Source organism: Nocardiopsis sp. TRM 82005 (assembly GCF_056312425.1).
Genome location: NZ_JBWDTQ010000019.1, coordinates 1 through 55,685, shown reverse-complemented (window position 1 = coordinate 55,685; position 55,685 = coordinate 1). Strand labels below are relative to the sequence as shown.

The following is a 55,685-nucleotide window of genomic DNA, read 5'->3' as shown; positions in this document are numbered from 1 at the left end:
CCAGCGCGCCCAGGCCGCCGGTGACGAGGTAGCGGCCGTCGGCGCGCAGGCGCCCGCCCGGCATCGCCTCGGGGGTGATGGAGGTGACGGTGTCGGGGCCGGTGAGTACGATCTTGCCGACGTGGACGCCGCGCGCCATGTCACGAAGCGCGTCGGCGGCCTCCGCGAAGGGCCGGGTGGTGTACGGGAGCGGGGTGAACGTCCCCTCGCACACCGCGGCCCAGACGCGGTCGAAGAGCCGTGCGAAGCGCCCGGGGCGCCGGGACATGAGTCCGGCCAGGTCGACCGCGGAGAAGGACACGCCCTTGCGGAACTCCGAGAGGTCCAGGGAACGGCCCTGGTAGATGTCCTTCTTGCCGACCTCGACGAACCGGCCGTCCTCGGCCAGGACCCTCATGCCAAGGCCGATGGCGGCGCCGGAGAGCGAGTTGAGCACGACGTCCACGCCGTGCCCGCCGGTGGCCCCGAGTACTCCGTCGGCCCAGGACAGGTCGCGTGAGTCGAAGACGTGCTCGATCCCGGACTCACGGAGCATCCGCCGCTTGTCCTCGCTGCCGGCGGTGGCGATGACGTGTGCGCCGACCGAGTGCGCCACCCGCACGGCGGCCTGGCCGAGGCCGCCCGCCGCCGAGTGGACCAGCACGGTCTCGCCCTCCTCCAAGCGGGCCAGGTCGCACAACCCGTACCAGGCGGTCATGGCCGCCAGCGGCAGGGTGGCGGCCTCGGCCTCACCGAGGTGGTCGGGGAGGGCGCGCACGTGGTCGGCGCGCAGGGTGACGTGTGAGGCGATGGCACCGAAGACACAGGCCACGACCCGCTGTCCGGGCTCGAAGCCGGCGACCCCCTCGCCGACCGCCGTGATCCGCCCGGCGCACTCGCCGCCGAACAAGTCACCGCCGCTGGGATCGGGGTAGGTGCCCAGGGCCTTCATCACGTCGATGAAGTTCAGCGCCGACGCGCTGACTTGTACCCGTACCTCTCCGGGGCCGGGGTGGTCGGCGGTGAGCGGTCGGAACACGAGCCGCTCCCACAGGCCGGGGCGGTCGGAGGTGAGGCGGTGGGGCCGGCGCGGCGTGGCCCATGCGACGGGAACCGGCTCGCTCTCGTCGGGTCCGCCGGTCAGTCGGCCGACGAGGCGCCGGTCGGCGCGCAGCAGGACCTGGTCCTCACCGTCGTCGGCGAGGAGTTGGGCGACCGCGTCCGCGGCCCGGTCGGGTCCTGCCACGTCGATCACCCGCGGGGACAGTTCACCGTGCTCGCGGCGCAGCACACGGGCGAAGCCCCAGTACAGAGCGGCGCCCGGATCGGGGACCTCGGTGGGGGCCGCGGCCTGAGCGGCGTGGGTGAGCACCGTCAGGCGGGGAGGGACACCGCGTCCGGCACAGGCGCGGACGGTCTCGGTCAGCTCGGTGAGCCCGGCCCGCTGGGCGTCGAGGCCGCGCGCGGCGCTCGGGGCGACGTGGACGACCGCGTCCGCCGGGGTCCCGGCGACACCGGCGGCGCCGCGTGCCCGGTGGACGGTGGCTCCGGCCGCCTCCAGCGCGCGGACCAGGTCCTCGGTGCCGTCGACGGGGTCGCCGACGACCGCCCAGGTGGCCGTGCCCGCGGGGTCGGGGGCGGGGGCGGGACGGTCGAGGTAGGTCATGCGGTGCAGGCGTTCGGTCTCGGCGCCGCGCTGCTCGGTCCCCCGGAGGGGGCTCAGGCGTAGTCCCCTCATGGTCATCAGGGGGCGCTCGTCGTCGTCGAACAGGGTGACGTCGAACAGGTGGGTGCCGCGCCGCACGGTGTGGCTCCACCCGGCCAGGACCGGTTCGGCCAGCTCCTGGTGGAGGGTCACCCGGTCGACCCCGGTCGGGACGACCGTGGCGTCGTCTCCGCACAGCGCGAGGGTGACCTGGAGGGCCCCGTCCCACAGGGCGGGGTGCAGTCCGTGGGGGCGCGCGCCGACCCGGCCGCGCCCGTCGAGGCCGAGTCTGCCCAGCGCCGCGGTGTCGTCGTGGCGCAGTTCGGTGATGACGCGGAAGGCCGGACCGTAGTTGAGGCCGCGCGCGGCGCAGGCGCCGTAGAAGGCCTCGACGTCGGCGGGGCCCGCGGTGCGCAGGGCCTCGGGGAAGGGGGCGGCCTGCTCGTTCCGTGCGGAAGTGTGGTGCGCGCGTGCGGTGGCGTGGGTGGTCCATCCGCTGGCGCCCTCGGGCAGGGACATCAGCGTGAAGCTGCCTCCCTCGGCGACGTCGTCGCGCCACAGGGCGGCCAGGCGGACGGTGTCGTCGGCCAGGGTGAGGTCGCTCAGGAACCGCACGTCGACCAGGTCGCGGGGCAGCGCGCCGCCGCGCGCACGGGCGGTGGCGAGGGCGAGGGCGAGCATGCCCGCGCCGGGGTAGACGACGGCGTCGTGGACCCGGTGGTCGTCGAGCCAGGGCTGGTCGCGCACGTCGAGGGTGATCTCGCCCTGCCAGGCGTCCTGTTCGACGGTGAGCGGGGACAGGGTGAGCTCGGTTCCGCCTCCGGTGCGCCTGCGGGCCTCGGGCACCCAGTAGCGGGTGCGCTGCCACGGATAGGGCGGCAGGTCGGTGCGCGCGTCGTCGGGTACGTGCGCCACGGGTTCCAGCCCGCTGGTGTAGGCGCGGGCGAACGCGCGGGCCAGGTCGGTGGTGGTACCGCGGTCGCGGCGCAGCGTGGTCAGCACGCTGGCGTCGGTTCCGTGCTCGCCGACCAGCCCCTCCAGGGCCATGGCCAGGACCGGGTGGGCGCTGACCTCCACGACGTGGGTGACACCGTCGTCGAGCAGGGCGCCGACCGACTCGGCGAAGCGCACCGGGCGGCGCAGGTTGGCGATCCAGTAGTCGGCGTCGAGTTCGGCGCCGGTGAGTACGCGTGCCTCGACCGTGGACATCATCGGCATGGCCCCCTCGCCGGGCGCCACGTCCGTCAGCTCCCGGAGCAGGTCCCCGGAGATCTCGTCCACCTGGGGGCTGTGCGAGGCGTAGTCCACCTTGACCAGGCGGCAGTCCACCCCGTCGGCCTCCAGCAGCTCCTTGAGCACCAGGACGGAGTCGGACTCGCCGGAGAGCACGCACGAGGTCGGTCCGTTGTTGACCGCGAGGGAGACGAGCTCCTCGAAGCCCTCCAGGGAGCGCTGGGCGCTGTCCCTGTCGAGCTCGACGGCCATCATGAGCCCCTTGCCCGCGATGGCGCGGACGGCGGCGCTGCGGCGCGCCACCACACGGGCCGCGTCCTCGTAGGACAGCGCTCCGCTGACGGTGGCCGCGGAGACCTCGCCCTGGCTGTGGCCGACCACGACGTCGGGTTCGACGCCGGCCGCGCGCCACAGCTCGGCCAGCCCGACCGAGGTCGCCCACAGCACGGGCTGGAGCACGTCGACCTGGTCGGTCCAGGCGGTCCCGGCACCGCCGGTGATCACCTCGGCGAGGTCCCAGTCGACGTGGGCGGCCAGGGCACGCCCGCAGCGGTCGACGGTCGCGCGGAAGACGGGGGCGTGCTCGTAGAGTTCCCGCCCCATGTCGGCCCACTGGGAGCCCTGGCCGGGGAAGACGAACGCGACGCGTCCGACGGGGCCGGGGTGCCCGGTGAGGACGTCGGCGGACTCCTCGGGATCATGGGTGCCGCCCGCGAGGGTACGCAGCCCCTCGGCCAGGTCGGCGGGGTCGGTGGCGATCAGTGCGGCGCGTACCGACAGGTGGTCGCGGCGCCGTGCCAGCGCCCCGGTCATGCCGGGCACGTCCAGTCCTCCGGTGGCCAGGGCCTCGGCCAGGTCGCCGGCGCGCTGGCGCAGCGCGGCCTCGGAGTGGGCGCTGAGCGCGGTGAGGAGGGCGGGCACCGGCTCGGCCGTACCAGGCCGTGCGGTCTCGGGCGCGCTGGTGAGGACGGCGTGGGCGTTGGTGCCGCCCCATCCGAAGGAGTTGACCGCCATGTGCAGGGGCTCGTCGCCCGGCAGTTCGAGCGGGGAGCGCACCGGGGCGATGTTGAGATCGTCGAAGGCGATCTCGGGGCTGAGGGTCTCGGCGTGCAGGCTGGCCGGGACGGTGCGGTGCCCCAGCGCGAGGATGACCTTGACCAGTCCGGCCAGGCCCGCGGCGGCCTCCAGGTGGCCGATGTTGGTCTTGACCGATCCGATGCGCAGGGGCCCGGCCCCGGGCGATCGGGTGGTGCCCAGGACGTGGCCGATGGCTTCGGCCTCGATGGGGTCGCCCTTGGGGGTTCCGGTTCCGTGCGCCTCGACGTAGGCGAGCCGGTCCGGAGACAGGCCCAGGTCGCCGTAGGTGGTGCGCAGCAGGTCCTCCTGCCCGGCCGGATTGGGCGAGGCCAGGCTGTCACCGCCGCCGTCGTTGTTGACCGCGGTGCCCGCCAGGACGGCATGGATCCGGTCGCCGTCGGCCAGGGCGGCGTCCAGGGGCTTGAGGTGGAGGGCGACCACGCCCTCGCCGCGCACGAACCCGTCGGCGTCGGCGGAGAACGCCTGGCACAGGCCGCGGTCCGACAGACCGCCGAAGTGCGTCAGCCCGATGGACACGTCGGGGGTGAGGATGAGGTTGACGCCGCCGACCAGGGCGGAGTCGATCTCGCCGTGCCGGATGGCCTGGGCCGCCAGGTGCAGGGCGACCATGGCCGAGGAGCACCCGGTCTCGACGGTCATGCTGGGGCCGGTCAGGCCGAGGAAGTAGGACACGCGGGCGGCGATGACGTCCGGGGCGTTGCCCACCGCGCTGTGCTGCGTGGCCGGGGCGCCGCGCTCCTTGCGCAGGAGCTCGTAGTCGTGCCAGGAGGCCCCCACGTACACGCCGCAGCGAGTGCCGCGCAGGCGGCCCGCGGTCTGCCCGCCGTCCTCCAGGGCACGCCAGGCGGCCTCCAGGACGAGGCGCTGCTGGGGGTCGATGTCCCCGGCCTCGCGCGGGGAGATCCCGAAGAACACGGGGTCGAAGTCGCCGACGTCGTCGAGGAAGCCGCCGACGGCCTGGACGTGCTTCTCCGGGTCGAGCTGGGCGGTGGCGTCCCAGCGGTCCGCCGGGACCGGACCGATGGCGTGGCGGCCCTCGGTCAGCATGTTCCAGAGGGCACCGGGGTCGGGTGCGCCGGGCAGGCGGCTCGCCAGGCCCACGATGGCGACCTCGCGGGTGTCCTTGTCGTGGTCCGCTGGGCTCAAGGGGTTCCTCCAGTGGCGACGGGGCCGTTGTACAGCGGCCGGATACGCATCAGGCGACGGGTCAGCAGGCCGAGGAGGGAGGACAGTCCCCGTCGTCCGGCGTGCTGGCACAGGGCGGTGAGGGTGAGCAGGCGCGTCTGCCGAAGGTGGTGGGGCGCGCCGTGCACGTCGTCGAAGGCGTAGACGCTCAGGCCGGTGTTGAGCACCGAGGCGTCCCGCCAGTCACGGCAGGGGATGATCTCGTCGCGGGTACTGGCCACGTAGGTGACCGGCATACGCAGCGCGGCGATCTCGTCGGGGGCGAGGGCCAGTTCGTCCAGCCGGGCGGCCAGGTCGTCGTGGCTGACGCGGGCCGCCCGGCTCAGCGCGCCCCGGGTGATCCGGGGCATGCCGGCGCGCGCGTCGGGGTCGGTGAAGAAGGCCCGCAGGGGCGCGCCGACGGTGACCAGGCGCCGGAGGCGTTCGTCCCGCGCCGAGCACAGCATGGCCAGGTGGCCGCCGAAGCTGGGCGCCACGGCCAGGGTGTCGGCCGCGTCGCAGTCGTCGGCGACGGCGTCCATGATGGCGGTGTAGACGTCCGCCGCGCCCCTGGAGTAGGGCACCTCGTTCTCCCCCACGCCGGGGAAGTCGGCGATGGCGATGGCGCAGCCCAGCCTGCGGCTCAGCCCCAGGAAGCCGCTCCACTGCTCCTTGAGCGCGACGATGCCGCCCATCATCACCACGAGGGGCGCGCCGGCCTTGGGAGGCCGGGAGAAGAGGAAGGACACCTCGGCCTCACCGACCCGGGCGGTGCGCTTCTCCCCCGCGCTGGTCTCGGCCAGCCAACCTGCGGTGGCGGAGGCGGCGCTGCGCGCCGCGGAGGCCTTGGCCGGGGTGTCGGCGCAGGGGAAGCGCGCCAGGACGTACAGGTTGGCGGCCTCGGGAGCGTTGCCGCTCTCGTGGCGCTCGGCGGCCAGGCGGGACCACTCGGTGACCCACCCGCCCTCTCCGACGCCGTCCAGGTCGTGGATCCGGCCGAGCGCCTGCTCGATCTCGGCGGCGCTGAGGCCCATGTGCCGGGCGTGGAGCCGGACGAACTCCTTCGCCTCGTCAAGCGCGCGCATACAGGTCCTCGGTGTCCATGTCGTGGGGGGCGTTCAGGACGCGGTCGAGCAGGCGGTACTTGAACGGCAGCCGGTTGATGACACGCAGCCGGGTCCGCCGCATGACCGTTCCCGCGGTCGAGGAGTGGGCCAGGGCCGCCTCCTGGAAGCGCTGGAACCGGGTGACCATCGTCTTGTGCTTGCGCCGTTCGGCGGTGACCGCGTCGAAGGCGTCCGCGGGGAGCGCACCCTCCCTCTCCTTCAGCGCGCGTGTGATCACCGGGCAGAAGTACACCGCGTCCTGGATGGCGAGGTTGACGCCCTGGCCGAGGATGGGGGTGCAGGTGTGGGCGGCGTCGCCGACGAGCAGCAGGCCGTCGCGGCTCCAGGTCTCCATGTCGGTCGTGAAGATCTCCAGGAAGGACGTGTCCTTCCAGGAGGTGATGTGCTCCTCGACCAGGTCGGTGAGTTGTGGGGCGACCTCCCCGATCCCCGCCTTGAACGCCTCCAGGCCTTGGGCGCGCACGTCGGCGAGACCGCGTTTGGGCAGGTTGTAGCCCACGCGCAGCAGATCGGGGAAGGCGGGCAGGATCACCAGGTGCCTGTCTCCGGAGGCGACGAGGTTGCCGTCGTGCCCCCAGTCGTCGGGACGCGGCAGCTTGAACCACAGGAAGTCGCGTTCCATCGGCTGAACGTCGGCGGCCAGGCCGGAGAGCTTGCGGGTCTTGGAGAAGCGGCCGTCCGCGCCGACGACGAGCCGGGCGCGCACCTCCACGCGCTCGTCACCGCGGCGCAGCACACCGCCACGTACTTCGCCGTCCTCCTCGACCAGGCTGGTCAGGTTGGACTGGGGCATGTACGTGAAGTTCGGGTACTCGGCCGACTTGTCCAGGAACGCGCCGATGAGGGCGGGTTGGGGGATGTCGATGGGTACGGCCTCGATGGGGAAGCGCCGGTAGTCGATGTGCATCACGCGGCGGCCCTTCTCCCACTGCCCGATGCCCGTCATCTCGACGAACCCGTGCTCCCGCAGGGCCTCCTCGAAGCCGAGCTCGCGCAGGGTCAGCACCGAGCGGGCGGCGATGGTCTCGCCGCGGAAACTGCGCTCCAACGTGGACTGCTTCTCGGCCAGGACCACGTCCACCCCGGCTCGGGCCAGCAGGTGCGCGAGGAGCCCTCCGCCGGGGCCCGCGCCCACGACGAGGACGTCGGTGCGCACCGTACTTCCGCTCTCGCGCGTCGTCATGTCCAGTTCTCCAGTCCGTGTTTGACCTCGCCCAGCAGCTCCGCCGCGAGGGCGCCGTCAACGACCCGGTGGTCGAAGGTGAGGCTGAGGGTGAGCACCGGTCGGACGGCGACCTCTCCGTCGCGTACGACCGGGGTGTCGGTGATGGTGCCGATCCCGAAGCCCCAGGTCCCGCCGATCATCGGCAGGATGGCGCGCACCGGTTCGTGGCCCACCGAGGTCACTGAGAAGGTGCCCTGGAGCCGGGCCCGGCGCCGGGGGTCGCGCAGGACGGCCTTGTAGAGCATGCGCACCAGCGGCAGGGGCAGGCGCTGGAGTCTGCGCACCTGGGCGAAGGGGCCGTCCGGTGTGGCGTCGTCCTTCTTGTGGTCGTCGATCACCCTCTGGATGTCGGCGACGCCGAGGTCCTGCGCGGACTCCACGGATCCGGAGAGCACGCAGCGCTGACCGTCGACGGTCTTGTCGAACAGGACCTTGGCGTGCACGTCCTCGATCGTGGCCAGCCGGGGGCGCAGGCCGTCGCGCAGGACCGTACGGGCGTCGCCGTTGGCCGCGATCGCGTCGGCGGCGGCCTTGACGACGTAGCTGACGTAGCTGGTGCGCTCGGCCGCGGCCTCACGGTCCCGGCGCAGCTCGGTGACGTCGACGTCGGCCAGGAGGTGGACGTGGCAGGTGTTGCGGGCGTCGCGCAGGAACGCGTAGGTCTGGCGGCGCTGGGCGGGGATGCCCCGCAGGGGTGTGCTCACTGGTCGGCTCCGTCACGGGCGGACACATGGGGGTCCAGGACCGATGCCATGTCACCGAGGGTCCGGGCACGTTCGAACGCGTCGTAGTCGAGTTCGGCGCCCAGTTCGCGTTCCAGGTAGACGAGCACGCGCAGGGCGTTGACCGAGTCCCAGCCCTCGACGTCCGCCAGGGGCGTCTTCGGGGTCAGGCCGTCCTCGTCGACGTCCAGGAGGTCGGCCACGACCTCGTTGAGCAGTTCCTCAGAGCGCATCGATGATCTCCTCGCCTTGGGTGATGGTGATCCAGGCGGGAAGCGGTGGGGGCTCCGCCAGGTCGTGGTGGAAGGTACGGGGGCCGCCTGCGGCGCCCGCCTCGTCGGTCACGTCGGTGAACCCCGCCTCCGGGTAGAAGCCCGCGAACTTCGCGTTGCGGTCGGTCCGGGCGAAGGAGGCGACGACCGCGGGGGCGCCGTGGCGGAGCGCGGCGCGCAGGACGCTGCCGACGATCGCGTGCTCCACGTCGCGGGAGAAGACCCGGCAGCTCATGACGATGTTGCCGATCTCCCAGGCCCCGCCGTCCCCGGGGAGCAGGGCCAGCGCGGCGATCAGCCCGTTGTCGCCGAACCGGTCGGTCAGGCGGGCGGCGTAGAAGCCGCCGCCCCGGGCGGTGATCCGTGCGACCTCCTCGGCACCGTAGCGGTGGCCGGAGAGGTTGAACTGGTTGGTCTTGGCGAACAGCTGGACCACCCGGGCGGAGTTGAGGTCGTCCAGGGGTTCCAGGGAGAGCTTGGACTCCAGGGCGTGCAGGTAGCTCTCCAGGTTGTCCGACCCCACCCGCAGCTGCTCGCGGCCGGTCTGGGCGCGGTACATGTCGGAGCGGCCGCGGTCCTCCTGTGTGAGCCGCAGCAGGTCGACCCCGGCGGCGCGGGCGACGAACAGGGCGTAGCCGCTCGGGTCCGCGGGCATCTCGGGGACGGTGACCTCGGGCAGCGCGTGGCGCATGAGCTCGCGTTCGGCGGGGTTGTCGTCGACGAACACCATGGAGTCGGCGCCGATGTTGAGTCCACGGGCGAGTTCGGCGACGTTGTCCGGTTTGGGTCGCCAGTTGGCGTGGACGGCGACCAGGTCCTCACGGGAGAGCACCATCTCGGGGTGGGTGGCGATGGCCTCCTCGGCGACGGCCTGGTCGTTCTTGGAGCTGACCGCGAGTACGACGCCCTGGCGGCCGAGGTCGCGCGCCATCCGCTGTAGCTCGCTGAAGGCGGACCCGGGATAGGCGCCGCCGACGCGGACGCCGCCGACGCCGTCATCTCCGACCACCCCTCCCCACAGGGTGTTGTCCAGGTCCAGGACCAGGCACTTGCGGGCCAGTCCGAGCTCGGCGCGGGCCACACGGGCCAGCTCCTCGGCGTAGGCGAGCAGGAAGCGGGGGGAGAACGCCTGACTCGCGATGTGACGCATGCGGTCGTCGGCCGCCACGGTCGGGGTGTCGAGGCCGGAGGTGTCCAGGACCACGACCGAGGCGTGGCCGGCGGCCAGAGCCAGGATGTCGGCGTTCATCCGGTGCCAGGCCGAGGCCAGGCGCGCGCGGCCGGCGTAGTCGACGTGGCGCGCGCGGGCCAGCGGGGACAGGGGCACGGTGTTGAGGACGACGGTGCCGCCGAGGGCGCTCCGGCACGCGCGCGCCCACTCCCCCAGTTCGGCGGCGAACCCGGCGCAGCGCTGCTCCACCTGGTCCAGGTCGAGGGGGTCGGCCACAGCCGACAGGACGGCCCGGTCGTCGAGCAGGCAGCTGACCACGCGGGGTGCCAGCTCGCCGAGTTCGGGTGCCCCGGTGAGGATCTCCAGCTGCCACTGGTCGAATCCGGCTGCGCGTGTGGCGGTGGCGACGCCCTCACGGGCCAGGGCGGCGACGGCCATGGGTGGCAGCGGATCGATGGTGGAGCTGGCGAGAAAGGCGATCCGGGTCTCGCGGAAGGAACCGGACTCGGTGAGCGCGACGCGCTGTTTGGCTCCGCCGACGAGGCGCCCGGCTGCCTCCAGGTCGAGCGGATCGGTCAGTTCGGCGATCAGCGCTCGGACCCGGTCGGGGTCGGTGCCCAGGCCGGCGCGTTTGAGGGCACGCAGTTCGGCGATCGGGCCGCGGCGCTCGGTGGTGCTCAACGGTCCCCACCTCCGTCCCAGCGCAGCGCCATCCCCGAGACGACCCACTTGGAGGACTCGATGGCGGTGAGCAGTACGCGTTCGCCGTGGCTGTCGGAGGTGTCCGCGATACGGCGCAGCGCCCGGTTGAGCTGGATGAACGGCAGGGCGTTGCCGTTGTTTCCGGTGTCGGCGACACAGGAGACCGCCTGCTCCGGGCGCACCCCCATGTGTTCGCGGATGCGTTCGGTCATCACACCGTTGAGCTGGGGGGTGAGGACGTGCTCGACCTCGGCGACCGGCCAGCCCGCGGACGCCGCCAGTTCCGTGAGGACCTCGGTGGCCAGGCCGGGCACGTTGGCCTCGATGGCCTTGTAGTCCTCCTCCGCCATCGGTTCGGGAACCGGGTCGCCCTTGGGTCCGGTGATCGTGGGGGCTCCCTCGGCTCCGTACCAGCGGACCAGCTGGGCCGGTTCACGGCCTTTGCCGACAGTGCGCAGGATCATGTGCTCGGTGGCCAGCGCGGGGCCCTCGCCCTCGGCCTCGACCACGGCGGCTCCGGCGCCGTCCCCGAACATCGCGAAGTTGACCATCCCAGCGGGACCGAGCTCGCGGACCGCCTCGTCGCTGGAGGGCATCAGCCTGCGGCAGGTGTCGGCGCCGATCACCAGGCCGCGTCCAGCCCCCGACGCCAGCAGGGCACGGGCCGTGTAGAGGCCCTGGAGGGCTCCGGCGCACCCCGACATCAGCTGGAAGACGGGCAGGTCGTTCAGACCGAGCCGGTCGGCGACGAGGTTGGCCGTCGACGGCATCAGGTGGTCGGGGGAGGCTGTGGCGAGGATGAGGAAGTCCAGGTCGCCCGGCCCCACGGTGGCCGAGTCCATGGCCTGCTTCCCGGCGTCGGTGGCCAGTTCGCCCGTGAGCTTGGGCACCCCGTCCGGACTGTCCGGATCGCACAGGTACCGGGCGCGGTTGCCAGTGATCCGCTCGAGCCACCGCTCGTGCAGCCCGAAGCGTTCGGCAAGGTCACGGTTGGTCACGGGGGTGCCCGGCAATACCTCGCTCAGGGCTTTGATACGCATTCGACTCTTCCCATAGAAGTGGTTTCACCCGACGGTGACTAGGAAGTTCAACATTGAATAAAACACAATGTGACCCTCGCCACTCTGCTGGAAGCCGGAGCGGCTGTTTTCCGGGTCAACCCCCCGGAAACTGCCACGGCCTCTCCGCCATCAGTGACGACATTAGAGACACAAAGGGCATAGCAACCACCCCTAAACCAACACTGGGAACCCCTAAAAGACCCCTAAAACCACAAGGACAGAAAGCGACAGCACGACAACACACGGTAGGTTCCATATTTGCTTCCGAGGAGCGCCTCCGCTTTCCCAGAAGTGTTACCCGAAGTAGCCCCCGTACTGCGCAGCGCCCCTGCCAGCGAGTCGCCCACGGGTCACCCCCAGCAGTCGGTGACCGCTCATGCCCTGGGGCACTCCCCCAACCTCGGGGCATGGTGACCCTACGCGTTCACCGCCTCACCGCACCACGAACACGAGAATTCCGACACCGGCCGGAACGTGCCGCAGACCCACGCGGCGGAACCCCCAGGAATCCACACCGCGCACAGTTCGTGTTCGCACGGACACGCGCCACGGCTTCCGCGAATCGGTCCGCACCGGCGCCACCGCCGTTCTCATGAAGAAACAGGCAAGGAGAATTCTGTTTCGCTTATCCCGCGCGCCATCTCAGCGGCACCGCATGTACCGGGTCCGAACCGCGGTGTTACCCCACCGAAACAGAAGCCAAGAGTTGAAGCGCGTCGAAATCCGGTTGATCCTCGAAGTACCGCGTAGGGAAACCTCCCCCTTTTTTCGGTACCCCGTACCCGGTCCTGCTGGGGGGGCTGCACCCCGCAGGTGCACGGGGGGCATGGTCGCTCACGCCGAAAGGCCGACCACGGCACTAGCCTGTCGACCGCACCCAGCATCCGACGGAACACGGTGACCATGAACGACGTACAGCTTCGCCGACTCGGCCGCTCCGAACTGCGCGTCTCCCCCCTGTGCCTGGGCGGGAACGTCTTCGGTTGGACAGCGGACGAACACGCCTCGTTCCGGACCCTGGACGCCTACACGGCCGCGGGCGGCAACTTCGTCGACACCGCCGACGCCTACTCCGCCTGGGTGGAGGGGCACCGGGGCGGCGAGTCCGAGACGGTCATCGGCCGCTGGCTGGCCTCCCGCGGGCGCCCCTCCGACCTGGTCATCGCCACGAAGGTCAGCCAGCACCCCGACTTCCCCGGCCTGTCCGGACCCAACGTCAAGGCCGCCGCGAAGGCCTCCCTAGAGCGGCTGGGCGTGGAGGCCATCGACCTGTACTACGCACACTTCGACGACACCGAGACCCCACTGGCCGAGAGCGCGCGCGCCTTCTCCGAACTGGTGGACGAGGGCAGGGTCCGCTACGTGGGCCTGTCCAACCACGGCCCAGAGCGCGTCCGGGAGTGGCTGGACGTCTGCGAGCGCGAGGGGCTGCACGCCCCGGTGTGCGTGCAGCCCCCGTACAACCTGATGGAGCGCGGGATCGAGGCCGACCTGATGCCGCTGGCCCGCGATCGCGGCCTGGCCCTGCTGCCCTACTTCGGCCTGGCCCGCGGCTTCCTCACCGGCAAGTACCGTCCGGGCGCCACCGGAGTCGACAGCCCGCGCGCGGGCAAGGCCCGCGCCTACTTGGACGATCCGCGCGGCGAACGGGTGCTCCGGGCGCTGGACACCGTCGCCGAGAGGGGCGGTATCTCCCAGGCGGCCGCCGCGCTGTCGTGGCTGGCGGACCGGCCGTCCGTGGTGTCGGTGCTCGCCAGCGCCCGCAGCCCCGAACAGCTCACCGACCTGCTGCCCGTCAACCGCATGCGGCTGGGTGACGAGCCCACGGCGCTGCTCACCGAAGCCTCCGGCTCCGAGCGCTCCGCGACCTCCTGAAGGCCGCCGCCCGCGCCGTGCCGGGCGCGCCCGTGCCCCCGAGGCGTTTCTCCCGGCGACACGTGCGGCCGGACAAAGGGGTTCGCCTCCCGGCTCCGGGTGTTATCCCGTGCCTGGCCGGGGTAGCTGGCCGTGACGGGGCCCCGGCCCGGCGCGGGTCCCCTGGCGCGGACCCGGCGCGGGCGGACTGCGGCCCTCGCGCGCTTCGCGCCCCACACCGGGACCCGCTACCGGCCAATCCACGGGTATTCACCTAAGGTGAACAGGCAACTACAGCACGCACGGGGGACGAGACGAGATGACAAACGACTTTCCCGACGACCGCGGCAGCGACCCGGGGTCGTTCGACGAGTTCCTGGCGCGCTTCCTGGGGGCACGGGGGCCCATCCGCCGCGTGGACCTGTCCAAGCTGATGAGCCCGGAGGCCCAGCAGGTGGCCGACGCCGCGGTGCGGAGCGCCCTGGAGACCGGCGGCGCCGACGTCGACACGGTTCACCTGCTGTGGTCGCTGCTACGCCACCCGCCCACTCGGGAGCTGCTGGAGCGTACCGGCTCCGACACGCAGCAGATCATCGACATCATCGACCACGCGGTGTCCCAGGCCCCGAGATCGGTGCGTGGGTCGGCCCGGCTCACCCCCGCCGCCAAGCGCACCCTGCTCGACGCCCTCCAGATCGCTCGGGCCACCGGCAGCTCCAGCATCACACCCGAGCACCTGCTCTTCGCCCTGGCGGTCAACACCGACAACGCCGTCGGCCAGCTCCTGCACAGCTCGGGGGTCAACCCCCAGTCCCTACAGAAGTCGTCCGGGACCCCGGCCTCCCCCTCGCAGCAGGGTGAGGGAGAGCCGTCGTCCACTCCGACCCTGGACGAGTACGGCACCGACATGACCGCGCTGGCCCGCGAGGGCCGCCTGGACCCGGTGGTCGGCCGCGACAACGAGGTCGAGCAGTGCATCGAGGTACTGGCCCGGCGCCGCAAGAACAACCCGGTCCTCATCGGTGACCCGGGCGTGGGCAAGACCGCGATCGTGGAGGGGATCGCCCAGCGCATCTTCGACGACGACGTCCCCGAGACCCTGCGCGAACGCCGCCTGATCCAGCTCGACCTGGCCGGGATCGTGGCGGGTACGCGCTACCGGGGCGACTTCGAGGAGCGCCTGAACAAGATCGTGGACGAGATCCGCGACCAGTCCGAGCATCTGCTCATCTTCATCGACGAGGTCCACACCATCGTCGGCGCCGGTGCCGCCGAGGGCTCCACGAGCGCCGGGAACATGCTCAAACCCGCGCTGGCCCGCGGGGAGCTGCACATCATCGGCGCGACCACCGTGGACGAGTACCGCAAGAACATCGAGAAGGACGCCGCCCTGGAGCGTCGCTTCCAGCCGATCCTGGTGCCCGAGCCCTCGGTGGAGGACACCGTCGAGATCCTGCGCGGACTGCGCGACCGCTACGAGGCCCACCACCAGGTGAGGTTCAACGACGAGAGCCTGGTCGCGGCGTCCGAGCTGTCGGACCGCTACGTCACCGACCGGTTCCTGCCGGACAAGGCCATCGACCTCATCGACCAGGCGGGCGCACGGGTACGCCTGCGGCTGAAGACCTCCAGTACCGCCCTGCGCGACCTGGAGGGCAAGCTCAAGAACCTGGAGGCGGAGAAGGAGAAGGCGGTCCAGGAGGAGAACTACGAGCGGGCCTCGTCGCTGCGCGACGAGATCGCCACCGCCAAGGGGGACATCCACCAGGCGCGCGGCACCGGTTCGTCGGTACCGGAGGTGACCGGTGCCGACATCGCCGAGGTGGTCTCCCGCAGCACCGGTATCCCGGTCACCCAGCTCACCCAGGAGGAGCGGGAACGACTGGTGAACCTGGAGGAGGTGCTGCACGAGCGGGTGATCGGCCAGGACGAGGCGGTCACGGCCGTGGCGGAGGCGATCCGCCGCTCGCGGGCCGGCCTGGGCGACCCCGACCGGCCGGTGGGCAGCTTCCTGTTCCTGGGTCCGACCGGTGTGGGCAAGACGGAGCTGGCGCGAGCGCTGGCCCAAGCCCTGTTCGGGTCCGAGGACTCCATGGTCCGCATCGACATGAGCGAGTTCCAGGAACAGCACACCACCAGCCGCCTGACGGGCGCGCCCCCCGGGTTCGTGGGTTACGAGGAGGCGGGCCAGCTCACAGAGGCGGTGCGCCGCCACCCGTACTCGGTGCTGCTGCTGGACGAGGTCGAAAAGGCCCACCAGGACGTGTTCAACCTGCTGCTGCAACTGCTGGACGACGGGCGGCTGACCGACGGCAAGGGCCGCACGGTGGACTTTCGCAACACGGTGGTCATCATGACCAGCAACCTGGGGTCGGAGGTGATCACCGGCGGTGGCCCGATGGGTTTCACCAGCGGCGGCCAGATGGACCCCGACACCGAGCAGCGGGTGTTGCGGCGGCTACAGGAGGAGTTCCGCCCCGAGTTCATCAACCGTATCGACGAGGTGATCGTCTTCAAGCAGTTGGGCGAGGAGGAGCTGGGCAGGATCACCCGGCTGATGCTGGAGCACACCGAACAGCGGCTGCGGGCGCAGGACATCACCGTGCGGTTCACCGACGAGGCGGTGGGATGGCTGTCCGAACGCGGCTACCAGCCCACCTACGGCGCTCGGCCGATGGCGCGTACGATCCAGCGCCAGGTCGGCAACCGGCTCTCGCGCATGGTGCTGGACCAGCAGATCGTGGCGGGCGACAACGTGCTGGTGGACGTGGACGAGAACGAGCAGCTGCGGATCTCCACCGTGCCGTCTTTCTGACCCGGGGCCCGGCGGGCTCCCCTGGCACGGGGTGTCGGCGAGGAGCGCCTCACCGGGTGCCGAGTGACCCGTGAGCAGCCTCGGGGCCGTCGGCGACGGCCCCGAGGCCACCGGTCTTGCCCGAGAGCGCTCCGGCCTTCGGGCCGGAGGCGAATCGGCTCTGAGCTCGTCGCCCGGCCCTCAGGCCGGGCAGTGGCTCCAGGCGCGGCGGCCCCGCCCGGGGACCAGCGGAACGCTTCCTGGACGGTTCCCTCGTGGACACCGGGTGAACGAATCAGACATCAGGCCACGACTACGTATCGAAGCACTCGGCCGCGGAACCCGCGCGCCGTTTCCGGGGTCTGTCCACGTGGCATGTCACCGCACACCTAGGAGGCCGCGATGCGGCAGGACAGACGTAATCGAATCATCACCGGAGCGGCTCTGGGCGCACTGCCCCTGCTCCTGTCCACCGGCTGCTCGTTCGACTTCAGCATCGGTGGCCCCGCAGCCGTGGACGCCGACCAGGTCGCCGAACGGTCGAGCGAGATGCTGGCCGAGCAGATCGGCCAGGCCCCCGACGACTTCACCTGCTCCGAGGACCTCCCCGCGGAGGTGGACGCCGAGATCCGCTGCGAGCTCACCAACGGCGGAGAGAGCATCGGCGTGACCGTCACGACGACCTCGGTCGACGGATCCGAAGTCCGGTGGGACGTCCAGGTCGACGAGGAGCCCCTCTAACGCTGGTCGGCGCGGACGACGGCTTACCCGCACGGGATCCAGGAGTACGGGCTCGGGGGCGCATCGTGATCGGTGCGCCCCGGCACGAGTGCCCCTGGCGGTCTCCTCAGACCGGCTCGGGCTCGGGCTCCGGACCGGGCGGCTCGGGTTCGGGCTCCGGCGGAGGCTCCGGCTCCGGTACCGGGCTCGGAGGGAAGGGGTCCGGCGGCATCGGACCCGGTTCGCGCAGGGTCCCGTCACGGGTACGGACGCTCATGTCTCCTCCTCACTGCGCGGTGCGCGGGCACCCGCGCACCGCGACGGTTCAGGCCTCGGCCCTGAGCCGGGGCAGGACCTCGTTCGCGTAGAACTCGAAGAAGCCCTCCTGAGCGTCACCGACCTGGCAGACGTAGACCTCGTCCACACCGGCCTCCAGGTACGGCCTGATCGCCGCCACGTGTACCTCCGGGTCGGGGCCGCAGGCGATCTCGTCGGCCACCATCTCCGGGGTGACCAGGCCATCGGTGAGCTGCTCGAAGTGGCGCGGCAGCGGGAGCAGCTGAGGAGCCTCGCCCGCCAGCGCCTCGTTGGGCCACCTCTCGTGTGCCACGCGCCGGGCCTCCTCCTCGGTCTCGGCCCAGCAGACCTTGAGCCCGCCCTGGACGGGTTTGCCAGCACCGCCCTCGGCGCGGAAACCCTCGATGGTCTCCTGGCTGGGCGCCACCTGGATCAGACCGTCGGTCTCACTGGCGGCCAGCCTGGTCGCCTTGGGGCCGAACGCGGACATGTAGATCCTCGGCGTCCTCTCCGGAAGCGTGTACAGGCGCGCGGTGTCGACCTCGTAGTGCTCGCCCCGATGGGTGACGAGCTTTCCGGTCCACAGCTTGCGCATCACCTCGATGGCCTCTTCCAGCATCGACAGGCGCCGGGAGGCGGGCGGCCACGGCTGGCCGAGGATATGCTCGTTGAGCGCCTCGCCGGTGCCCACGCCCAGGGTGAATCCGCCCCTGGCCATCGCCGCCGACGTCGCGGCCGCCTGCGCGACCACCGCCGGGTGCACGCGCGTGGTCGGGCAGGTCACCGCCGTGGTGACCGGCAGGGACGTCATCTGCCCGATCGCGCCGACCACCGGCCAGACGAACGGGCTCTGGCCCTGGGAGTCCAGCCAAGGGTGGTAGTGGTCGGAGATCCACAGGGCGTCGAACCCCGCCGCCTCCGCTCCTTGCGCCTGGCGGATCAGTTCCCTGGGTCCGTGCTCCTCACAGGCGAGAAAGTATCCGAAACGCGTCACGTCGTGCCCCCGATCGCCGCTGTCTCCGTGTTCCCCGCGCCGCCGCGCGGTGCTCACCGGCCCGGTGCGTCCGGCCCTTCACCCGCGGGGCTCCTGCTTGGGCGGCCCCTCCCCGCGCGGGCCCTGGTTGAGGTGTCGGCCGGCGCGCTCGTTGAGCGCCGTGGGTAGTTTCAGCGCGCGGTTGACCGCGTCGCCGTCCGCCTCCCCGCCGGGCCGCTCCTCCACTTGCCCGGGCGGATCGGGCAGCACCCTGTCCATAACGCGTGTCACGCCCTGCACGAAGGAGGGACACACTCCCCGGGTGATGATGACCGCCCTGGCCAGGGGTGTGAGTACCAGATAGCTGCGTCCCCGCGCGGCCGACTCCACGATTCTGCCGGCGGCGCGCTCGGCGCTCACCGAGACCAGGGGCAGCCCGGCGCCCAGGGAGAACCAGGTGTACTCGCGTTCGGGCCTGCCCGAGAACACGGCGGCCTTGTGGGAGCCGGTACGCATCAGCCCCGGTACCACGGTGGTGACCCGCACGCCCCTGCGCGCGACCTCGGCGCCCAGCCCCTCCGACAACGCGACCTCGGCGAACTTGGCACAGGAGTAGGGCAGCAGGTGCGGCACACTCAGGTGGCCGCCGACGGAGGTGATGTTGACCAGGGAGCCACCGGTCTCGCCCAGCGGGCCGAGTGCGGCCCGGGAGATGCGCAGCGGCGCCCAGAACATCGTCTCCATGGCGTCCTGGAAATGGCTCTCGGAGAGCGTCTCCTGCGGTCCGACCTGGATGACGCCCGCGTTGTTGACGACGAAGTCCAAGCGGCCGAAAGCTCCGGCGGCCTCCTCCACCAGGCTCTCTGCCCGGTCCGGGTCGCGGATGTCGCACTGGACGCCGCGTACCCGCACGCCCCGGTCCTCCAGGTCGGCCACCGCCCGGTCGAGTTCGTCCCGGTCGCGCGCACAGACCACGACGGAGGCGCCGCGCGAGCCGAACTCACGGGCCATCTGGAGCCCGAGCCCGCGGGAGCCGCCGGTGATCAGCGCGACCTTGCCGGCCAGCCGGGTGGTGCGCCGGTCCCCGCACAGCGCCGCGGCGCCCAAGCCCAGGGCGGCACCGGCCACGGCCCAGGAGGCCGTTCCGCCGCGGCGGCGCGCGGGCACGGGGTCGGGTTCGTTCCTGCTCCGGAGTTTGGACACCGCCCAGCCCGCGGCGGTCAGGACCAAGGGTGCCTTGCCGCGCATCACCGGCCGCTCCGTCCGTCGTGGCCGAAGGCCCGGCGCGCGGTAGGTGCCACCGCCATGTCGCTCCCTGTTCGTCGGAAAGAACGGTCCAGGGGGATGTGGATGTACGGCTACCCGAGGCGGACACACCGAAAACCGCGGATGTCCGCGCATGGACAAATCCCGGTCCCGGCATTGCGGTCGGCGCCCCGCGTGCGGCCGTGCGCACCTGAGAGCCCCCCGGTACCGCCGCGGACCCGGGCGCGGGTCCGCGGCGGTACCGGGGGGCTCTCAGCCCTGGCTGCCCTCCAGGGTGAACTGCCGCAGGTCCTTCGGCAGGGCCTGGCGGACCCTGTCCATGACCCCTCCCGTGGTGGCCTCGTCGAGTACCTCGAACACGGCGTGGGCACTGTGGGCGGCCCCCGGCGGGTCGCTGTGCGCCCGCTGCGCCACCCTGTCGAGAAACTCGTCCTGGCCGAAGCGCCCGGCACCGTGCCCCTGCTCGCGCTCCTGACGGGTCACCCTGCGCACGTTCTCACCGATCTCACGCGGCAGCTGCGCGGCGAGGTCCTCCCCGAGACCGGGGTCGACTCGTTCGGCGAGGGTCTCCAGCGTCGCCCTCGTGGCCTCCTCGGCAGCGCCTCGGCTGTCCAGGCGGGCACGTGCCTGGATCTGTCCGATGAAAGCGTCGTGTTGCATGGTCCTTCCCCCCCTTCTGGCGCCGCCGCGGCCCCGTGTTGGTGCGAGCGGAGCACCCGTCCGGGAACGGCCCCTCTCCGCGTCGCGCGTACGGGGTGCCGCGGCGGCTACGGCCTCCCGCCCCCGCGGGGGCGGCCACCTCGCTATCGGTCGCCCTTGGGCTTGGCGGGCTGGTTGGGAACACCGTGCGGCGGCGGGCTCGACGCGGGAGCCGTGGTGTCCGTGCCCACCGGCGAGCCGCCGGTCGGCGGGCCGGGGCGCTCGGGCTGGAAGTCCTGTGAGCCCTCGGAGGGCTCGGCGCCCTCCTCGAGGTCGTGGAGCCGGTTGCGCAGGATCTCCAGGACCCCGACACGGTTGGCGTGGCTCTCCTCGTAGTCGATCAGCTGACGCATCTGCTCGGTGTCCAGTGAGCGGACGCGGTGCTGGAGCGTGCCTACCGGAAGACCCTCGTAGCCCTCGATCGGGGGTGTGGTCTCGTGCATCGACGTTCCTCCCCTTCCACTCCGTACGAAGATGGGGTGTAGGGGCACAGCTACCCGTGAGCCGGAACGTGAAACAGCAGGTGGGACCGGCCTCCGGAGGCCCGTGCACGCCTCGTTCACCACGGGGCGCGCGCCGCGGGATACTGCGACCGCACGGTTTCGACCGGCGCACGGACCGGAACCGGACGGTGGGGAACCGTCCCGGCCGCGCGCCGGGAAGCGTACGGCCACACGAGGAAGAGAAGAAGGACACATGACCTACGTCGCCGCCCCGACGCGGTACGAGACGATGCCCTACCGGCGGTGCGGACGCAGCGGCCTGCGCCTGCCCGCCCTGTCCCTGGGGCTGTGGCACAACTTCGGCCACGACCGCGGTATCGAGAGCCAGGGTGACATCCTGCTGCGCGCCTTCGACCTGGGCGTGACCCACTTCGACCTGGCCAACAACTACGGTCCCCCGCCCGGTTCGGCCGAGGAGAACTTCGGCCGGGTCATGGCCCGCGACCTGCGCCCCCACCGCGACGAGATCGTGGTCTCGACCAAGGCCGGGTTCCTGATGTGGCCCGGCCCCTACGGCGAGTGGGGATCGCGCAAGTACCTGCTGTCCAGCCTGGACCAGAGCCTTGAGCGCATGGGCTTGGAGTACGTGGACGTCTTCTACCACCACCGGCCCGACCCCGACACCCCCTTGGAGGAGTCCATGGGCGCGCTGGACACGGCGGTGCGCCAGGGCAAGGCCCTGTACGCGGGCGTGTCCAACTACTCCCCCGAACAGACCCGCGAGGCCGCGGCCATCCTGCGCGGCCTGGGCACGCCGATGCTCGTCCACCAGCCCTCCTACTCGATGTTCAACCGGTGGGTGGAGGATGGGCTGCTCGACGTGCTCGACGAGGTCGGCGCGGGCTCCATCGCCTACTCGCCGCTCTCGCAGGGGCTGCTGACCAACCGGTACCTCGACGGCGTGCCCGAGGGATCGCGGGCGGCCGGGAGCAGTCCGTTCCTGACCGCCGAGCGCATCACCGAGGACGTGCTGCTGCGGGTGCGTGCGCTCAACGCCATCGCCGAGCGGCGCGGGCAGTCGCTGGCCCAGATGGCGCTGGCCTGGGTGCTGCGCGGCGAGCGGGTGACCTCGGCGGTGGTCGGCGCTAGCAGCGTCTCCCAGCTGGAGGACAGCGTGGCCGCGGTCGGCAACCTGGACTTCGACGCGGACGAACTGGCCGAGATCGAGGAGTACGCCCGAGCGGACTGACCGGCGCCGGAGCGGCCCCACCTTGGCCGGCATCGGCGCGGGTGGCCCCGGAAGGGTTCTCCGGAGGCCACCCGCGCACTCACCAGCGCACTGACCAGCACCTTCTCCGTGTGGGACGTCTCACCCCCGGTTTGGAAGGACGATCAGGGGTAGTCGCACCTGTACACATCGGGATGTCACATTCATATTACGGGAAAGGTGGTGTGTGCAGCCGTGAAAAACGTGTTCGTGGTCGGCATGGACGAACGCAACCTGGAGATTCTGCGCAGGACTCCGACCGGACGCCACTGCGACTTCCACCAGCTGCTGGACCTGGAGGAGCTCCAGGGCCACGAGGTGGACATCAACGAACTGGTGGCCAAGGCAGAACGGATCATGGACGACTTCGACGGGTCCGTCGACGCGATCGTCGGGTACTGGGACTTCCCGGTGACCCTGCTCGTGCCGATCCTGTCCGCCAGCCGCGGCCTACCCTCGGCGTCGCTGGAATCCTTCGTCAAGTGCGAGCACAAGTACTGGAGCAGGCTGCTACAGAGCGAGGTCGTCGACGAGTACCCGCCCTTCGCCCTGGTCGACCTCGACGAGGAGAACGTCCGCCCCCCGGAGAGCCCGGGCTATCCGATGTGGCTCAAACCGGTGAAGTCCGCCTCCTCCCTGCTTGCCTTCCGCGTCGAGGACGACGAGGGCTTCCACGACGCCGTGGCCCAGATGCGCGAGGGCATCGACTTCATCGGCCGCCCCTTCGAACAGATCCTGGCACGGGTGGACCTGCCCCCGGAGATCTCCTCCGTGGGCGGGCGCACCTGCCTGGCCGAGGCCGCCATGCACGGCGTACAGGCCGCGGTCGAGGGCTACGTGTACAAGGGCGATGTCGTGGTCTACGGTTCCCTGGACTCGGTCGACTACCCCGCGAGCTCGGTCTTCCTGCGGCACCAGTACCCCTCCGACCTGCCCGAGGAAGTGCGCGGAAAGATGAGCGAGATCGCCGTCAAGGTCATCGAGAAGTCCGGGATGGACAACGCCACCTTCAGCGTCGAGTTCTTCTACGACCCGGTCGAGGAGGGCCTCAACATCCTGGAGGTCAACACCCGCCACTCCCAGTCCCACGCGAGGCTCTTCGAGCTGGTGGACGGGGTCCCCAACCACGAGCGCATGCTCCGGCTGGCCCTCGGACGGGACCCGCGCCTGCCCGACGACATGCGGGGCGAGTACAACGTGGCAGCGGAGTGGTACTACCGCAGGTTCGACGACGGCGTCGCCGTACGCGTGCCCACCCCGGAGGAGATCGCCGAGATCGAGGAGTCCCTGCCCGGCGTGAGCATCGACGAGATCGTGCCCGAGGAGGGCGAGCGCCTCTCGGAGATGGCCTACCAGGACAGCTACAGCTACGAGCTCGCCAAGATCATCATCGGCGCCGAGGACGAGACCGAGCTGCGCGCCAAGTACGAGCGCTGCGTGGAGGAGTTGCAGTTCGAGTTCTTCGAGAAGGGCAACTCCTCCGACAGAACGGTCCAGCACTGAAGGGAGGCCCCCGTCCATGCACGTGGTCAAGAACCTGCCGCACGCCGTGCACGCCGACGAGCACCTCTGGATCCCCATGTCGGACGGCGTGCGGCTGGCCGCCAAGGTGTGGCGGCCCACATCCTCGGACGCGACCCCGGTACCGGCGGTACTGGAGTACATCCCCTACCGCAGACGCGACCTGACGGCCGTGCGGGACTCCATGCACCACCCCTACATCGCCGGGCACGGCTATGCCTGCGCCCGCGTGGACCTGCGCGGAACCGGTGACTCCGAGGGCGTGCTCACCGACGAGTACCTGGAGCGCGAACAGCAGGACGCCGAGGAGGTCCTGGCCTGGCTGGCCGAACAGCCCTGGTGCGACGGCAACACCAGCATGATGGGACTGTCCTGGGGCGCGTTCGCCGCCCTACAGGTGGCGGCGCGGCAGCCGCCCAGCCTCGGCACGATCATCATCAGCTCCTTCACCGACGACCGCTACGGCGACGACTTCCACTACATGGGCGGCTGTCTGCTCTCGGACAACCTCGCCGAGGCGGGGACGATGTTCTCCGCGTCCACCCTGCCCCCCGACCCGGTCATCGTCGGCGAGGACTGGCGGCGGATGTGGCACGAGCGACTGGAGGCCAGCAAGCCGTGGGTCCTGGAGTGGCTGCACCACCAGCGGCGCGACGACTACTGGCGGCACGCCTCGGTGTCGGAGGACTACTCCCAGGTGCGCTGCCCCGTCCTGGCCTCCAGCGGGTGGGCCGACGGCTATTCCAACGCCGTCCTCCGGCTGCTGTTGAACCTGAAGGCCCCCGCCAGGGGGCTGGTCGGCCCCTGGTCGCACCGCTACCCGCACCTGGGCCAGCCGGGCCCCGCCATCGGCTACCTCCAGGAGATCGTGCGCTGGCTGGACCACTGGCTCAAGGGTGAGGACAACGGCATCGACGACGGTCCGGTCCTGTGGGCGTGGATGCAGAACAGCGTTCCGCCCTCCACCGCCTACCACGAGCGCCCGGGACGGTGGGTGCGCGAGGAGGAGTGGCCCTCACTGAACGTGAGGTACACCTCCTATCCCCTGGCCAAGTACAAGATCGGCCTCCCGGACGAAGAGGTCCAGAGCGAGTCCCTGACCCTGAGGTCCCCGCTGACCGTGGGCCAGTTCGCGGGCAAGTGGGCCTCCTACAACGCCCCGCCCGACCTGCCCTACGACCAGCGCGAGGAGGACGGCGGGTCCCTGGTCTTCGACAGCGATGTCCTGTCCGAGGACGTGGAGATCCTGGGCACCGGCGCGGTGGAGCTGGAGGTCTCGGTCACCGAGCCCGTGGCCATGGTCACGGGCAGGCTGGTCGACGTCGACCCCGAGGGCAGCGCCACGCGCGTGACCTACGGACTGCTCAACCTCACCCACCGCAACGGGCACCAGACCCCCGAGAAGCTGGAGCCGGGCGAGGTCTACCAGGTGAGGCTGACGCTGAACGGTGTCGCGCAGGCCTTCCCCGCCGGCCACCGGATCCGGTTGTCGCTGTCCACCTCCTACTGGCCGCTGGCCTGGCCGCCGCCGCGTCCGGTGATGCTGACCGTGCACCCGCAGAACAGCAGGCTGATCCTGCCGGTGCGCCCCCGGCCCGAAACCGAGGAGCCCAACCCGCAGCCCTTCGGGGAACCGGAGGCGACGGAGGAGATCCCCACCACGCGCAGAGAGAAGCCGGAACACCGCTGGACCGTCCACCGCGACCTGGTGGACACCCACTCCTCGCTGGAGATCGTCAAGGACGGGGGCATCCTGCACTTCGACGACATCGACCTGGACGTCGGGCGGCGCGCCTACGAGCTCTACGAGTCCGTGGCCGGTGACTTCACCTCCGCGCGCGGACAGTCGACGTGGAAGGTCCGTTTCGCCCGGGACGGGTGGCGGACCCGGACCGAGACCCACACGACGTTGGAGTGCACCGAGACCGACTTCCGGATGTACGCGACGCTGGACGCCTTCGAGAACGACGAGCGGGTCTTCTCCCGGCAGTGGCGGGAAACGGTGCCCCGCGACCACCTGTGAGCAGGGCCCGGGCGCGGTGGACGGCGAAACGCGGCCGCGCCCGGGGGCCGGGGAGACGAAGCGAAGGAGCCGGAAGCGAACCGATTAAGGGGGACGGTTCCGATGCCCACGAAAAGCCGACGGGAGGCGCGGGGCCTCCGGAGAGGGGCGCCTCACCCGCGCTCGGCGGAGACGGCGCGCCTGCTGGCCTCGGTCCTGCTGCCCAACCTGGCGCGGGGCGTGGTCCTGCGCCGCCCTTTGATGACGGGGCTGGTCACCAGATTGGACGCCGACCGCAGGGCGGTCGCCACACTGCGCGAGATGCGCGAACGCCACGGCGACGACCCGCTGCCGCTGCGCCTGGCGGGGCGTCAGGCGGCGCTGGTGCTGTCCGCGGAGGACGTGGGCCGACTGCTGCGGGAGACACCGGAGCCCTTCTCCCCCGGCGGCCTGGAGAAGAGCGGCGCCCTGTCGCACTTCCAGCCGCACGGAATACTCATCTCCGACCTGGCGAACCGGCCCCGCAGGCGCGCGGCCAACGAGGCCGCCCTGGTACCCGGGCAGGTGGTCCACCCCGACGGGGACACCCTCGCGGCCCAGGCCGACGAGGAGGCGGACGCCCTCGCGCTGGCCCTGCGAGAGGACGGCGACCTGGACTGGTGGCGCTTCACCGAGTCCTTCAACGCGATGGCGAGGAGGATGGTCTTCGGCTCCTTCGCGGCGGACGACCACCGGACGACCGAACTGCTGTACGGCCTGCGCGCTCGTGCGAACTGGACCTACCTGGCTCCCGCGCGCCGCAGGGACAGGGCCGAGTTCCTCGACCGGATACGCGCCAACACCGAGCGCGCCGAACCGGGCAGCCTCGTCGCGGGACTGACCGCGGGAGCGCCCGCCGGGGACGTGCGACCGGAGGACCAGGCCGCGCACTGGCTGTTCGCGTTCGACGCCGCCGCCATCGCCGCCTTCCGGTCGCTGGCGCTGTTGTCCTCGCTCAGCCCGGGAGCGCACGCGGCGCGCGAGGAAGTCGAGACCCGTGAGGGGCTCGACCTGCCGCTGCTGCGGGCAACCGTGCGCGAGTCGGTACGGCTGTGGCCGACCACGCTCATGGTGATCCGGGAGAGCACACGTGAGACGAGCTGGAGGGAGGAGGTGTTCGAGGCGGGGACCGCCTTCCTGATCGTGAGCTCCTACTTCCACCGGGACTCCTCGCGGCTTCCGTACGCCGACGCGTTCGAGCCCGGGATCTGGCTCGACGGGCGCGCCGAGAACGAGCCCGGGATCCTGCCCTTCAGCTATGGCCCGGCCGGGTGCGCGGGAACCGACGTGGTGCCGCTGGCGGTATCGCTGTTCCTGCGCACGCTGCTCCGGGGTCGGCCCCTGGCCCGCGTGGACACCGGCGGTCCGCTGCCCGCGTCGGGACTGCCCGCGTCACTGAACCACTTCGCGCTGCGGTTCTCGCTTTCGGCCTGAGCCCGGGGCCGGCGCCGAAGCGGGACCGGGCCCGTTGAGGAGGAGACATGAGCATCGTCGAACAGATGCTGGACACCCGCCCCGACCACCGGGGCGCTGAGGCGGAGGGGAGGCTGAGAGCCTGCGTCGAGGCCTGCGGGGAGTGCGCCCAGGCGTGCACCCTGTGCGCGGACGCCTGCCTGGGTGAGGGTGCGGTGGCGGAGCTGGTCACGTGCGTGCGCGCCGACCTGGACTGCGCGGACCTGTGCGAGGCCACCCGGAAGGTGCTCTCCCGCCGGACCGAGGGCGACGACGCCCTGGTCCGGGTACTTCTGAAGGCGTGCGCGGAGGCCTGCCGCATGTGCGGTGAGGAGTGCGAGCGGCACGCCGGTCAGCACGAGCACTGCTGGGTGTGCGCCGAGGCCTGCCGCCGCTGCGAGAGCGCGTGCCGTGAGCTTCTCACGGTCCTGTGAGTGACCGTGCCGTCGGCTGAAGGAGGGCAACGATGGAATGGCCGACACTCGGCTGGCTTTTCGGGATCCTGGTGGCCATCGCCGTTCCGGTCGCGCTGATCTTCCTCGTGCTGTGGATCATTCGCCGAGAGACGATCCGCAAGCAGGAGGCCGTGCGCTCGCCGGACTACTGGAAGGAGCGCCCGGAGGGCAGGCGGTATCCGACCGGGTGGGACAGGAGCCCCGATCTGGGGACACCCCGGCTCGGCGAGGGGATAGCGGAGGACGATCCCTCGTCCGGGGAGGACCGGAAACCGCCGCCGGAAGGCGGCGACCCTCCCGTGCGCTGAACGGAAGGGTCGTGAGCTGCTGGTGTGGGAGGTGACTCAAACGCACAGGAGTGGCTCTTTGGCACTGCGTGCTTGGGCGAGGGCGTGCGGTATGCAGTACTGCTCCTGGACGGCCCGCCGGAGGGGTTTGGGTAGAGCCTTCTGGGGACCCCGACCACGCACCCGTAGGGCCCGGGCTGGCGAACAACCACAGTCTTGGTTGCTCACCGCTGAAAGCTCCACGGGTGCCTGGCTGAGGTCTGCCGGAGGCTCTACCCAACCCCCTGCGGCGGAGCACCTCTGCGAGCTCATCGTCGCGCTTTCGCTGTTCGCGGCACCCCTGCGCGCGAGGGCGCCGGGGCCGACACGGCCCCGGCGCCCGTCACGGCTCATTCTTCCCCGAAGTCCTCCCTGCGGAGGTTCTCCTCACTCATCTTGTCCTGGAGTTCGGCTTCCAGCTCCCCACGGGTGTCCGGCTCCTGGGAGTCGTCGCTGTGGTCGGCGTTCACTACCTGGTCGGTGTCCGTGGTCTTCGGCTTGGACTCCTCCGGAACGCTCATATCCGGCCCTCCTCCCTGTTGAATGCCTGGACAGGCCCCTACCCGGCGCCACCAGCGGTCACACGCGACCGAGGCCCCAGGAGTCACACGGGTGACCGAGGTCGCGGTTGGTTGTGAGGCGGCCGTCCCCGCGTGTGCGAGGGAGCACGGTCACGGCATGTGCAGGGATTCACAGGCACCCCCGGTGAGCACCGCGGACAGCAGGGCCTCGGGGCGCCCCGCCATGGGGCCTCGTGGCGGGGCCGCGCCGCGGCCGGCCCGGACCGGGTGGCGGGTCGGGTTCACCGTGCGGTCCCCCGGGCGCGACGACGGTCGCGCACCAGCAGGACCGTGAGCAGGAGGTCGGTGAGGACGATCGTCGCCATGCCGGAGACCATCACCGGCTTGGGCACGGGCGTGGGGCGGCTGGCCACCGCGATCGCACACAGGTCCACGGCGTCGGCCGCGGTACCCGCCAGCATCCACTCTGCTTCGTGCTCGCTCCTGCGCAGCGAACGAAACAGTCCCGCGCCGAGCCCGAGGTCGCGTACGGCGTAGTGTCCGGCGACCAGCTTCTCCGACCGGGTCTCAGCGCCCGCGCCGAAGAGCTGTCCCATCGTCTGTGCGGGGCGTACGGCGAACAGCACACCGATGACGCCGCGCACGAACGAGACGAAGTAGCAGAGCGGCCTGACGACTCTCATGGGGGAGATCACCTGATTCCACTGGTTACGCACGCGCGAACCAGTTCTCGAACTTGATCACTGTCATCATGTCATCACTCACCTTAATCTTGCGGACGAGAAAGGCACGGACGGGTGCCAGGAAACCAGTGAGGCCCCGGAGGAAGACGTCGATGCCCATGTGCATCGACATGGCGGACCCAGCGGCCTCACCGAGGACGCATTGGCATTTTCCGTTCTCAGTTATCGCGAACACCTTCGACTCCCCTCGGGACCCCGAAAAGGAGTTTAGGGAGTGATCCCACCGTCGCTGGACCTCTTCCATATGGACGCGTCCGAGTTTCCCTCGAACACCAGATGGAGAATCGCGTCAGGTCCTACCTCGTACTCCTTTATCTACTCAGTGGCCTCCTTATACGAACGGCCATCGACCGTGTCCTTGGCACCGTCATACCCGAACAGTTGGTGGCAGCGCCGCCGCGAACCCCTCTCGCTCGGCGCTTCCCCTGGGCTCTGCGCAAGCCACACGCTGACAAAACCATCAACCCGGGCGGAGTTCAATTTTCATGAGATCCCTGGAGTGGATACCGCCGTCGACATTCACACCAACCCACACGACAGAATAATCACTGGTCGCACACATCCAAACGAAAGGTTTATATCTGGATTCAGAAGCACGAGAACCCATGTGCGGACTTACCATCATTCCACATGTGCACATTCTTCTCTCGGCCGCCCCCACCGCGTGTTGACTGCACCAGGATCAGCGAGGAACGTGAGGAATTCTCGTGCCGATTCCACTCCTGGTTCCCTGCGTCCGTCGATGGTCGGTGTCGGTCCAGGCCATCCCCGCGTGCGCGGGGAGCACTCGCCGAGCAGGCTCATGACCGAGTGGTCCACGGGACCACCCCCACGCATGCGGGGAGCACAGTGAACGACCTGCGAACTTACCAGTGGAAAGCGACCGATTTTCCAACTTCTCGAAAAGCAGACACCAAACCCACAATCCCCTTTAACACCCAAATCCCCCATTACGGAATAGCGGCACCCGCTCCGCTTGTCTTTCCCGAGGAAAGCACACCACCCACCCTCGTGAAAAACCAGGGCACCGGCTCCCGGCACTGAATGGCAACTGGAGCATGAGCCCCGATCATGCGGCAGTAGCCGCGGACGGCCTGCTCGCTGGAGAGCTTCCGCTCAGGTCGGACGGCCATACATCCGGCGTTCGTTGAGCAGGTCGGATGAGAGAGCCTCATGCGGTGCGCAGGTCGCTCGCGGCCAGACCTCAAAGGAGGGGACAAAACACCAACCGCCGCAGGAATCCCCTCATCACGGCAGAAAGTCCCGTATCTACGTCACCTTGGCGCGTCGGGTCCGGTCCGCGATGACCTTCACTGCTCAGGATGGCCTGACCCCAGTGACGCACCGAGCAGGGAGGGCACATGCGCAAGCTCGTGGTTACGGAGAACATCACGCTCGACGGTGTAATCGACATGGCGGTCGGCTGGTTCGATCCGCTGAACAAGGGGGTCGACCAGTCCGACATCACGGCGGCGAACAGCACCAGCTCCGACGCCGTGTAGCTGGTTGTGGTCCTGGTTCCCCCGAAACCACGGCGAGGGGCAAGAACAACCGGGAGCAGCTACGGGACGACTCTCGTCCCAGGGACGCCGCTCGTCAACGCGCCGTCACGACGGTGGGGAAGCCGGTTCGACTCCCCCGTCTGCCGATCATCAGGACTTCATGCGCTCCGACAGGGCACCGGATCCGGTCGGATCCTTGCCGCGGTCTTGTCCTCATCCGCATCGTGCTTGTCGGCACGATCGAGCAGCGCGTACATCTCCGCCCCGTAGTGCTCAAGCGCGTGGACGGCGGGAGGGGTCCGTCGTCCACAGGTGTCGCGTCATAACGCGCGGGAAGCAGGAACCTCATCCGGGTGGGGCCGTGGCGGTGGGATCACCGCGTCCGCTGTGGCCTGGGCGGGTGAGGGCCGCCGTCTGTCCGCGATAGCCGATCTCACGCGGGCGCGACGGGAGCGTGGCGCCTTCGGCGCCGACCCGCCGATGCGGGCCGACGCCGAAGGCCGTTGGGCCTGGAGCCTGTGCACCTGTTCAGACGCGGTCGACCAGGAGCTGCCCGTCGGTGGCGCGCTGGCCGGTCAGGCCGCTGCCGTAGTTGGCCTCAACCCGCCAGCGCTCGGAGGCGTTGGGGTGGGGGTTGGTGCAGTCCACGCCGCCGGTGGAGCCCGACATCAGCGACGAGCACGGGCCGGGCTTGGCGTCGGGCAGGCCCAGGCTGTGGCCGAGCTCGTGCGCGGCGATGCGCACCGCGTCGTAGCCTTCGGCGGTACCCGCGCGGCCCATCCAGACGGTGACCTGCCCGCCCGGGCGCACCGGGCCCAGATGGGCGCGGGGCCAGCCGTTGTCGGCGATGATGCGGATCTCGGCGCGCCGTCCGGCGGAGGCCGGCTCCAGGCGGACGTTGCTGACGTTGGAGTTCCACACGCGCGCGGCCTCGGAGACGGCGGAGGTGTACTCCGCGGCCTGGCTGGCGTCGTAGTACAGGACGGTCTGGCGCAGCTGCTGGGACTGCTCCGCGGGTGTCGCGGTGGCCGGTGCGGCGCCCACCAGCGTCAGCGCCAGGGCACTCAGGGTGATCAGGAGGGGTGTGAGAATGCGTCTCAGCATGGGGGTCTCCCTGGGGGTAAGGGTGCTGATATTTTTTGTGACCCGGTGAGGTCGCCCTGATGCTATTTGTAGCGACGTATCGCCACAAGGTGTGCAGAACGTCTAATTGCGGCGCTACGCACCGACCTGGGAGTTCTGGTGCGGGGAGAACTGCTGGAGCTCTACCCCGGGGGGCCCGCTCGCCCGGCGGCCGGCTCTACCGGGGCAGGATCGGGGTGGCGTGCCTGGCGCTGCGGGCCCGGGTGCTGGTGCCCCCACGGCCGTGCTCAGTTCCCGCCAGGTCATGCCCCTGGTCGGCTCCTGCCGCGCCTGGGCGTCCGGCTGGTCATCCGTTTTGGCCCGCCGCTGGACTTCTCCCGCGTCCTCACGCGTGCCAGGGGCCAGCGCTGGTCGTCATAGCCGTGTGCGGGGAGCACAGTGAACGACCTGCGAACTTACCAGCGGCAAGCGACCGTTTTTCCAACTTCTCGAAAGACAGACACCAAACCCACAATCCCCTTTAACGCCCAAATCCCCCATTACGGACTAGCGGCACCCACTCCGCTTGTCTTCCCCGAAGAAAGCACACCACCCGCCCTCGTGAAAAACCAGGGCACCGGCTCCCGGCACTGAATGGCAACTGGAGCATGAGCCACGCTCACGAACGCACCACCCTCCGTGTCCCCCACCCGGACACGACCAGGGCCGCGCCCGTGCACGAACCGATCTGGACCGGCACCGCTCTCCGCCCGGCAGGCCCACCGCACCCCTCCTCTCGTGCGGCCATCGGCCCAAGGTCCTCCTTTCTGCCCCATTGGCACTGTTGAGTCTGCTTCTGGGCAAGGGGAGTACTGGACGGGCTAGTTTCCACAGCTTCCACAGCGAACCGTGCGCGGCAGCGCGCCGGGAGGGACTGAAGAGACCATGTCGCACCACTCACCCGAAACGCACACGCTGAAGGTGCCGGGAGCCAGGCTCCACTACGAGGTCCGCGGCTCGGGCCCCGTACTGCTGATGATCCCCGGCGGCCCGCAGGACGCGGGCGTCTACTCCGAGACCGCCGAGCACCTGGCCGACCACTACACGACCGTGGCCTATGACCCGCGCGGCAACTCGCGCAGCCCCCTGGACGGCGAGCCGGAAGAGCAGAGGGTGGACGTGCACGGCGACGACGCCGCGCTCCTGATCTCCGAGGTGGGCATCCCCGCCTACGTGTTCGGCAACAGCGCGGGCGCCCACGTCGGGCTCGACCTGGTGGCCCGGCATCCCACGCTGGTGCGGGAGCTGGTCGCGCACGAGCCGCCGTGCCTGACGCTGCTCGACGACCCCTCCGAGATGATGACCCGCGGCAAGGACGTCTACGACACCTATCACCGCGGGGGCGTGGAGGCGGCGATGGGCAAGTTCCTGGAGCTGAACGGTTTGGACGGCGAATCGAAGCCGAAGGACGGGGGTACACCGGCGGACAACCCGTGGCACCAGGACGCTGAGACGTTCGAGCGTGTCAGCGGGAACTTCGACTACTTCTTCTCCCACGGGCTGATGCCCCTGTCCCTGTACGAGCCCGACGTGGACGCCCTGCGCACGAGCGGGGTCCCGGTGACGGTGGGCCTGGGCGAGGCGGACGCCGGCAAGACCATCTACGACATGGGCCTCGCCCTCGCGCTGCGGCTCGACACGGACCCGGCCGCCTTCCCGGGCGACCACCTCGGTTTCGGTCCCCATCCCGAGGCCTTCGCGGACACCCTGCACCGTGTGCTGGACGGAGGCTGAGCGGCGCACGAACGGCCCCGAGCCCGAGAGCGCGGCCCCGGGGGGCCGGGGCTCAGTCCCTCTGGGCACCCTCGGGCCAGACGACGTCCACCGGCACACCCCTGTCCCGGGCCGCCCCGACAGCGTCGCCGGTCCCGCCCCGGCCGTCCGAGGGCTGGCCGTCCCACACCGCGAACAGCCGGTCCACCCCGCCCAGCACGGCCTCGTTGGCGTCCTCGTAGGCGGACCGGTCGGCTTGGCGGTGCGGCATGTAACGCACCAGCGAGGAGCGTACGAGCAGGTCGTCGAACCGGTCCAGGTCGGCGGTCCTGACCTTGGCCTCGCGGTAGTCGGCCGAGGGCAGTACGACCTCCAGTCCGCCCCCGGCGTCGAGCACTGCCTCGGCGAAGAGCTGGTCGGCGCCGCGCGCCAGGCAGGAGACACCGACGAGGTCGTCGGCGTAGGGGGCGAGGGCCTCGGTCAGGGCCTTGCGCACCAGTGCCACGCTGTCGGCGGAAAGATTCGAGTGACCAGTGATTCCGATACGAGTCACGTCATCCCCTTCACATTTCGCTGATGGTGCAGCAGCGTACGGGATAACTCGTCGCGGACTTCGGCCACCTGCGGGTTGCGGTGGTGCGCGGCGGACTCGGTGTACCAGTCGCCCAGGCGCCTGCGCACCCGGCCGGAACCGAGGGAGGACTCCAGGGCCGCGGCCTGCCGCACCACCCGCGCGGACTCGGCGGGCTCGTCGAGCAGCAGGTAGGTGCGTCCGAGCCCCACGAGGTCGAAGGCCCGGCCGCGCTTCCTGGCCGGGTTCCTGGACCGCAGCGCCTGGGTGATGTAGGCGGCGGACGACTCGGCGTGCCGGTGCCGGGCTCCCCGGTCCTCGCGGCTCGCGGCCAGGTCGCGGTAGCGGGCTCCGACGACCCCCGAGAGTTCGGCGTGGTCGAAGTCGCCCACCCAGCTGGGCACCTCCTCCGTCGTCTCCTCGGCGAGGAGGTCCTCGGCCTGGACGACCGTACGCCGGTAGGCCTCCGGCCGCCCCATCCGCGCGTAGGACCAGCCCTCGCGCGTGCGCAGCATGGCCCGGACCCGCGCGGGCGCCCCGGTGGTGTCCGCGCTGTCGAGCGCGAGCCGGGAGATGTCGAGGGCGTCACCGGGCCGGTGCAGGTCCAGCATCTGCCGTGCCATGGCGGCCAGGACCCCGACGCCGTAGGCCCGGTACTCGGGCCCCGCCTGGTGGAGGGCGCGCAGGGACAGGGTGTAGTACCTCTGCGCCGTCGGTTGGTCCCCGGAGTCGAAGGACATCGAGGCCACGATCCTGGACAGCTCGGCCATCACCGCGAACAGCCGTGCCTGGACGGGCTCGGGCTGGGGGTTCTCGACGAGCTCGGCGACCTCGGAGAGCTGGCCGACGACGGCCTTGCCCCGGATGCCCAGGCGCCACCGGTCGTCCCAGTGCCGTAGCGCCACGGTCGCGGCCTCGATCCGGAGCAGTTCGGACTCCCCGACGGTGCCGCGGCCCCGGCCGGGCGCGGCCGTCCGGGGCATCAGCCAGTGTTCCAGCGTCTCCGTCAGCGTGGCGCCCACGATGAGCGCTCCCCCCGCCGCTAATGCGTCTCTGCGTTTCATCAGGTCCTTCAGCGTGATCTCGACGATGTCCTGCGCCGTTCTGGACGCGGACCACGAATCGTCTTCTTCCACCGAGGTATCTGTCCAGGAAACGCCCATCGAATACTCTTCGTCCGCATCCGCGAGGCCCAATGCCCGACGGGCCTCGGAGGGCATCGCCAGTCCGTCGGCGATGCGCTGCCACGTCTCCAGCGCGGTGACCGCGCGTCTTCCCGACATGATCGCGCTCACGTGCGGCTGGGCCATGTCGACCGCGGAGCCGATCGCCTGCTGGCTCGCACCCGTGTACTGGCGCAGGAGTGCGAACAGCGCGGCGGCGTCCCGCCCGGCGAGCGACCGGCGGACGTCGGCGCGGGACCAGAAGGACCGCGGCGGGGAGGGGAGGGGGCCGAGCAGGGATTTCGCCATTCATACCGCCGGTGTATATCGGCATGGGATTCCGTCTTCGCGGACGGACGGTGTTGTGTCTCTGTAGTAATCCTTACCCGGAAACGCCCGCTTTCGTAATGGACGCAAGACCCTGGTTCCGTCCGTTCTGGAAGCATCCCGAGGAGGGGAGCGGTGACCTCCACTTCACATGCCGGACACGACGTCGTCGGCGGGGGCCGCCGGCCCCGGGACGGCCTCCCCTCCGGCCGCGGGTACGGCCGGCACGATGGACGGAGCGGAAGGTGCCCCCGGTGATCCCTCCGCACCGGAGGCTGGTCGAGGCCCTCGCCGAACGGGGCGCCCTGTCCCCCGAATGGCGCGCCTCCTTCTCCGCCGTCCCCCGTCACCTGTTCCTGCCGGACGTGATCACCGAAGCCGACACGGACAGGCCCGTGGACCGGGAGACGGACGAGCAGGGGTGGCTGAGGGCCGCCTACGCCGACGCCCCCGTGGTCACCCGGGTCGACGACGGTCTCCGCCACGGACCAGGTGAGCCGACGTCCTCGGTCCCAGCCCCCTCCATGGCGGCCGAGACCATGCGGCGCCTGCGGGCCGAGCCCGGGATGCGGGTGCTGGAGGTGGGTACCGGCAGCGGGTACGGCGCCGCCCTGCTCGCGCACCGCCTGGGCGACGAGTCCGTCGTGTCGGTGGAGGCCGACTTCGAACTCGCCGAACACGCCCGGATCAGGTTGATGGGTGCGGGGTTCACACCGCTGGTGGTCAGCGGGGACGGCATGCAGGGCTGGGTGGGACGCGCCCCCTACGACCGCGTGGTCAGCGCCGTGTCGGTGCGGCGGGTCCCCTACGCCTGGGTGGCGCAGTCCCATCCCGGCGGGCGGATCCTGACGCCGTGGGGCAACTCCTTCCACCACGGGGTCCTGGCGGACCTGGTGGTCGGGCCGTACGGGAGGGCGCACGGCCGGTTCGTCGGGCACACCGACTGCGTGTGGGCGCGCGCGGACAGGACGCCGCGCCGCCTGCTGGAGACCCGTGTCGGGCCGGGCCCCGGCCACACCGCCACGCGCGCCCGGCCACGCACCGACGACCCGGTCGGCGACCGCGACGCCTCCTTCGCGGTGAGCCTGCAAATGCCCGGCGTGTACCGGTTCGTGCGGCACGCCGAGGAGAGCGGTGATCCCCGCCGCACGGTCCACCTGGTGGACCCGGACACGTGGTCCCGGGCCTCCTGGCGCGTCGACCCCGAGCACGGGAAGTCCGGACACGAGGTGCGCCAGCACGGCCCCCGAAGGCTGTTCACCGAGTTGGAGGCCGCCCGTCTGCGGTGGGTGGAGGCAGGACGGCCCGAGCACACGCGGTTCGGGCTGACCGTCTCCTCCGAGCACCAGTTGGTGTGGCTCGACGACGAGAGCTCGCTCTTCGCCGCCTCGGGATAGGGCGAGGCCGGAGAACGCGCGCACCGCGAGGCACCGTACGCACGGCCCCGACCACACCCCCTGTCCCCCAGAGGAGGAGCCGAGATGACCGTCCTGCCCCAGCCCCGAGGCCCGATCGACCCCGACAGGCCCTGGAATCCCCGCACCTACCCCGCGAGCCCGGCCGCCATCGGCCGGGTCAGGGCCGACCTGCGCGCCGACCTGGCCCTGATGGTCGGGGCCGGGGAGGAGCTGGTCGCGGCCGTGGTGCTGTGCGCCAGCGAGATGTTCGCCAACACCGTGGACCGTGCACTGGACGGCGGGGGCCCGGAGGAGGTGGTGTGCGTGCTCTCCCTGCACCGGCTCGCGGAGGGCGGACGCGTACTGCGGCTGTCCATGGCCGGTCAGGGGGCCGCGGACACCGCCGCGCGCGTGCCGTACCCGGTCCCCGGCGGCGGGCGGCACGGGGGCGTCCGGGGGCGGGAGCTGCTTCTGATCGACCACCTGGCCGCCCGCTGGGGGACCCGGCGCGCCGCCTCGCCCGGTGGCGGGGGCGGCGTTGTGTGGGCCGAGTTCGACCTCGCGCCGTGCTCGCTCCCCCGCCGCAGGTCGGCGTAGCCCACGGTCGGGCCGGGACCGCCGGTCCGCGGATCGGCGGTCAACGCCCCGCCTTCGGCGGCGTCGGGGACCGCGCAGACGACGGACCGGGGCCCGTTCCACAGGTAGCCGATCGGGACGACGCTCGGGCTCCCGTCCCCGGCCGTGTAGGCCGGCCGTGCCAGTTCGACGGAGCCGTACAGGCGCCGGGTGATCGAGGCGGAGAGCACCTGGCGAAGGCGGGCGGCACCCATGTCCTGCATGCCGGTTCTCATCGTTCATCGGAAGAGGCGGACGGCGGTAGTGGGCCTCCGGACGGGCGGGGTCCCGGAGGGCCTCACAGCCTCCACGGAGCGGATCCCCTGGTCCCGCTCCCCGCCTCAGCCGCGCGGGGGCAGGGCGGCGGGAAGCCCGAAGTGCCGGAAGAGGGTGGTGTCGAAGAACATCACCACGTGGGCGATCCCCTCTCCCCCGGGGGCCGGATCCAGGACCTGGGTCCCGAACGCCCGGTGCAGACCGTCGCCGCCGCGCATGTACACCGCGAAGGCGGGCTGCCCGTTGGCGGCGATCGGCACCAGTGCCATGTCGCCCGCACCGCTGGCCGGGCACTGGGCTGAGACGAGGCGGCCGATGTGCTCGCCGCCGCGGACCCAGGTGGCGAAGGGCGGCATCTCGAACACGGCGTCGGCGGTGAACAGCGAGGTGAGCGCCGGGATGTCGTAGGACTCGAACGCGGCGACGTAGCGCGCGAGGGTCTCGCGTTGGGCGAGCCCGGGCTCGGCCACCTCCTCCTCGCTGGGCATCACCCGGGCCAGCTGGGCGTGGGCCCGCTGGAGCAGGCTGTTGACCGCGGGCACGGAGGTGTCCAGGGTCTCGGCGACCTCGGCGGCGCTGAACCGCAGGACGTCGCGCAGGATCAGCACCGCCCTCTGCTTGGGCTGTAGGTACTGTAGCGCCGCGACCAGGGCCAGGCGTACGCTCTCGCGCGAGGCCACCACCGCGCCCGGGTCGTCAGCGCCGACGAGGGCGTCGGGTACCGGCTCCAGCCAGGTCACCTCCGGCCTGTCCGCCAGCTCGCCCTCGGGCTCGGCGGTGGGTCCGCCGAGCCCGGTGGGCAGGGGCCGCCGCCGACGCTTGTCCAGGGCGGTGAGACAGGCCGTGGTGGCGATCCGGTGGAGCCAGGTGCGCAGGCTGGAGCGGCCCTCGAACCGGTCGTAGGCCCTCCAGGCGCGCAGGTAGGTCTCCTGCACCAGGTCCTCGGCGTCGTGTACCGACCCGAGCATGCGGTAGCAGTGCGCGAACAGCTCCCGCCGGTACGGGTCGGCGAGCCTCACGAAGTCCTGGTCGGATGCGTGTTCCACCACGACCGTCACGTTACGCCTCCTGTATGACAGAACACACGTTCCCGAACGGGTCGGCGAACCACGCGACGGCCGGCTCGCCGCGCGAGACCCCCTTCTCATCCTGGCCGAAGCCGTCGTAGCGCAGCATCCGGACACCGCGTCGGACGAGCTCGTCCACGGCGGAGTCGATGTCGTCCACGGGCAGGTTCAGCACGGTGAAGCCCGCGGGCTCGTGGTCGGGCTTGGGGTAGACGAGGATGCCCCGCCCCTCCCCCAGGCCGATGCGGAGCAGGCCGTGCTCCTCCATCCCCTCGACGGGGCCGACCGCGAGTCCGAGGGTCCTCCCGTAGAACTCCCCGGCCCCGTCGGTGTCGGGGACGGCGAAGGAGCCGAAGGCCCTGTTGACGTCGAACATGGTGTCCCCCCCTACTCGCCGCTCTCCATGGCGGCGCGGTGCTCGTCGCTGAGCTGGATGATCTGGACGTAGTTGCCGTCGGGGTCCACGGCGGTGCCGAACAGGCTGCCGTCGCGGTCCTCCAGGGGTGCCAGCCACTCGGTGCCCCGCTCGTCCATGCGGGCGGCGATGGCGCGGGCGTCGTCCACGTCGAAGTTGAGGATCATGCGGGCGGGCTCGCCCGCCTTGGGGCCGACGCCGTCGCGGCGGTCGATGAGCATGTGGAAGGCGCCGAAGCGCAGGACGCGGTAGTCGTCCACGTCGTTGTCGCTCTGGGGTGCCAGGACTGCGGCGTACCAGTCGTGCAGCCTGTCGGGGTCGGTGGTGGCGAGCAGGATGCTGTCGAGGCTGGGGCGGTTCACGGTGTCCTCCGTACGGGGTGTGCGCTTCCCGGTCCTGGTGGTGTTCAGGTCCGGCCTTCGGTGCCGCTCGTCCGTACTGACCCTCCGCCGGTCGCGGACTCATCGGCCCACGGCGGGTTTTCCCCTTCCTCTTCCCGCGCCGGATCCTCCGCCGGTGCGTGTCCCGGACCTCCCGCCGGCCCCTCGTGTCCGTGTCTCCGCGCAGGGGGCACCGAGGGCGCCGAGCGGAGCAGGAGGAGGGCGAGCACCCCGAAGGCGACCATGGCCGCGAAACCGATCGCCCCGGCCAGGTTGAGGCCGTCGGTGAATGCCTCGCGGGCCGGGCCGAGCAGTCTCCCCGCCAGGTCAGCGGGCAGTTCCTCGGCGACGGAGACGGCCGCGGGCAGGGTCTGCCCCGCCTCCTCGGGCACGCCCTCGGGCAGGACCGCGTTGGCACGGTAGACGGCGGAGGCCAGGCTGCCCAGCACGGCCACACCCATGGCGACGCCGAACTCCCCGACGGTCTCGGACATCGACGCGGCGGCCCCGGCCCTTTCCTTGGGCGCCGATCCCACGACGATGTCGGTGCCCAGAGCCGCCCCGGGAGCCAGGCCGACGGAGGCCAGCACCAGTCCGGCGACGACGGTCAGGGTGCCGTTCTCGGCGGGGACCAGGAACAGCAGGGCGAACCCGACGGCGGTCACGAACATGCCGCCGCCGATGGTGGTGGCCCGCCCGATCCGCGCGGCCAGCGGTGCCGCGGCCATGGTGGCGGCGATCATCGCCAGAGCTCCGGGCACCTGCCACATCCCCGCGACCAGCGGGGAGTGTCCGGCGACCATTTGCAGGTACTGACTGAGCAGCAGGAACGTGCCGCCCATCGCGACCGCTCCCACCGCCATCACGGCCAGGGCGGCCCCGAACGAGCGCTCGCGGAACAGCCCGAGGTCCAGCAGCGGATCCGGCAGGCGCAGTTGCCGGCGCACGAACACCGCGCCCATGGCCAGGCCGAGGGCCACGGTCACGAGCGGGGCGGCTCCGGTCCCGTCCTCGGCGAAGGACTTGAGCCCGTAGACGATCGGCAGGATGGCGGCCAGGGACAGGGCGACGCTGGTCAGGTCCAGCCGCCCGGACCCGGGAGAGCGGTACTCGGGCAGGAGCAGGGGCGCGCACACCAGCAACAGCACCATGACGGGGACGCCGAGCAGGAACACCGATCCCCACCAGAACCACTGGAGGAGCAGCCCGCCCACGACCGGGCCGATGGCGGTGCCGCCCATGAAGCAGCTCATCCACACGGAGACGGCCACGGCGCGCTGCCTGGGGTCGGCGAACATGTTGCTGATCAAGGCCAGGGTGGAGGGCATCAGGGTGGCTCCGGCCACACCCATGAGGGCGCGGGTGGCGACGAGCGCCCCGGCGCTGGGGGAGAACGCGGCGGCCACGGAGGCCAGACCGAAGACGGCGGCGCCGATCATCAGCAGGCGCCTGCGGCCGATGCGGTCTCCGAGGGTGCCCATGGTGATGAGGAACCCCGCGATCATGAACCCGTACACGTCCATGACCCAGAGCAGCTGGCCGCCGGAGGGCCGCAGGTCGGCGGCCAGGTGGGGTAGCGCCAGGTAGAGCACGCTCATGTCCAGGGACAGCAGCAGGGTGGGCAGGGCCAGTACCCCGAGCCCGAGCCACTCGTGTCCTCCCGCGCGCGGGAGGGGCGGTTTCGCGCCGTTCATCGCGGCCTTCCTCGTTCGTCGGATCCGCCCGGAGCGGGTTCGTTCATACGTACGGACGCGGTCGGTGGCGAGAACTCATCGGGGCAGGCAAAAAAGACCGGACGGTTTTCGGAACCTGCGTTGGCAGACATCCCTGAACTGGGTTGATAACGTCGAGCGGCCATGCGGGTACCGGGAGTGCCGACGGCGTGCGCCGCGGTGCCCTGTCCGCGAAAGAGTAGGGAGAAGCGCCCATGCGTGCCGTGGTCTTCGAGAACTACGAGCAGTTCCCGTCCCTGACCGACGTCCCCAGACCCGAACCCGGCCCCGGCGAGGCCCTGCTGCGGGTGGCGGGCGCCGGTGCGTGCCACTCCGACGTCAGTGTCTACAGCCATTTCAAGGAGGGTCAGCCCGGGGCGCAGAAACCCCCGTTCGTGTTGGGGCACGAGAACTCGGGGTGGGTGGAGGCGCTCGGCGAGGGCGTGAGCAAGCGGGTGGAGGTCGGCGGGTCCTACCTGGTGTACGGGCCGATCGGCTGCGGACACTGCCGCAAGTGCGCGCAGGGGCAGGACACCTACTGCGAGAACGCCGCCACGATGCCCTACATGGCGGTCGGCCTGGGGCGCGACGGCGGCATGGCCGAGTACATGACCGTGCCCGCCCACCACCTCGTACCCCTGGGCGACGCCGACCCGGTGGACGCCGCTCCGCTGTCGGACGCGGGCCTGACCCCGTACCACGCGGTCAAGAAGGCGCTACCGCACCTGGAGGGCGGTGGCCGCCATGCCCTGGTGATCGGGCTGGGCGGCCTGGGGCAGATCGGCGTGCAGGTCCTCAGGGCGCTGACCGGGGCGACGGTGATCGCCACCGACGTCAAGGCCGAGCCCCGGGCCTGGGCCGAGCGCAACGGCGCGATCACCGTGGGGGCGGGTGAGCGGCAGGCCGAGGAGATCCGCGAGATCACCGGCGGCCGGGGAGTGGACGCGGCCTTCGACTTCGTGGGGATCGACTCGACCATCGCGACCGCCGCGGCGGTGATGGCCCAGGGCGGGCGGCTGAGCGTGGTGGGTATCGCGGGCGGCACGCACGAGTTCTCGTTCTTCACCAACCCGTACGAGTCCTACGTCACCAACACCTACTGGGGCACGGTGCCGGAGCTGTGGGAGGTGGTGGACATGTACCGGACCGGACAGATCCGCCCGGAGGTCGAGCGGTTCTCCCTGGACGACGCGCTGGAGGCCTACCGGAAGCTGGAGGAGGGCGAGGTCTTCGGGCGTGCCGTGGTGGTGCCCGGCAAGGGCTGAGCCCTCCCGGACGTGCCCCGGGGCACGTCCGTCCACGGTCTGGCGGGTTCCGGCTTCGGGCGGGACCCGCGCCCCGTCGGCGGTACCCGGCCGGGCGAGGGCTTCTCAGGCCGTCCGGTTCGCCCGCCCCCGGGCGTAGTGCCGGGCCGCCTTGGCGCGGTTGCCGCAACCCGCCATGGAACACCAGCGGCGGGTCCCGTTCTTGGATGTGTCGAAGAAGTGCAGGACGCAGCCCGTGCGGGCGCACCGACGGATGCGGGCGGGGGCGTCGAGCAGTCCGAGGTAGTCGTCGGACGCGGTCCAGGCCGGGCCCCATGAGGGGTCGTCGAACTCGACGGCGGCGGCGGGCTCCCCCTCGCGCAGGAGCCTGCGCACGCTGCCGTGGGCGAGGACGTCGTTGAGGGTCTCCTGCGCCCGCCTGTCGCCGGGATCCTCCACGAGCCGGGCCAGGGCCCCGCGCGCGTACAGCATGTGCTCCAGGGCCTCGGCTCCCGGCTCGAAGCGTGTGTCGAGCCCGCTCTCGCCGAACCACTGGCGCAGCCCGTCGAGCGAGTCCAGCAGGTCGTGGGCGGTCGTTCCCTCGACCCACCGGGTGTTGACCAGGTCGATGGAGACCGGTTCCCCCGTGAGAGGCCGCTGTCTGACGGCCATCGGCCCTCCCTCCGTCGTTCCCCGGGCCCGCGCGCACGGCGGGTGCCCGGGAGCCTACCAAGGCCGGCTCTGTAACCGCTGAAATCAATATGAATGGTTGACCATGGCAACATCTAACCCTTAAAGTAAATTTCAGGGGTTGCACGATCCGGGTAGCCCCGCCCCGAGGGAAACGAGGTGCGCTATGGCGCCGACCAGACTCAGGACCGGCCACGTGGGCCTGAACGTCACCGACATCGAACGCTCACTGGACTTCTACGTGCGTGTCTTCGGCTTCGAGACCATGGGCAGGGGCGGGGAGGAGGACCGTGCGTTCGCCTTCCTCGGCCGTGGCGGCGAACTCATGTTGACCCTGTGGCAGCAGAGCAGCGAGGGCTTCCACAAGGACGCGGCGGGCCTGCATCACCTGTCCTTCCAGGTGGACACGGTCGAGGAGGTGCGCGCGGCCGAGGCCCAGCTGCTGGAGACCGCCGTGGACTTCGCCTACGACGGCGTCGTGCCGCACGGCGAGGGCGCCGCCTCCGGAGGCGTGTTCTTCCACGACCCGGACGGCATCCGGCTGGAGATCTACGCCCCCACGGGCGCGGAGGAGGCGAAGGCCCCGGTGTCCGCCGCTCCTACGTGCGGTTTCTTCTAGAGAGCGCCCGAAGCCGCGCCCCGCCCGTGCTCGGGCGCCCCGGCCGGAAGGGCCCACCGACCTGGCGGACCTCCGTGAGGAGAGCTCCTCCACCAGACTTCCTCCACCGAAGAAGGGCAAGGACATGGACTTCTACCACCGGGGGGAGCTCGCGGTCCAAAGGCGTGCGGGCCTCGCCGACCAGGCCGCCTTCTCCGAGAGGGCCGTGCGTCGGGAGATTCCCGCCGCGGCCGCCGGCTTCCTCGCCGACCAGCCCCGGCTCGTGGTGGGCGCGGCCGACGACGGGGGCGGCCTGTGGTGCTCTCTGCTCACCGGTGCTCCCGGGTTCCTGCGGGCGCACGACGCACACACCCTCGACGCCGCCGCCCTGCCACGACCGGGGGACCCGCTGGCCGAACGCCTGAGCCGTGGCCCCACCGCGGTCGGCACCCTGGCCCTCGAACCGGTCAAGCGGCGTCGCATGCGCCTCAACGGCACGGCGCGGCCACACGCGGGCGGGCTGCGGATCAGGGCGGAGCAGGTCTACGCCAACTGCCCCAAGTACATCCAGCGGCGCGAACTCGCGCCCGCCGGGACGGGGACCGGCGATGCGGGGAAGGGCACCTCGGGATACCGGTTGACCCGCGACCAGGAGGACCTCCTGCGCCGCGCCGACACCTTCTTCATCGCCACCGCCGACGACGCCGGCGGCGCCGACGCCAACCACCGGGGCGGGCTCCCCGGGTTCCTGAGGGTGCACTCCCCCTCCCTGCTCAGCTGGCCCGACTACAAGGGCAACGCCATGTTCAACACCCTGGGCAACCTGTGGCTCAACCCCCGCGTCGGACTCCTGGTCCCCGACTGGGAGACGGGCCGCCTGGTACAGCTCACCGGCACCGCACAGGTGCTGTGGGACGACCACGAGCGCACGGTCGAGTTCTCCGTCGAGCGCGTGGTCGACACGCCCTCCGCCGGACCGGTGGCCTCCGGCGAGCCCGAGTACTCCAGGTCCAACCCGCCGGTCGCCCCGGGCTCCCCGACGGAAGCGCGAGCTTGAAGGCCCACGTCGACACGGATCCTGGCTCACGGGCGGGGGCGGGGCCACGGCCGGCGCTGGCGGCCACCCGGGTTTCCCCGCGGGGCCCGCGGGCTGCCAGGATGCCGTTGCACCGGCAGCAACCGTGAGGAGAGACATGGACCTGGGAATCGCGGGAAAGGTCGCACTGGTCACCGCCGCCAGTTCCGGCCTGGGGCGGGCCATCGCCGTCGCCCTGGCGGCCGAGGGCGTGCACGTGGCCGTCACCGGCCGTAACGAGGAGCGCCTGGACGCCACCGTGGCGGCGTGCGCCGAGCACGGCGTGTCCGCGCTGGCCATCGCCTGGGACCTGGCCGACCACGGGCGGGCTTCCGAGGTCGCCGGTCGTGTGGCCGAGGAACTGGGCCCGGTGGACATCCTGGTCAACAACACCGGAGGCCCGCCGCCCACCCCCGCCCTCGGGCAGGACGCCGGCCTCTGGGAGGACATGTACGGGGCCATGGTGCTGCCGGTCATCCGGCTCACCGACGCCGTGGTCGGCGGGATGCGCGAACGCGGCTGGGGACGGATCATCACGAGCACCTCGTCCGGCCCGATCGCGCCGATCCCGAACCTGGGGGTCTCCAACGTCCTGCGTGCCTCCCTGCACTCCTGGTCCAAGACGGTCTCCAACGAGGTCGCGGCGGACGGGGTGACCTCGAACGTGATCGTGCCCGGCCGGATCGCCACCCCGCGCACGGACTCGCTGGACCGCGCCCGCGCCGAGCGCGAGGGCCGCCCTCTGGAGGAGGTCGAGGACGAGGCCCGCGCCAAGATCCCTGCCCGGCGCTACGGCAGGCCCGAGGAGTACGGGGCGGTGGCCGCTTTCCTGGCCAGCCAGCAGGCCGCCTACGTCACCGGTTCGACCGCACGGGTGGACGGTGGTCAGATCCCCTCCGTCTAGGGAGCGTCTCCGTGGACGCCCTCACCCGCGTCAGCACGAGGGTGCTGGCCGGCCCCGCACTGTGCGGCCCGGGCCCGGGCGCGGCCGCCCGGGCCCTCAGGGCACCAGACCGTGGACGCGCACGGGCCGTGCGCTGCCGAGGGCGGTCACCACGGCCGCGCCGGGCACGGACACGCCGACGAGGTCCGTGCCGTGCACGTCGCCCACGGACAGCTCCCAGGCCTGGGCGACCTCGCGCACGGGGGCACCGCTTCGCGCGCGTGGGACCACCAGCACGCGCGATGACGCGAAGACCACGGCGCTCTCCTCCAGCACCACCAGTTCGTCACCCAGTTCGGCGGGGGAAACGTCCTCCAGGGCGACCGACGCGGTCTCCCCGTCGGAGACGGACAGCCTGTTCAGACGGGTGGAGCCTCCCATGTCCGTGTAGACCACGGTCTCGGTGTCGGAGTGCTCCAGGCTCCAGCCCGTCAGTCCGGCGGGGTCCGGCAGCCGCACGACGTCCTCACCGGTCACGGGGTCGACCACGTGGTCCGCCCACCGGGCCGTGGACAGGGACACCTCCAGGGTGCGGCGGGCGCCGTCGGTCAGCGGGAGCCCGCCCAGGGACATCAGGGGGAAGGCACTGCCCCAGTGCACCGCGTCCACCGGCCAGTCCCGCCGCCAGACCTCCTCCCCGGTGCGGGCGTCCAGCGCCAGGACGGTGGCCTCCACCGCGCCGCCGACGGACTCGGGGTTCCCGGCGTGCGTGTACAGCAGCTCCGGCGCCGCGCACGCGTAGGCCACCAGGACCGCCTCCCCGTGTACCAGCGGCTCCCCCTGGACCTCGCAGGGCTCCTCGGCCGTTCCGCCGGTGGCGAGGTCCCACATCTCCTCCCCCGAACGCAGACCGCGGGCGGTCAGTGAGGGCGCCCCGCCCTCGCCGTCGTGCAGGTGGAGCTCGACCTCGGAAGCGCTCCGGAACACCTGGCCGCCGTGCTCCCCCCACGGCTTGGGGAAGTCGTCGACCACCGAACCGGTCGCCGGGTCCAGCACCGTCATCCGCTGGTCCTTCGCCTCCCCCGTCCCGGTCCGGTACAGCACGTACGCCCACTCGCCGCCGTCGAGGACGCCGCTCTCAAGGAGCCCCTCGTTGGGGTACCGGTGGCTCCACAGCTGCGTACCCGTCTCTCCGTCCAGCGCGACCAGGCCGTCGTCGAGCCGTACCAGGGGGCCGTGGGTACCGCGTTCGACTCCGGTGACGGCCGTGTCCTCGGGCGGGTCCCACGACCAACCCACCTCGCTGACCCCGGCCGGGACAGGCGCGGGCTCCCCCGGGTCAGAGGCGACGGTGTGCACCGAGAGCTGGAGGAGGCTGGCGTGCCAGGCCAAGGCGGCGAGCAGCACCACGGCCACCGCCCCGGCGGCGAGTCCGGCGGGGGAGAACGCGGGCGGTGACGGGCGCCGTACCAGCGCGGAGGCCGCCATCAGCCAGGTACCGAGCGCGAACGCGCACTGGGCGGCCCACTGGGTGGAGAGGGCCGTGGAGGAACGGTGGGCGCTCGGCGGTTCGGCCGTCGGCGCGAACGCCTCCGTCGGCAGGCCGAGGCAGGCGAGGACGCTCAGGGCCACGGCGGCGACCACCAGCCACGGGGCGTGGCGGCCCGGAGCGGCCGCGCCGGCCTCCGGGCTCAGGGCGCGACGGACGGCGAGGACCGAGACCGCCACGGCCAGCAGGGAGGCCGGCCACCCGACGCCCGTCCCACCCGTGTCACCGGAACCGTCGTCGACGGCGGGCTCCCCGAACGCCGCCAAGGAGGCCGCGACGAGCCCGGCCACGACCATGCCCAGTCCGGCCCAGCCGAGCACACCGGTCCACGTCCGCCCGCCCGGTACGGCTGTCTCGTCCACTCGTCTCCTCCAAGCGGGGCCACCGCGTGTCCCACGGGTCCGGCTGCTCTCCACGGCCTCGGAGGGCCCGGGCGTTCCCCGTCCGGGAACGGCACGAGGTCTGATGTGACCACCCCCACGAAGGTTCACCGATGAGCGCGCCTTTATGGACATCTGAACCCGCTCGTCACACTCTGGGGCGATGAGCCTCAAGAGCCGCCTCCACAAGGTCGACAAGAAGGTCTACGACTGGGTGACCGGAGCGGGGCCGCCCGTCCTGGACCCCTACACGCCCAAGTTCGTCCAGGCGACCGACAACATGGCGCCCTGGTTCCTGATGTCGGCGACCCTCGCCGCCACGGGCGGGCCCCGGCTGCGGCGCACCGCCCTGCGCGCCATCCTGGCCGCGGGCACCGCCAACGCCGCCTCCTCGGTGGTCAAGCACCTGTCCAACAGGACCCGTCCGGACAACTCGGCCGTGCCGCGGGCGCGTTCCCCCTACCGCTCCTACCCCAGCACCTCCTTCCCCTCCGGGCACACCGCCGCCGCAGCGGCGTACGCGGGCGGGACCATGGTGGGCGCGCCCAAGCCGCTGGCCGCGCTGGTCGCCACCATGGCGGGCGCGGTGGCGTTCTCGCGCGTGCACAGCGGTGTCCACTACCCCGGTGACGTGCTCGCGGGGGTGGTCATCGGCTCCGGTGCGGCCCTGCTCGCCCGGATGGTGGTGCCGCCCCGCCCCGAGCTGGTCTTCGGCGCGGCCGCGGTGCCCGCCGGGGAGACGGACGTGGACCGCGGGGGCTCCGGGATGACGGTGGTGGTCAACCCGCGCTCCGCCTCGGCCGCCGTACCCGCGCTGAACACCACCGACGTCACGAGCAGGGTGGCCCGGGCGCTGCCCGAGGCGCGGATCCACCCGCTGTCGTCGGAGGACGACGTGGCCGAGGTCATGGACCAGGCGGCGCGCACCTCCGACGTCCTGGCCGTGGCGGGCGGCGACGGCACCGTCAACGCCGGGGCTCAGGCGGCCCTCGGACACGACCGGCCGTTGTTGGTCCTACCGGGGGGCACCCTCAACAACTTCGCCCGCACCCTGGGGATCACCTCGGTGGACACCGCGCTGCGGGCGTTCGCGGAGGGGAAGCTGGCCCGGGTGGACGTGGGCGAGGTGGACGGTCGGATCTTCCTCAACACCGCGTCGTTCGGCTCCTACCCGCGCATGGTGGACCGGCGCGACCGGTGGGCGGACCGGATCGGCAAGTGGCCCGCGTTCGCGCTGGCCCTGTGGTGGGACCTGCGGGAGGTGAGCCCGACCGCGGCGCTGATGGACGGCGAGCCGACTCGGGTGTGGTGGGCGTTCGTGGGCAACTGCCGGTACCGCACGCACGCCCGCGTGCCCGCGCTGCGCGAGCGGCTGGACGACGGATGGCTGGACGTACGGGTGCTCACCGCACGGAATCCCTTTCCCCGGCTGCGGGCCCTCGCGGACGTGCTGCTGGGCCGGTTCTCGCGCGGTGAGGGCTACTCGGAGCGGCTGACCACGGGGTTGTCGCTGGCCATCCCGGGCGAGCCGAGGCTGTTGGCCGTGGACGGCGAGGTGGTGGAGGGTTCCGCGACGGTCGTCTTCACCAAGCGGTACGCGGCCCTACAGGTGTTCGTGCCCGCGGTCGGCTCCGGCCGGTGAGCGGTGTCAGCGGCGGCGGTCGCGGCGGTCAGCGGTGCCCCGTTCGGTGTCGCTGCCCAGCAGGAGGCTGAGCCCGGCTCCCAGCAGCCACGCGTCCTTGGACAGGGGAAGACCCTGTTCGGTCGGACGCAGGCTGTTGGGGCGGCGCATCCCCGGGGTGCGCAGGTACAGCCCGAGCAGGCCCGACGCGAACGCGGTGAGGCCGGCGCCGGCGACCCGGCTGGGGATGACTGGGAGCAGCAGGGTGGCGCCCAGGGCGATCTCGGTGGTCGACAGCAGCCGCGCGAAGGCGGCGGGTTCCATGTCCTTGAGGAAGGGGTAGGAGCCCGCCGCCATGCCGTGGAGCCCCTGGGCGGTCTCCTCGTCGGCACCGCGCTTCTCCAGTCCGGAGTTGAGGACGAACGCTCCCGTGATGATGCGCAGAGGCAGGTCGCGTGTACGCAGGGGCAGTTTCATGATCGCTCCATCGCCTGTTCGTGTCCGTGGTGTGGCCGGTCGTACCTCCGGGCGGCGAGCCCCGACGACAACCCTTTTCGACCACTTCGAGTTATAAGAACGATACTGACCACGGGGCCGGAAGGCGGCGCACGACCCGCCGGGGCGCCGGAGCGGGTCAAAGAGCGCTCGACCGGGCCCCGTCCCGGAGGCGCTCGACGACGGAGACCAGTTCCCGCCAGGCCTGGGCGGTGTCGGGGCCGCCTTGGTGGGGCGCGGAGAACCAGTCGATGAACTCCACGACGTCCTGCAAGTCCCAGCGCAGCCGGTACAGGTCCATCAGGGCCGGGTCGGGCTCGTGACCGCTGGCCCGGGCGTAGCGGGACAGTTCCTCGGGGTCGTCGGTGACCAGCCACAGGTCGCGTTCGGGCACGGCCAGGCCCACGGTGTCCCAGTCGACCAGGAGCGGCCGCCCGCCGCGCCACAGCAGGTTGCCGGGATGGGGCTCGCCGTGGGTGAGGACCGTGGCCGCGCCCTCCAGCGCGCGGGCGCCCCGGTCGAACTCCGCCGTCCGCTCGCGCAGGATCCCGGCGTGCTCGGTCAGCAGTTCGGCGGCGGAGGCGGCGTGGGGTCCGCCGTCGCCGGTTCCGGCGGAGTGGTCCAGGAGCTGGGCCAGTCGGTCCCGGCCCGGGAGCCCCGCGGGGACGGCGGGCGCGTCACCGGGCGCGCGCCGGTGGAGCCGGGCGAGGGTGTCCAGGACGCGGGCGCGCTGGTCGGCGGTGAGTTCCCCGCCGAAGCCGCCGGGAGTGCCCTCCACGAACGGGAAGACGCTGAGCGCGTACCGGCCGCCGACCCGCACGACGGTTTCGCCGCCCGGCGTGCGCAGGGGCGCGACCACGAACCCCAGCCCCTCGTCGTCGTGCAGTCGGACGGCTGTGTCCATGGCCCGCGTCAGGCGGTGCCGCACGGAGCCGGGGTCCGGCCCGAGGAACGGCTTGTGTTCGAGGTCGGCCGCGGTGGTGAACCACCGGCGCCCCGAGGTGTCGGTGACGCTCCAGTGGTGGTCGCCGAAGCCGAGCGGGACGTGGTCGAGCGCGACCGCGTGGATGCCCCACACGGTCAGCACGTCATACAGCCGGTCTTCCAGTGCGGGTGGCCGTTCACGCATGCGGCGAAACTACCAGCCAGAACGGCGCTGGCAGCGCAGCTGTGCGCCGCGTACCGCGGTGTCTCGGGCGGGGCCGCCAGCATCCGCTCGGGCAAGGTGCGGGTCAGCGCCTGGGCCAGGGCGCGGGTCTTGCCCGCGGTCGGGGCCCCGGTCACCAACACCAGCCCGCCGCGCGGTGCGGCCGCGGCGAGACGCTGGTCGAGTTCCTCGTCCACATCCCTAGCCACGTAGGGGGGCAGGCCTTCACCGACAGAGCTGGGGAGGGCATCGTGGGCGCCCGATTTGTGCGCATCGGCCTGGTGGGCAGACAGGGCCGTGTTCACCCCCCCGGTGGCGGTGAGGGTGCTGGCACTGGGGAGGAAAGAGTGCGCTGGGGCCGGGCCAAGGCCAGGACCGCGGCGGCCAGGACGAAGGACCCGGCCCCCGCGGCCCAGGAGAGCTCCTCCAGCCCGGGCAGCAGCAGGGAGGCGCCCAGCACCACCAGAGAGGCCGCCCCCAACGGCCGCGAGGACCACACCCAGGTTCGTCGCATACGCAGAGTCTGCCGCCTTCGCGGCGTTCTCGGCCACACCTGCCGGGATCCGCACTCGCAGGCCGCGCTAGCCAGGACTTACCGGATCCGAGACGCAACGGCTCGCCACACGGGCACGAAAACCCCCGCGCAACGCTCGGTTGCGCGGGGGCTATCGTGATCTTGCCGTGACCTTCAGTGGGGGTCTGGCGCTACATCCTGTCGCGGTCCTCCTCGCCCCACACCACGGGAGCGGCGGCTGACAGCGTGAATTCCCCGGCCCGCCGCCTTCACCACTGCCTGGAGGAAGTCCAGCCGCGACCTGTGGCCGGCGTCAGAGGTCCACCAGCTTGTAGCTGATCCAGTAGTCGGCGACGTTGTCGCTCTCCTCCTCACCGTCCTCGTCGCTTTCCTCGGAAGTGGCCTCCGGCTCGCTCCTGTCGGTCTGCAACGCGCCGGTGATGTTCTCCACCACAGGGATGGCGAGTATCTGGACCTCGATCTCAGTGGGTTCGTTCTCAGTGGGTTCGGTGCCGTCTTCCTCCTGGGCGTGGGCGGGTGCGGCGCCCAGGGCCAGGGCGGCGGCCAGCGCCAGGGACGAGGCGAGCTTGCGCATGAGGAACCTCCGGTGTGCGGGTCATGTCCTCCGGGACCTCTATCCCGATGACCTGCACTGACACCCCTTCGAAGCAAGAAGTGGCAGGGTATTTACTCCCTGTGCCCAAGAGGGCGCGAAAAAGCCCCCGCGCAACGCCTCGTGACGCGGGGGCTTTCGTGATCCCTCCGTGACCTTCAGTGGGGGTCTGGCACTGGATCCTGTCGCGGTCCTCCTCGCCCCCGAAGAGCGGCAGCCACAGCGCCGACCGCAACCGGTTCACGGGCGGCCGCCTCCCGTGTGCCGGACCAGGGTCGACACGAAGTCGTCCCACACCGGCCCGGGCAGGTCGTGACCGGCCCCGCAGGATCAGCAGCTCGGCCCCGGGGATCGCCGCACGCAGCGCCTCGCCGTGCGCCGGCGGCAGGAGCGGGTCTCGGTCGCCGTGAACCACGAGCGTGGGCGCCGCGATGTCGCCGAAGCCGCCGCGGGCCGGTCCGCCGAGGTCGATGGCGTAGTGGTTGACCAGCGTGGACGCGTAGTTCCTGGCGCGCGCCACGTCGCGTTCGACCAGCGTCCGGACCGCGGCCTCGTCGAAGTACGGCGAGTCGCCGGCGCAGGCCCGCGCGTCGGCGATCACGTACTCCACGACCGCCGCCGTGTCGGAGGAACGCGGTTGAGCGGACATGGCCAGGTCGCTGGAGGGCGGTGGCAGGTCGTCTGCCCCGGTCGAGCTCGAGACGAACGTCAGCGACGCGACCCGGTGGGGGTGGTCCACGCCGAGGATGAGGCCGCTCTGGCCGAACATCGACTGACAGACCACATGGGCGCGTTCGATGCCCAGGGCGTCCTGGATGCCGAGCACGTCCTGGGCCAGGTCGGTGCAGGAGTACGCCGGCCGGCCCGGCGGGTAGCAGGTCGAGCGGCCGGTGTCGCGGTGGTCGAAGCGGACCACGAACCGGCCGCGGGCGGCGATCCGACCGCACAGTTCGGTGTCCCACCACAGCATCGAGGCAGAGGCCCCGGCGACCAGCACGATCGCCGGGTCCGTGTGGTCTCCGAAGGTCTCGACACACAGCTCGACGCCGTTGACCGCGAGGAGTCGTTCGCCGTGGGACAGATGAGCAGTCATGTCAGCCACGCTACGCCCCCGACCACGACTCTCCGTGATCATTCAACAGGAGCCCGGCCTCGGACAGGCGCTACTCGGATACGCGAGCCTGCCAGTCCCAACCCCCAGCGGACATGACGACGGCCTACCGCAACGATGCGTCGCGGTAGGCCGTCGTCTGTCAGAGGCGCGGATCCCGTCCGATCAGCTGGCCCCGGGAAGAGGCGCGAGGCGGGGAAGTGCCTACCGCGCTACCGGGGGTGCAGATGAGCACCTGCGGTCCTGTAGCAGCCATCCCCGCCCCGCGACTCAGGCCTCGGCCGCAGAAGCCCGTCGGAATCCATCAGGTGACGGGGGCTTCCCAAGCGGCGACCCAGGTCTCCCGACCCACGATGCCGTCGACGACCAAGCCCTTGTCAGCCTGGAACTGCTCACAGACGCGCTGGGACTGGTCGCCGTAGACACCGTCAACGGTGACGTTCCAACCGCGCTGGAGCATACGCGCCTGCCAGAGGAACACAGCGTCATGCTCGGTCGGAGGCGGGTTGGTGAACAACACTCCGGGCCACGTCGGCGCATCCCCGCCAGGAGGCTCAGGGGGGTCGACCGGCGGAACAATCGGGAGCGGATCGCTCGGGGGGAGGGTGTCCGGGGGATTGAGAGTGCCGTCTTGGACGTAAGGGTGAAGACTTCCCGGGCAAGCAGTATCGACGCCTGGAACGTTCTGATGGCCGATAACCCCGTATGCCGCCAGATCCATTTCCCGTAAATCGCGAATCACTTGGCGAATTCCATCGACCATGGTTGCACTCGGCGTGTCAGGGACTCCAAGCAGGCCACAAATAGCGTAATATGCATCATTTGCCGGATTCGTCCCATTAGCCCCGGACCGGTGTTCGAAACCCCGGCCAATGAAAATGTATCCGTGAGTGCAGACGAGAAAGTTATAGGCGATATCCTGATACTCGCCCTGGAGGTGCCCGGCCTGAATTCCACGGACAATACTGTTGCAGTCGTTGTGGTTGTCGACGCCCTGGGAAACCCTACTGCCGACGTAATGGATGCAGGCACCGCCGGTCTGAGCATGGATGGGGCCGTTGGCACCAGGCCGCCCATTGGGGTCCGCACCCCACTCACTGCGCTGAACGTAGCGTACCATATACTACTCAATCCAATCTCTATAATTCGAAAGACGAGAGATGAAAAATAATTCTTTTCTTGCGGGAACCGCGCTCGGCTTCATAGTCGCGGTGGTAGTCGGGACTGGTCTTTTGGTCACGAACGTGGTCGAAGTTGATCTTCGTTCACACAAAAACTTTGGTGAAACAGAGGAAGAGCCCGACGGGATCCTATCCAGCGGGGGGCTTCTCTATACCGTTACTTCGGTTCGCGAAGAGCGCGACGAGTCTAGATTTGTTTACTTTGACGCGGTAGTGGCAAACAACTCTAGCCGCTACCAGGAAAAAACAATACCGGATGCATACTGCTCCCTCCCTGGTGGTGAACACCCTGCTGAACCGGTCCACCAATTCCAGCCTGCGGGTATTCACCCGTCGGATGGATCGATGGGGGACGCGGCGGTGGTCGAGTATCGATGCGAGGTGCCAGAAGAAATGGAAATGCATCACTTTTCAGTCGTACTGGAGACGCCGAAGGGAAGCACCTTCTCTTTTGTGGATCCGATTGGATCTGCGACGAATGTACGACGCCCAGGAGGGGGTTCGAGCTGACTGGGCTACGGGCGACTAGAAATGAAAAAAGCTCGATCCTGAGAAGATCGAGCTTGCTTGGACACACCGGTATCGCTGCGAAGAAGCGTGCCACAGACCTCTCAGGAAACGCAAGGGGGTGACTGGCGAGCACCACCTGCCGGGAGGGGCGGACCACTCGTTTTCGCACCTCATCCAAGGCCCGTCGGATCTCAGGAACATGGGAGATCCCGCAGTACTCCCCACCGCGCCCAGGTCGGTCGCTGCGCAAGATCGCCACGGCGCGGCGGACTCAGAGCCGCCGAGAACAGCCCCACACACTGCGTAGGTGTGGGGCGTCTCAATGACCGTGTCAAGCCACCCCAGGGACCGGTTGGACGGGTGAGTGGGGACGGCCGTCCCGCAACATCGCCCACAGCACGTTGATCCGCTGCCGAGCCGGACACAGCACCGCCTGGGGGTGGGGATCATCCCCTCAGCCCGTTTGCGCCGGTAGTAGTTCTGGGAGGCCCCGGGCCTGAGCAGCGCCGACCGTGCCGACAAGCAGAACAGGCGGTACAGCCTGCGGCTGTAGTGCCGGGGCCTGCTCCGAGGAGGTCCTCACCCTGGACGTGGGCGACCTGGACATGGCGATGCGCCGGGCCCGGGCACGCTCCAAGGGCGGGGCGATCGAGTACGTGCACTGGGCCACCCCCACCGCCCGCCTGCTGGCCCGGCTGTTGAACGGGCGCACCGCGGGGTCGGTGTACCTGTCCGGCCGTCGTTCCCCTCCGTCGGCGCCCGGGCCCGCGCCCCGGCCGACGCCGACCCCACCACCGGGCGGGGACGGCTGTCCTACCGCACGCGGAGTACCTGTTCGAACAGGCCAGCTTGCGCCACTCCGCCCTCAAACACCTGGCCGCCGAGGGGCACAGCGCGCGCCCGAGTTCCAGGCCGAGTCCCGCCACGACCACCTGGCCACCCTGGGCGAGTACGTGCGCCCGGGCGAAGAGAACGCCGCGCGG

The 55,685-nt window shown here is 71.1% G+C and carries 51 protein-coding genes and 1 pseudogene (1 of these 52 running past the window's edge); 21 read left to right on the top strand and 31 right to left on the bottom strand.

Features of this window, described 5'->3' with window-relative positions:
- The 7 genes in view from AC0T5L_RS15925 to AC0T5L_RS15895 are tightly spaced (each overlapping or abutting the next) and all read right to left on the bottom strand, a layout consistent with a single transcriptional unit that may run on beyond the window.
- A protein-coding gene (locus AC0T5L_RS15925; RefSeq protein WP_476166268.1) for a type I polyketide synthase crosses the window boundary here: on the bottom strand, nt 1-5,161 show its 5' portion. The gene continues 1,025 nt to the left of window position 1, outside the view; 5,161 of the gene's 6,186 nt are visible here — the first part of the coding sequence; the start codon lies at nt 5,159-5,161; its stop codon lies beyond the left edge, outside the window.
- Nucleotides 5,158-6,264 carry an alpha/beta hydrolase gene (locus AC0T5L_RS15920; RefSeq protein ID WP_476166267.1) on the bottom strand — a complete coding sequence of 369 codons (1,107 nt, stop codon included), beginning with the start codon at nt 6,262-6,264 and terminating at the stop codon, nt 5,158-5,160. Before AC0T5L_RS15920 ends, AC0T5L_RS15925 begins: the two co-directional genes overlap by 4 nt.
- Entirely contained in the window at nt 6,251-7,489 is a 1,239-nt protein-coding gene (locus tag AC0T5L_RS15915; protein ID WP_476166266.1) for an FAD-dependent monooxygenase, read from the bottom strand. Before AC0T5L_RS15915 ends, AC0T5L_RS15920 begins: the two co-directional genes overlap by 14 nt.
- Nucleotides 7,486-8,235, bottom strand: a complete 750-nt coding sequence (locus AC0T5L_RS15910) for a 2-oxo acid dehydrogenase subunit E2 (RefSeq protein WP_476166265.1) — start codon at nt 8,233-8,235, stop codon at nt 7,486-7,488. Before AC0T5L_RS15910 ends, AC0T5L_RS15915 begins: the two co-directional genes overlap by 4 nt.
- Nucleotides 8,232-8,486: an acyl carrier protein gene (locus AC0T5L_RS15905; RefSeq protein WP_476166264.1), complete on the bottom strand. Its 255-nt coding sequence runs from the start codon at nt 8,484-8,486 to the stop codon at nt 8,232-8,234. Before AC0T5L_RS15905 ends, AC0T5L_RS15910 begins: the two co-directional genes overlap by 4 nt.
- Nucleotides 8,476-10,377: an HAD-IIIC family phosphatase gene (locus tag AC0T5L_RS15900; RefSeq protein WP_476166263.1), complete on the bottom strand. Its 1,902-nt coding sequence runs from the start codon at nt 10,375-10,377 to the stop codon at nt 8,476-8,478. Before AC0T5L_RS15900 ends, AC0T5L_RS15905 begins: the two co-directional genes overlap by 11 nt.
- Nucleotides 10,374-11,438 carry a 3-oxoacyl-ACP synthase III family protein gene (locus AC0T5L_RS15895; RefSeq protein WP_476166262.1) on the bottom strand — a complete coding sequence of 355 codons (1,065 nt, stop codon included), beginning with the start codon at nt 11,436-11,438 and terminating at the stop codon, nt 10,374-10,376. The genes AC0T5L_RS15900 and AC0T5L_RS15895 overlap by 4 nt, the downstream gene beginning before the upstream one ends.
- Before the next feature lie 924 nt (nt 11,439-12,362).
- Between AC0T5L_RS15895 and AC0T5L_RS15890 the strand changes: the two genes are divergently transcribed.
- From AC0T5L_RS15890 to AC0T5L_RS15880, 3 genes are all read left to right on the top strand, one after another.
- Nucleotides 12,363-13,334: an aldo/keto reductase gene (locus AC0T5L_RS15890; RefSeq protein WP_476166261.1), complete on the top strand. Its 972-nt coding sequence runs from the start codon at nt 12,363-12,365 to the stop codon at nt 13,332-13,334.
- Between the two features lie 298 nt (nt 13,335-13,632).
- Nucleotides 13,633-16,128, top strand: a complete 2,496-nt coding sequence (locus AC0T5L_RS15885) for an ATP-dependent Clp protease ATP-binding subunit (RefSeq protein WP_476166260.1) — start codon at nt 13,633-13,635, stop codon at nt 16,126-16,128.
- A gap of 381 nt (nt 16,129-16,509) precedes the next feature.
- Nucleotides 16,510-16,848, top strand: coding sequence for a DUF4333 domain-containing protein (locus AC0T5L_RS15880; RefSeq protein WP_476166259.1), 339 nt, complete (start codon nt 16,510-16,512; stop codon nt 16,846-16,848).
- 106 nt (nt 16,849-16,954) lie between these two features.
- On the opposite strand, the gene AC0T5L_RS15875 is transcribed toward AC0T5L_RS15880, so the two are convergent.
- From AC0T5L_RS15875 to AC0T5L_RS15855, 5 genes are all read right to left on the bottom strand, one after another.
- Nucleotides 16,955-17,104 (bottom strand): hypothetical protein, encoded by a 150-nt coding sequence (locus AC0T5L_RS15875; RefSeq protein WP_476166258.1) that lies wholly within the window; start codon nt 17,102-17,104, stop codon nt 16,955-16,957.
- A 48-nt stretch (nt 17,105-17,152) separates the two neighbouring features.
- Nucleotides 17,153-18,118 (bottom strand): TIGR03557 family F420-dependent LLM class oxidoreductase, encoded by a 966-nt coding sequence (locus AC0T5L_RS15870; RefSeq protein WP_476166257.1) that lies wholly within the window; start codon nt 18,116-18,118, stop codon nt 17,153-17,155.
- A 78-nt stretch (nt 18,119-18,196) separates the two neighbouring features.
- On the bottom strand, nt 18,197-19,345 hold the full coding sequence (locus tag AC0T5L_RS15865; protein ID WP_476166256.1) for an SDR family NAD(P)-dependent oxidoreductase: 1,149 nt from the start codon (nt 19,343-19,345) through the stop codon (nt 18,197-18,199).
- Between the two features lie 270 nt (nt 19,346-19,615).
- The gene (locus AC0T5L_RS15860; protein WP_476166255.1) at nt 19,616-20,023 is read right to left on the bottom strand and encodes a DUF2267 domain-containing protein; all 408 of its coding nucleotides are present in this window, start codon (nt 20,021-20,023) and stop codon (nt 19,616-19,618) included.
- A gap of 143 nt (nt 20,024-20,166) precedes the next feature.
- The gene (locus AC0T5L_RS15855; RefSeq protein ID WP_476166254.1) at nt 20,167-20,505 is read right to left on the bottom strand and encodes a DUF8129 domain-containing protein; all 339 of its coding nucleotides are present in this window, start codon (nt 20,503-20,505) and stop codon (nt 20,167-20,169) included.
- Nucleotides 20,506-20,758: 253 nt separating this feature from the next.
- Here AC0T5L_RS15855 and mgrA point away from each other — a divergent pair, with 253 nt between their 5' ends.
- The 6 genes from mgrA to AC0T5L_RS15825 all read left to right on the top strand — a co-directional run bounded on the left by mgrA (nt 20,759) and on the right by AC0T5L_RS15825 (nt 27,549).
- Complete coding sequence (mgrA, locus tag AC0T5L_RS15850) at nt 20,759-21,754, top strand: L-glyceraldehyde 3-phosphate reductase (protein WP_476166253.1); 996 nt, start codon at nt 20,759-20,761, stop codon at nt 21,752-21,754.
- 213 nt (nt 21,755-21,967) lie between these two features.
- Nucleotides 21,968-23,275, top strand: coding sequence for an ATP-grasp domain-containing protein (locus tag AC0T5L_RS15845; protein WP_476166252.1), 1,308 nt, complete (start codon nt 21,968-21,970; stop codon nt 23,273-23,275).
- Between the two features lie 16 nt (nt 23,276-23,291).
- Nucleotides 23,292-25,316: a CocE/NonD family hydrolase gene (locus AC0T5L_RS15840; protein WP_476166251.1), complete on the top strand. Its 2,025-nt coding sequence runs from the start codon at nt 23,292-23,294 to the stop codon at nt 25,314-25,316.
- A gap of 102 nt (nt 25,317-25,418) precedes the next feature.
- Entirely contained in the window at nt 25,419-26,768 is a 1,350-nt protein-coding gene (locus tag AC0T5L_RS15835) for a cytochrome P450 (RefSeq protein ID WP_476166250.1), read from the top strand.
- Between the two features lie 47 nt (nt 26,769-26,815).
- Nucleotides 26,816-27,220: a four-helix bundle copper-binding protein gene (locus AC0T5L_RS15830; RefSeq protein WP_476166249.1), complete on the top strand. Its 405-nt coding sequence runs from the start codon at nt 26,816-26,818 to the stop codon at nt 27,218-27,220.
- 32 nt (nt 27,221-27,252) lie between these two features.
- Nucleotides 27,253-27,549: a hypothetical protein gene (locus AC0T5L_RS15825; RefSeq protein ID WP_476166248.1), complete on the top strand. Its 297-nt coding sequence runs from the start codon at nt 27,253-27,255 to the stop codon at nt 27,547-27,549.
- Between the two features lie 368 nt (nt 27,550-27,917).
- Here the strand turns inward: AC0T5L_RS15825 and AC0T5L_RS15820 are convergent, their stop codons facing one another.
- The 3 genes from AC0T5L_RS15820 to AC0T5L_RS15810 all read right to left on the bottom strand — a co-directional run bounded on the left by AC0T5L_RS15820 (nt 27,918) and on the right by AC0T5L_RS15810 (nt 28,943).
- Nucleotides 27,918-28,088, bottom strand: coding sequence for a hypothetical protein (locus tag AC0T5L_RS15820; protein WP_476166247.1), 171 nt, complete (start codon nt 28,086-28,088; stop codon nt 27,918-27,920).
- 281 nt (nt 28,089-28,369) lie between these two features.
- Nucleotides 28,370-28,771 carry a hypothetical protein gene (locus AC0T5L_RS15815; RefSeq protein ID WP_476166246.1) on the bottom strand — a complete coding sequence of 134 codons (402 nt, stop codon included), beginning with the start codon at nt 28,769-28,771 and terminating at the stop codon, nt 28,370-28,372.
- Nucleotides 28,772-28,796: 25 nt separating this feature from the next.
- Nucleotides 28,797-28,943, bottom strand: coding sequence for a hypothetical protein (locus tag AC0T5L_RS15810; RefSeq protein ID WP_476166245.1), 147 nt, complete (start codon nt 28,941-28,943; stop codon nt 28,797-28,799).
- A 1,249-nt stretch (nt 28,944-30,192) separates the two neighbouring features.
- On the opposite strand from AC0T5L_RS15810, the gene AC0T5L_RS15805 reads away from it, so the two are divergent.
- The gene (locus AC0T5L_RS15805; protein WP_476166244.1) at nt 30,193-30,333 is read left to right on the top strand and encodes a hypothetical protein; all 141 of its coding nucleotides are present in this window, start codon (nt 30,193-30,195) and stop codon (nt 30,331-30,333) included.
- Nucleotides 30,334-30,861: 528 nt separating this feature from the next.
- On the opposite strand, the gene AC0T5L_RS15800 is transcribed toward AC0T5L_RS15805, so the two are convergent.
- Complete coding sequence (locus AC0T5L_RS15800) at nt 30,862-31,437, bottom strand: snapalysin family zinc-dependent metalloprotease (RefSeq protein WP_476166243.1); 576 nt, start codon at nt 31,435-31,437, stop codon at nt 30,862-30,864.
- A 903-nt stretch (nt 31,438-32,340) separates the two neighbouring features.
- Between AC0T5L_RS15800 and AC0T5L_RS15795 the strand changes: the two genes are divergently transcribed.
- The gene (locus AC0T5L_RS15795) at nt 32,341-33,189 is read left to right on the top strand and encodes an alpha/beta fold hydrolase (protein WP_476166242.1); all 849 of its coding nucleotides are present in this window, start codon (nt 32,341-32,343) and stop codon (nt 33,187-33,189) included.
- Between the two features lie 52 nt (nt 33,190-33,241).
- Here the strand turns inward: AC0T5L_RS15795 and AC0T5L_RS15790 are convergent, their stop codons facing one another.
- Nucleotides 33,242-33,721 (bottom strand): hypothetical protein, encoded by a 480-nt coding sequence (locus AC0T5L_RS15790; RefSeq protein ID WP_476166241.1) that lies wholly within the window; start codon nt 33,719-33,721, stop codon nt 33,242-33,244.
- Nucleotides 33,718-35,211, bottom strand: coding sequence for a helix-turn-helix domain-containing protein (locus AC0T5L_RS15785; protein ID WP_476166240.1), 1,494 nt, complete (start codon nt 35,209-35,211; stop codon nt 33,718-33,720). The genes AC0T5L_RS15790 and AC0T5L_RS15785 overlap by 4 nt, the downstream gene beginning before the upstream one ends.
- Before the next feature lie 272 nt (nt 35,212-35,483).
- Between AC0T5L_RS15785 and AC0T5L_RS15780 the strand changes: the two genes are divergently transcribed.
- The gene (locus AC0T5L_RS15780) at nt 35,484-36,626 is read left to right on the top strand and encodes a methyltransferase domain-containing protein (RefSeq protein WP_476166239.1); all 1,143 of its coding nucleotides are present in this window, start codon (nt 35,484-35,486) and stop codon (nt 36,624-36,626) included.
- 84 nt (nt 36,627-36,710) lie between these two features.
- Nucleotides 36,711-37,223, top strand: a complete 513-nt coding sequence (locus tag AC0T5L_RS15775; protein WP_476166238.1) for an ATP-binding protein — start codon at nt 36,711-36,713, stop codon at nt 37,221-37,223.
- Nucleotides 37,224-37,582: 359 nt separating this feature from the next.
- Here the strand turns inward: AC0T5L_RS15775 and AC0T5L_RS15770 are convergent, their stop codons facing one another.
- From AC0T5L_RS15770 to AC0T5L_RS15755, 4 genes are read right to left on the bottom strand one after another with little or no spacing between them, the layout of a single operon-like run.
- On the bottom strand, nt 37,583-38,575 hold the full coding sequence (locus tag AC0T5L_RS15770) for a sigma-70 family RNA polymerase sigma factor (protein ID WP_476166237.1): 993 nt from the start codon (nt 38,573-38,575) through the stop codon (nt 37,583-37,585).
- A 1-nt stretch (nt 38,576) separates the two neighbouring features.
- Nucleotides 38,577-38,960: a VOC family protein gene (locus AC0T5L_RS15765; protein WP_476166236.1), complete on the bottom strand. Its 384-nt coding sequence runs from the start codon at nt 38,958-38,960 to the stop codon at nt 38,577-38,579.
- Between the two features lie 11 nt (nt 38,961-38,971).
- Nucleotides 38,972-39,361: a VOC family protein gene (locus AC0T5L_RS15760; protein ID WP_476166235.1), complete on the bottom strand. Its 390-nt coding sequence runs from the start codon at nt 39,359-39,361 to the stop codon at nt 38,972-38,974.
- Nucleotides 39,362-39,405: 44 nt separating this feature from the next.
- Nucleotides 39,406-41,073: an MFS transporter gene (locus AC0T5L_RS15755; protein ID WP_476166234.1), complete on the bottom strand. Its 1,668-nt coding sequence runs from the start codon at nt 41,071-41,073 to the stop codon at nt 39,406-39,408.
- Between the two features lie 233 nt (nt 41,074-41,306).
- On the opposite strand from AC0T5L_RS15755, the gene AC0T5L_RS15750 reads away from it, so the two are divergent.
- Nucleotides 41,307-42,356: an NAD(P)-dependent alcohol dehydrogenase gene (locus AC0T5L_RS15750; protein WP_476166233.1), complete on the top strand. Its 1,050-nt coding sequence runs from the start codon at nt 41,307-41,309 to the stop codon at nt 42,354-42,356.
- 105 nt (nt 42,357-42,461) lie between these two features.
- On the opposite strand, the gene AC0T5L_RS15745 is transcribed toward AC0T5L_RS15750, so the two are convergent.
- Nucleotides 42,462-43,007: a CGNR zinc finger domain-containing protein gene (locus AC0T5L_RS15745; protein ID WP_476166232.1), complete on the bottom strand. Its 546-nt coding sequence runs from the start codon at nt 43,005-43,007 to the stop codon at nt 42,462-42,464.
- 184 nt (nt 43,008-43,191) lie between these two features.
- On the opposite strand from AC0T5L_RS15745, the gene AC0T5L_RS15740 reads away from it, so the two are divergent.
- The 3 genes from AC0T5L_RS15740 (at nt 43,192) to AC0T5L_RS15730 (ending at nt 45,602) form a co-directional block, all read left to right on the top strand.
- On the top strand, nt 43,192-43,644 hold the full coding sequence (locus tag AC0T5L_RS15740; RefSeq protein WP_476166231.1) for a VOC family protein: 453 nt from the start codon (nt 43,192-43,194) through the stop codon (nt 43,642-43,644).
- A 124-nt stretch (nt 43,645-43,768) separates the two neighbouring features.
- Complete coding sequence (locus tag AC0T5L_RS15735) at nt 43,769-44,680, top strand: pyridoxamine 5'-phosphate oxidase family protein (RefSeq protein WP_476166230.1); 912 nt, start codon at nt 43,769-43,771, stop codon at nt 44,678-44,680.
- A gap of 136 nt (nt 44,681-44,816) precedes the next feature.
- Complete coding sequence (locus tag AC0T5L_RS15730; protein ID WP_476166229.1) at nt 44,817-45,602, top strand: SDR family oxidoreductase; 786 nt, start codon at nt 44,817-44,819, stop codon at nt 45,600-45,602.
- Between the two features lie 96 nt (nt 45,603-45,698).
- On the opposite strand, the gene AC0T5L_RS15725 is transcribed toward AC0T5L_RS15730, so the two are convergent.
- Nucleotides 45,699-47,492 carry an outer membrane protein assembly factor BamB family protein gene (locus AC0T5L_RS15725; RefSeq protein WP_476166228.1) on the bottom strand — a complete coding sequence of 598 codons (1,794 nt, stop codon included), beginning with the start codon at nt 47,490-47,492 and terminating at the stop codon, nt 45,699-45,701.
- Nucleotides 47,493-47,673: 181 nt separating this feature from the next.
- On the opposite strand from AC0T5L_RS15725, the gene AC0T5L_RS15720 reads away from it, so the two are divergent.
- The gene (locus AC0T5L_RS15720) at nt 47,674-49,152 is read left to right on the top strand and encodes a phosphatase PAP2 family protein (protein WP_476166227.1); all 1,479 of its coding nucleotides are present in this window, start codon (nt 47,674-47,676) and stop codon (nt 49,150-49,152) included.
- Nucleotides 49,153-49,158: 6 nt separating this feature from the next.
- Here AC0T5L_RS15720 and AC0T5L_RS15715 read toward each other — a convergent pair whose 3' ends face one another.
- The 7 genes from AC0T5L_RS15715 to AC0T5L_RS15685 form a co-directional block, all read right to left on the bottom strand.
- Complete coding sequence (locus AC0T5L_RS15715; protein ID WP_476166226.1) at nt 49,159-49,608, bottom strand: hypothetical protein; 450 nt, start codon at nt 49,606-49,608, stop codon at nt 49,159-49,161.
- A gap of 157 nt (nt 49,609-49,765) precedes the next feature.
- Nucleotides 49,766-50,755 carry a phosphotransferase enzyme family protein gene (locus AC0T5L_RS15710; RefSeq protein ID WP_476166225.1) on the bottom strand — a complete coding sequence of 330 codons (990 nt, stop codon included), beginning with the start codon at nt 50,753-50,755 and terminating at the stop codon, nt 49,766-49,768.
- Nucleotides 50,707-50,982 carry a P-loop NTPase family protein gene (locus AC0T5L_RS15705; RefSeq protein ID WP_476166224.1) on the bottom strand — a complete coding sequence of 92 codons (276 nt, stop codon included), beginning with the start codon at nt 50,980-50,982 and terminating at the stop codon, nt 50,707-50,709. The genes AC0T5L_RS15710 and AC0T5L_RS15705 overlap by 49 nt, the downstream gene beginning before the upstream one ends.
- A gap of 92 nt (nt 50,983-51,074) precedes the next feature.
- Complete coding sequence (locus tag AC0T5L_RS15700) at nt 51,075-51,287, bottom strand: hypothetical protein (protein WP_476166223.1); 213 nt, start codon at nt 51,285-51,287, stop codon at nt 51,075-51,077.
- Nucleotides 51,288-51,600: 313 nt separating this feature from the next.
- Nucleotides 51,601-51,882 (bottom strand): hypothetical protein, encoded by a 282-nt coding sequence (locus AC0T5L_RS15695; RefSeq protein ID WP_476166222.1) that lies wholly within the window; start codon nt 51,880-51,882, stop codon nt 51,601-51,603.
- Nucleotides 51,785-52,993, bottom strand: a complete 1,209-nt coding sequence (locus AC0T5L_RS15690) for an alpha/beta fold hydrolase (RefSeq protein ID WP_476166221.1) — start codon at nt 52,991-52,993, stop codon at nt 51,785-51,787. The genes AC0T5L_RS15695 and AC0T5L_RS15690 overlap by 98 nt, the downstream gene beginning before the upstream one ends.
- Before the next feature lie 322 nt (nt 52,994-53,315).
- Nucleotides 53,316-53,492 (bottom strand): peptidoglycan-binding domain-containing protein, encoded by a 177-nt coding sequence (locus AC0T5L_RS15685; RefSeq protein ID WP_476166220.1) that lies wholly within the window; start codon nt 53,490-53,492, stop codon nt 53,316-53,318.
- Nucleotides 53,493-53,897: 405 nt separating this feature from the next.
- Between AC0T5L_RS15685 and AC0T5L_RS15680 the strand changes: the two genes are divergently transcribed.
- The 3 genes and pseudogenes from AC0T5L_RS15680 to AC0T5L_RS15670 form a co-directional block, all read left to right on the top strand.
- On the top strand, nt 53,898-54,182 hold the full coding sequence (locus tag AC0T5L_RS15680; RefSeq protein WP_476166219.1) for a hypothetical protein: 285 nt from the start codon (nt 53,898-53,900) through the stop codon (nt 54,180-54,182).
- Nucleotides 54,172-54,702 carry a hypothetical protein gene (locus AC0T5L_RS15675; RefSeq protein WP_476166218.1) on the top strand — a complete coding sequence of 177 codons (531 nt, stop codon included), beginning with the start codon at nt 54,172-54,174 and terminating at the stop codon, nt 54,700-54,702. Before AC0T5L_RS15680 ends, AC0T5L_RS15675 begins: the two co-directional genes overlap by 11 nt.
- A gap of 512 nt (nt 54,703-55,214) precedes the next feature.
- Nucleotides 55,215-55,685 (top strand): annotated as a pseudogene (locus tag AC0T5L_RS15670) (hypothetical protein); the annotation flags it as partial.

Bases quoted from the DNA above. Each gene is read 5' to 3' on its own strand.
- AC0T5L_RS15735 (WP_476166230.1), top strand. From the start codon at position 43,769: ATGGACTTCTACCACCGGGGGGAGCTCGCGGTCCAAAGGCGTGCGGGC.
- AC0T5L_RS15700 (WP_476166223.1), bottom strand. From the start codon at position 51,287: ATGCGACGAACCTGGGTGTGGTCCTCGCGGCCGTTGGGGGCGGCCTCT.
- AC0T5L_RS15720 (WP_476166227.1), top strand. From the start codon at position 47,674: ATGAGCCTCAAGAGCCGCCTCCACAAGGTCGACAAGAAGGTCTACGAC.
- AC0T5L_RS15915 (WP_476166266.1), bottom strand. From the start codon at position 7,489: ATGACGACGCGCGAGAGCGGAAGTACGGTGCGCACCGACGTCCTCGTC.
- AC0T5L_RS15805 (WP_476166244.1), top strand. From the start codon at position 30,193: ATGCGCAAGCTCGTGGTTACGGAGAACATCACGCTCGACGGTGTAATC.
- AC0T5L_RS15755 (WP_476166234.1), bottom strand. From the start codon at position 41,073: ATGAACGGCGCGAAACCGCCCCTCCCGCGCGCGGGAGGACACGAGTGG.
- AC0T5L_RS15765 (WP_476166236.1), bottom strand. From the start codon at position 38,960: ATGTTCGACGTCAACAGGGCCTTCGGCTCCTTCGCCGTCCCCGACACC.
- AC0T5L_RS15865 (WP_476166256.1), bottom strand. From the start codon at position 19,345: ATGCGCGGCAAGGCACCCTTGGTCCTGACCGCCGCGGGCTGGGCGGTG.
- AC0T5L_RS15885 (WP_476166260.1), top strand. From the start codon at position 13,633: ATGACAAACGACTTTCCCGACGACCGCGGCAGCGACCCGGGGTCGTTC.
- mgrA (WP_476166253.1), top strand. From the start codon at position 20,759: ATGACCTACGTCGCCGCCCCGACGCGGTACGAGACGATGCCCTACCGG.
- AC0T5L_RS15920 (WP_476166267.1), bottom strand. From the start codon at position 6,264: ATGCGCGCGCTTGACGAGGCGAAGGAGTTCGTCCGGCTCCACGCCCGG.
- AC0T5L_RS15820 (WP_476166247.1), bottom strand. From the start codon at position 28,088: ATGAGCGTTCCGGAGGAGTCCAAGCCGAAGACCACGGACACCGACCAG.
- AC0T5L_RS15795 (WP_476166242.1), top strand. From the start codon at position 32,341: ATGTCGCACCACTCACCCGAAACGCACACGCTGAAGGTGCCGGGAGCC.
- AC0T5L_RS15895 (WP_476166262.1), bottom strand. From the start codon at position 11,438: ATGCGTATCAAAGCCCTGAGCGAGGTATTGCCGGGCACCCCCGTGACC.
- AC0T5L_RS15715 (WP_476166226.1), bottom strand. From the start codon at position 49,608: ATGAAACTGCCCCTGCGTACACGCGACCTGCCTCTGCGCATCATCACG.
- AC0T5L_RS15695 (WP_476166222.1), bottom strand. From the start codon at position 51,882: ATGCGCAAGCTCGCCTCGTCCCTGGCGCTGGCCGCCGCCCTGGCCCTG.
- AC0T5L_RS15690 (WP_476166221.1), bottom strand. From the start codon at position 52,993: ATGACTGCTCATCTGTCCCACGGCGAACGACTCCTCGCGGTCAACGGC.
- AC0T5L_RS15745 (WP_476166232.1), bottom strand. From the start codon at position 43,007: ATGGCCGTCAGACAGCGGCCTCTCACGGGGGAACCGGTCTCCATCGAC.
- AC0T5L_RS15890 (WP_476166261.1), top strand. From the start codon at position 12,363: ATGAACGACGTACAGCTTCGCCGACTCGGCCGCTCCGAACTGCGCGTC.
- AC0T5L_RS15875 (WP_476166258.1), bottom strand. From the start codon at position 17,104: ATGAGCGTCCGTACCCGTGACGGGACCCTGCGCGAACCGGGTCCGATG.
- AC0T5L_RS15740 (WP_476166231.1), top strand. From the start codon at position 43,192: ATGGCGCCGACCAGACTCAGGACCGGCCACGTGGGCCTGAACGTCACC.
- AC0T5L_RS15835 (WP_476166250.1), top strand. From the start codon at position 25,419: ATGCCCACGAAAAGCCGACGGGAGGCGCGGGGCCTCCGGAGAGGGGCG.
- AC0T5L_RS15785 (WP_476166240.1), bottom strand. From the start codon at position 35,211: ATGGCGAAATCCCTGCTCGGCCCCCTCCCCTCCCCGCCGCGGTCCTTC.
- AC0T5L_RS15860 (WP_476166255.1), bottom strand. From the start codon at position 20,023: ATGCAACACGACGCTTTCATCGGACAGATCCAGGCACGTGCCCGCCTG.
- AC0T5L_RS15710 (WP_476166225.1), bottom strand. From the start codon at position 50,755: ATGCGTGAACGGCCACCCGCACTGGAAGACCGGCTGTATGACGTGCTG.
- AC0T5L_RS15855 (WP_476166254.1), bottom strand. From the start codon at position 20,505: ATGCACGAGACCACACCCCCGATCGAGGGCTACGAGGGTCTTCCGGTA.
- AC0T5L_RS15825 (WP_476166248.1), top strand. From the start codon at position 27,253: ATGGAATGGCCGACACTCGGCTGGCTTTTCGGGATCCTGGTGGCCATC.
- AC0T5L_RS15810 (WP_476166245.1), bottom strand. From the start codon at position 28,943: ATGTCGATGCACATGGGCATCGACGTCTTCCTCCGGGGCCTCACTGGT.
- AC0T5L_RS15800 (WP_476166243.1), bottom strand. From the start codon at position 31,437: ATGCTGAGACGCATTCTCACACCCCTCCTGATCACCCTGAGTGCCCTG.
- AC0T5L_RS15880 (WP_476166259.1), top strand. From the start codon at position 16,510: ATGCGGCAGGACAGACGTAATCGAATCATCACCGGAGCGGCTCTGGGC.
- AC0T5L_RS15750 (WP_476166233.1), top strand. From the start codon at position 41,307: ATGCGTGCCGTGGTCTTCGAGAACTACGAGCAGTTCCCGTCCCTGACC.
- AC0T5L_RS15675 (WP_476166218.1), top strand. From the start codon at position 54,172: ATGAAAAATAATTCTTTTCTTGCGGGAACCGCGCTCGGCTTCATAGTC.
- AC0T5L_RS15730 (WP_476166229.1), top strand. From the start codon at position 44,817: ATGGACCTGGGAATCGCGGGAAAGGTCGCACTGGTCACCGCCGCCAGT.
- AC0T5L_RS15840 (WP_476166251.1), top strand. From the start codon at position 23,292: ATGCACGTGGTCAAGAACCTGCCGCACGCCGTGCACGCCGACGAGCAC.
- AC0T5L_RS15775 (WP_476166238.1), top strand. From the start codon at position 36,711: ATGACCGTCCTGCCCCAGCCCCGAGGCCCGATCGACCCCGACAGGCCC.
- AC0T5L_RS15815 (WP_476166246.1), bottom strand. From the start codon at position 28,771: ATGAGAGTCGTCAGGCCGCTCTGCTACTTCGTCTCGTTCGTGCGCGGC.
- AC0T5L_RS15905 (WP_476166264.1), bottom strand. From the start codon at position 8,486: ATGCGCTCTGAGGAACTGCTCAACGAGGTCGTGGCCGACCTCCTGGAC.
- AC0T5L_RS15830 (WP_476166249.1), top strand. From the start codon at position 26,816: ATGAGCATCGTCGAACAGATGCTGGACACCCGCCCCGACCACCGGGGC.